Origin of the sequence: Halomonas caseinilytica, from assembly GCF_001662305.1 — a bacterium.
Lineage (GTDB): Bacteria > Pseudomonadota > Gammaproteobacteria > Pseudomonadales > Halomonadaceae > Halomonas > Halomonas caseinilytica.
In genome coordinates, this window is record NZ_BDEP01000016.1 from 1 (window position 1) to 57,049 (window position 57,049).

Genomic DNA, 57,049 nt, shown 5'->3' on the forward strand with positions numbered 1-57,049 from the left:
GTGTGGATGACGCTGACGCCTGCGCCCTGAAGGGGCTGTGTTCGGTGGCGCGGGGCTGGAGACAAGGCCCTGCCCATCGGGCCGATGGTGTGTGGTGCCTCAGTCTCCGGAGGCGATGGCTTTGCGTCTACACTGAGTCAGACAGGGAGAAAGATGTCCTGCTCCCGGAAGGAGCCTCACGGGCCGGCGACCCATCCGGCCACCGGCCGCTGTCCGACGGCTAAAGAGAGGGTTCCATTATGTCCCGCCAAGACTGGCGTCTCGAAGGAGACTGGCTCAAGAACTGCAATTGCGCCTTTGGCTGTCCCTGTGACTTCCAGGCGCCTCCCACCGAGGGGGAATGCCAGGGTTTCCTGGGCATGCGCATCACCTCCGGCCATTTCGGCGATACACGCCTCGACGGCCTGGGGTTCTTCGTGGTGGTGAAGTTCCCGGGGCCGCTGCATGAGGGTAACGGGGATGCTCAGGTGTTGATCGACGAACGCGCCAGCCCTAACCAGCTGGAGGCGCTGTCCGAGATTCTTTCCGGGGCGCATTCCGACGAAGGCACGCTCTTCCATATCTTCAGCCTGATCGTGGCTCGGCTGCACGATCCCGTCGTCGCGCCGATCGAGTTCGAATTCGACCTGGCCGGGCGCACGGCTCGCATCGAAATTCCCGGTGCGCTGAGTTCCCGGGTGGCGCCGATCCGCAATCCCGTGACCGATGAGCCTCATCGCATCCGGGTCGTGATGCCGGAAGGCTTCGAGCATCTCGAGGGTGAGGTGGCCTCGGCGGATATCGAGAGTACCGGTGAGCTGGCCTTCACGACCCAAGGGTCTCACAGCACCTTGGCTCATGTGATCCAGACGCCTCAGGGAGTCGTCGCCTAGAGGGTCGCGACATGGAAGCGAACCCGCTTGAGCGGCTGTTACGCCACGATCGGCGCTGGGTGCTCGGCGGTCTGTGCCTGGTCATCGTTCTGTGCTGGGCTTACTTGATCACCGAGGCTGCCCTGATGGCGCGTGGCGGGAGCCTGCTGATGCCCATGACGGGGGGTGCCTGGTCGCTCCTCGATGCGGGGCTGATGTTGTTGATGTGGGCCTTGATGATGGCGGCGATGATGCTGCCCAGTGCCGCCCCCATGCTTCTGCTGCATGCCACTATGACCCGGCGGCGTCGCGCCCGTGGAGAGGCTGCCGCGGCGACGGGCTTCTTCGCTGCCGGTTATCTGATCGTCTGGATGCTGTTCAGCCTGGCAGCGGTGCTGCTGCAGTACGGATTGCAGCGGGCGGCACTGCTGTCGCCGATGCTGGCGCTCACCAGCCAGGGCGTGGCGGGGCTGGTGCTGATCGGTGCCGGGCTCTACCAGTGGTCGCCGCTCAAGGAGGCTTGTCTGCGCCATTGCCGTTCACCGCTGGAGTTTGTGCTCACCCGGTGGCGCGAGGGCAGGCGGGGCGCCCTGCTGATGGGATGGCACCACGGCGCCTATTGTCTCGGCTGCTGCTGGGTGCTGATGCTGCTGCTGTTCGTCGGCGGCGTCATGAGCCTGCTCTGGATTGCCGGGCTGGCGCTCTGGGTGCTGGTCGAGAAGCTGGCGCCGGCCGGGCACTGGCTGGGACGACTCCTGGGCGGCGTGCTGGTGATCTGGGGCGGAGTGGTTCTATGGTCGGTCCTGACCTGAGGCGTTCCCCATGGATGGGGACTCATCCGCCCTGCTGGCGCGAGATCAGCGCCACGTGATCGAGGAACAGCCGGAACAGTTGCGACTGGCTGGAGACCTCGAGGCGCTGGTAGAGATGCTTGCGGTGGACCTTGACGGTGCCGTCGCTGATGCCCAGCTCGCGGGCCGCCGACTTGGTGGAGTGGCCGGCCAGCAGCAGGCGCACGATTTGCCGTTCGCGTGTCGTCAAGCTCTCCTGGCCGAAGCTGTCGAAGGCCTCTTCCACCGGTTCCCGTTCGTCGAGACACTGGTGGAAGCGGTGCTCCTGCCATTTCCAGTACTCGCCGAGCAGGACCTCCAGCACCGGCGCGATGTGCCGCAACGCCAGCAGGTCCCGGCGGGTGACCCGGGGAGCGTCTTCGCGAAACCCGAGCGACACCACCATGACCACGTCGGTATCGACCCTGGCGAACAGGCCGATCTCGTCGGTGAGTCCCAGGGTGCGGTAATAGTGATGATAGTAGTCGCTGCTCTCGAAGCGGTCCGGCGCCAGTTCGCGCAGGCGGTACGCGCCACTCTCCAGGCCGTCGTACACGGCCTTGAAGAAGGGATCCAGCAGGTAGGCCTGGCTCAGATAGCGTTCGATGCCCTGTTCGCGGCACGTCGGCGGGTAATTGTCGTGAATCAGTAGTGGCCGCCGTTGTCCCTTGTAGGTGTTGATCAGGATGGTGTCGAAACCGACCAGTTCGCGCAGTGTCTGTTCCAGCAGGCTCGGAAAGCCGCTGCCGGCGGCGGCCTGGAACAGGCGGGCCAGCTGACGGTGCCAGGTCAGGCTGGTGGCATTGGCGAGATGCTCGGTAGGGGTCACGAGAATAACCGTGCTGTTGGAGGACGAAACGCTCCCGGCAGCATATCACGGCGACGTTCGGTGAGCCGCCTTGCAATGCGGGGTGGCTAAGCGGCGCCCGGCACCGCATCATGATGGGGCCGAATGCGTAAAAGGGGAGGATCGACGACACCATGCTGGAGTTTCTGCAGGGAGCGGCCTATGGCCTGTTCCTCACTTGCCCGCCGTGGTGCCTGGTCGGCCTGGTGAAGCCCGAACTGGCATTGCCCGTCGAGCATCCGCAGCGCTGGCGTGTGCTGGTGCGCTACGGCGCCGTGCTGCCCTTCATCAGTCTGTTGATGTGGCTGACATCGCTATGGGGCGGCTTCGGTCCCAGCCTTTGGGGCTGGCTGGCGGGCCTGGTCGCCATTGCCGTCGAGCTGCCCCTGGAGCGCCGTTGGCGCCGCTGGCGCTCGCGTCGTCAGCAGCGACGGCACGAGGCAGCGTTGCGGCGCGAGCGTGCACGTTCCGAGGCCGGTGTCGTCGAGCTCGAGCCGTCTCGCCCGCCGCTTGGCGCCGACGAGATTGTTCGGGCCCTGTGTCGCGTCAAGGGCGAGCTGCTGGATGTCGATCGGTCCGAACTGGCGTCCCGAGTCGACCGCCTGCATGGCCGCTATCGGCACGTGAATGAAATACTGGAAGCGCGTTTCGAGCCTGGGGAGCTGGCCTTCGAGCGAGCGCGTTCGTTGATCGAGCAGGTCAGCCTGGGGGCGGTGGACGATTTCGACGCCATGGTCGATCGGGCGAAGGGGATTCGTGGCATGGATGTCGACTATGTACGCCGTCGACTCGCCAAGGATGCCACGCGCCTGTCCGCCGAAGAGACCGAGGCCCTGCGGCGGCGGCTGGCGCTGATCGAGGAGACCGAGATTGCCTTGCGCCGTCTCGCGGCTCGCAACGAGGCGGCCCTGACGGCGCTCGACGATGCCGCGGTGAGGCTGTCCCGGGTGGTCACGGGCCGGCCCAAGGCAGCGCTGGGCGCGGAGCGCGCTTGCGACGAACTGCGGCGTTTCATCGAAGGCGCCGAACGTTATGGGCAGACGCCGCGCTCGTCTGACTGAGCAAGGTGCCTGGCTGACAAGGGAGAAACGCCATGACTGACGCCTCCGCGGATAAACCGGGCAGCCGCCTGTCGCTGCCGCCGGTGGAGCGCATTGCCGAGGAGCTGGAACGGGACGGGGCGGACCATCGAGAGCCCCTGGATCCCGAGCTCGAGGCGACGGCCGAGGCCTTCGTCGAGGAGATCCTGGGGGACAACGCCGGTGCCGCCGCCGAGCAGCGCCGGGCGGTGGACGAAATGGGACTGGACCTTCAGCGTCAGGCCGCCCATCAGAGCGAGATGCTCAAGACGCCACTGCACCAGCTGGCCCGTGAAGGCGAGGATGGCGGGCCGGTGGCCAAGGCGCTGGGCGAGTTGCGAGGCCGAATGAACTCGCTGGACCCGCGTCACCATCGCCTGGAGCCGGGGCCGCTGGACCGGCTGCGCCGCTTCATCCCGGGCATGGGCACTCGCTTGCAACGTTATTTCCAGCGCTTCGAGACGGCCCAGCAAGCGCTCGATGCCATCATTGCCGACCTGGAAGGCGGTCGGGACCGGCTGGCGCGCGACAACATCACCCTGAATGACGACCAGCAGGCCCTGCGCGAGACGCTCGATCAACTGGAGCGCCAGGTCGCCCTGGGGCGGGCGATCGACTCACGCCTGGAAAGCGCCTTGCCGGAACTCGATGAGCAGCGGCGTGGTTTCGTCGAGGAAGAACTGCTGTTCCCCCTGCGTCAGCGAATCCTCGATCTCCAGCAGCAGCAGGCGGTCAGCCAGCAGGGCGTGCTGGCCCTCGAGGTGATCATCCGCAACAATCGCGAGTTGATGCGGGGCGTGGATCGGGCGATCAACGTCACCGTCTCGGCGCTCAGCGTGGCGGCGACGGTGGCCCTGGCGCTGGCCAATCAGCGGTTGGTGCTGGAACGCATCGAGTCGCTCAATGCCGCCACCTCCGAGACCATCGCCGGCACCGCCGAGGCCCTGAAGCGCCAGGGCGTGGACATCCAGACCCGGGCGTCTTCGGCGACGCTGGACATGCAGTCGCTGGAACGCGCCTTTGGCGATGTCATGGGCGCGATCGACGACCTGGCGCACTATCGCCGCGATGCCTTGCCCCAGCTGGCGTCGCAGATCGAGCGGCTGGAAGGTCTGGCCCAGCGGGGGCGTTCGGCAACCGAGCGTCTGGATCGGGGCGAGTCGGCCAGCGACGAGACGCGTTAGGCGTCTGGCTCACTTGAAGCGAGAACTCGCCTTTTTCCACGCGTCCCGCAAGTGTTCCCAGGCCTCGTCAGCCCCCAGGCGCATGTCATCCCAGGCTTCCTCGCTCGAGGCCTGAAGCTCGTCGAGCCGGCGACGTGCCTCGTCGCGGCGCGCCTTCAGGCGGTCGATGTCTTCCTGATGGCGCTCGCGGGTCTGCTCGCCGGCCTGGCGCGCCCGCGCGGCCAGCGCCTCGATCTCGGCATTCCATTCGGCGAGGCTGTCCTTGAGGCGCTCGATAAAGGCGTCACGTTGATTCATGGGGTCCTCCGTCGGGCGTTGACTTCTTCATCTTGACGATCCCGAAGGTCGCCATGAGTTCCCTGAGCATGGCACGTTGCGCGCCAGGCCTGCTATCTTGAGCCTTTCTCGACAGGGATGCCCTCATGAGCGTAACGACCGCCGATGCCGCTGCGAAGCCCTGGGCCTCGCGCAAGGAGATCCTCGGCTGGGCAATGTTCGATTTCGCCAACCAGGCCTATACCCTGCTGATCATCACGGTGGTGTTCGGCGAGCTGTTCACCACGGTGATCGTCGGGGATCGTGGCGATGACTATCGACTGGCCAACTTCCTGTGGAGCCTGGCGCTGGCGATCAGCTATCTGATGGTGGTGATCACCGGCCCGCTGTGTGGCGCCGTGATGGACTATCGGGCCGACAAGAAACGGTTTCTGTTCGCCAGCTATCTGGCCACCATCGGGGCCACCGCCATGCTCTACTTCGTGGCGCCCGGCTACGTGGTGCTGGGGCTGGTGCTGATCGTGGTGTCCAACTATGCCTATTCGATGGGCGAGTCCTTCATCGCCGCCTTCCTGCCCGACCTGGGGCCGCCGGAAGCACTGGGCCGCATCTCGGGCTTCGGCTGGGCGCTGGGCTATGTGGGCGGGCTCTTCGCCGCCGGCTTCACGCTGGTAGCGCTGGGCGAGGCCACCGCCGCTAACTTCGACCGGATACGCTGGGTAGGGCCCTTCGCCGCCGCCTTCTTCCTTTTCGCCGCCATTCCCACCTTCCTGTGGCTGCGCGAGCGCGGCACGCCGCAACCGCCGGGGCTGCCCTATCATCGGATCGCCTGGCAGCGGGTCTCCACGACCCTGCACGAGCTGCGGCGGTTTCGCGACCTGGGCTTGTTTCTGGTCTCTCTGCTGTTCTCCATGGCCGGTGTCTACATCATCATCGCCTTCGCCTTCATCTACGGGGCCCAGGTGATCGGCTGGGACGCCGCGATCCGCAATGTCATGTTCATCATCGTCCAGATCACCGCGGCCGCCGGTGCCCTGGGCTTCGGCGCCATCCAGGATCGCATCGGCACCCGGGTGACCTATCTGATCACCCTGGCACTATGGGTCGCGGCGATCCTGGCGATCTGGGCCACGCCCGAACTTACCGCCTGGCTCAACGCGCACCTCGGTCTCGGTTGGGAGGCACAGCACCTCTTTCTGGTGGTTGGCTGCCTGGCGGGCCTCAGCCTCGGCTCGAGCCAGTCTGCCAGCCGTGCCCTGGTAGGCCTGTTCTCGCCACGCCGCAAGGCCGCCGAGTTCTTCGGCTTCTGGGGGCTGGCCAACAAGCTGGCCGGCGTCGTCGGCATCATCGGCCTGGGCCTGCTGCAGTCGGTAGTCGGCCTGCAGGCCTCGATCCTGCTGTGCGCGGCGCTGTTCATCATCGCCATTGTGATCTGCCTGGGCGTGAGCCAGACGCGCGGCATGCAGGCCGCCAGAGACTGGGAAGCCCGTAATGGCGGGTAACCCCTTTATCGGGGGCGCTCGAGCGAGAAGCGGTCGGTGGTGCGGCTGTAGTCGGCACCGGCGAGGCGGCCGATGGGGCGCAGCGCCTCGATGTTCACGTGGTGGCCATCCCAGACGTCGGCGTCGGCATGCACCACCACGACCTCGGCCAGCACGAGATTGCCCGAGCGCGGGCGGTCGCCGAAGCGAATCACATCGCGTACTCGGCAGCCGAAGGCCAGCGGTGCTTCGCTGATGCGCGGAACCTGCAATCCCGGCATGGCGGTCTTGGTCAGGCCGGCATGCAGGAACTCGTCATCGCCGCGGGGCAGGCTGGCGCTGGTGGCATTGAGCGGCTCGGCCAGTGCTTCTCCGCCGATGTGCACCACACATTCCGCCACCTCGTCGAGATTGTGCAGGGTATCCTTGGCCGCGCCCTGGCCGTCCAGCAATGGCGAGAAGGCCAGCACGGGCGGGTCGACGCTGGCCACGTTGAAGAACGAGAAGGGGGCGAGGTTGGCGTTGCCGGCTGAGTCCAGGGTCGAGACCCAGGCGATGGGACGCGGCGCGATGGCGCCCGAGAACAATCGGTAGAGGAGGTCGGCGCCGAGTTCGCTGGCCTTCCGGGTAGCTGACATGTCGGTCTCCGCGGCGGTGGAAAGCCCTCATCCCAGCATGGGCCACGCCCCGGGTCCAGTGTCATAGTGGTGGGGGCGCTCATCGTGTCGGGGTGGCAAGGGCCGAGGAGGAATCGTGGGGAACGAGCGACGTGAGGTGAGGCGATTCGGTCTCGGCATGATGCTGTTGTTCTGGGCGCTGTTGCTGGGTCTCGGCACCTGGTGGCTGCAGGGCATGCTGGAGCGCCGTGAGAATCCGAATGCCCATCTGGTCAATGTCGAAGCCGGCGAAACGCTGACGCTCGAGCGCAACGCCTCGGGGCATTTCGTCGCCACCGGGCGCATCAATGGCGAGCCGGTGCCCTTCCTGCTGGATACCGGCGCCACCTTCGTGGCGGTGTCCGGCTCTCTGGCCGAGCGACTCGACCTGGAGCGTCAGGGCGAGGCCTGGTTCTCCACGGCCAATGGTCGGGCGCGAGGCCATCTGACCACTCTCGACACGGTCAGCCTGGGTGGCCTGACCGCGCAGGAGGTTCGCGGCTCCATCAGCAACGGATTGGCGGGCGACAGGGCCCTGCTGGGCATGAGCTACCTGGGGCGCTTCGATATTGCGATCAGCGGAGACCGACTGACCCTGCGGGTGCCGGCCGACGTCTCCTCGGAATAGAGCCGGTCGTGGTGAGCCTGTTATGCTGTACGTATGAACAGCATCTCCTCCACTGAACGCGTCTCGGCATCCCTCGATGACCCGCGCTACTACCTGAGCAACTTCCAGTTCGTGCTGGACTGGGTCGCCGCGCGGCACGATGACCTGCTGGACGACGCCGAGCGGGCCTTCCTCGCGACCTTTCCCCGGCTGCCGGTGGCGTCCCGAGCCTTGCTGGTGCGCATGGTGATGCGTCGCGGCGAGGTCTTTCGGCACTCGCGTCTTGAGTACGCCGAGATCGGTGCGCTGGAGCCGGCCCTGTCGCCGCTGCTGGAAGCTGGCTTCGTCGAGGACGATCCCGAGTGCGATGTCGGGGAACTATTTCGCCAGTTGCGACTGCCCGAACTGCGTCAGGCATTGGCCGGGGAGATCGCGGCTGCCGGGCTGTCGCGCTCGCAGGGGAAGGCGGTGTTGCGAGAGGCGCTGGAACCTCACCTGACCCGGTCGCGGCCGTTGACCGAGTGGTGGCCCGAGGCGCCGGATCGCCTGGTGCGTCTGGCGGTGATGCCGCTGTGCGACCGTCTGCGCCTGATGTTCTTCGGTAATATGCGCCAGGACTGGTCGGAATTCGTGCTGGCCGAGTTGGGCGTGCAGCGCTTCGAGACGGTGCCCTTCGATGCCGGCTCGCGGGCGTTCGGTTGCCGGGAGGAAGTCGATGATTACCTTGCCCTTCATCGGTTGCGCGAGCGCCTCGACGAGGGCGAGTGTCCGCTGGAGCTCGGGAAGCGTCTCGACGAGGCGCCGCCGCGCAACGCCTGGCTGGCGAGTCGGCGGGCGCGCTTGCTGGTGCGCCTGGGGCGGGAAGCCGAGCGCCGGGGAAATGTGGATGCGGCCCTGTCGTACTTTGAACGGGCTGGGGAGGGCGAGGGGCGCATTCGTCGGCTGCGCCTGCTGGAACGGCGTGGCGAGCACGCGCTTGCGCATGCCCTGCTCGAGCGGGCGGTTCCGGTCGGCGAGCACGAGGCCCAAGCCCTGTCGCGCCTTCGACCGAGGCTGTGTCGCCGGCTCGGGTTGACGCCGCCAGGCCGGAAGCCGGAAGTGCCCTCCGAACGCTTTGATCTGGCGTTGTCGCCCCACGCCAGCGGAGTGGAGCTGGCCGTGGCCGAGCATCTGGCCGGGCCCGAGGCGCCGGTCCATTTCGTGGAAAACGCCCTGATCTGCGGGTTGTTCGGCCTGCTGTGCTGGGACGCGATCTTCGCGCCATTGCCCGGCGCCTTCTTCCATCCCTTCCAGGTCGGGCCGGCAGACCTGGGGCGCGAGGACTTCGTGGCACGCCGCCGCGACCGGTTCGACGCCTGCCTGGCCGAGCTGGACGACGGGCGGTATCGCCGTAGCATCCTCGACCGCTGGCAGTCCAAGCACGGGCTGGCCGCGACCTTCGTCCATTGGGAGCGGCTATCGCGGCCGCTGGTCGAGCTCGCTCTGGCGCGCCTGCCGCCCACGCACCTGCGGGCCTGCTTCGAGCGGCTGCTGGCCGATCCCATGGCAAACCGTTCCGGGCTGCCCGACCTGATCCAGTTCCTGCCGGATGGCGAAGCGCCGGGCTATCGGTTGATCGAGGTCAAGGGGCTGGGGGATCGTCTGCAGGACAATCAACGCCGCTGGCTACGCTTCTTCCAGGCGGAGGACATGCCGGCGGCGGTGTGTCATGTAACGTGGCGGGAGGCGCCATGACGACGGGCGAGGGATATCGAGTGGCGGTGCGTGCGCTGTGCGAGTTCACCGCCCGTCAGGGCGATCTGGATCATCGGTTCACGCCCGCACCCAGCGCTCGCGAAGGCATCGAGGGGCATGCCCGGGTGGTCGCCCGCCGGGCGGCGGGCTATCGGGCCGAGGTGGCTGTCTCGGGACGCCTGGAGGGCTTGGTCGTCGCTGGGCGTGCCGACGGCTTCGACCCGCACCTTCGGCGAGTCGAGGAGATCAAGACCCACCGTGGTGATCTGGCCCGCATGGGGGACAATCAGCGCGCCCTGCATTGGGCGCAGGTCTCGGTCTATGGTGCCTTGTTGTGCGAGGCCGAGGGGCTGACACGGGTGACCCTGGCGCTGGTCTACCTGGATATTGTCACCGGCACTGAAACGGTGCTGACCCGAGACGCCGAGGCCGGCGAGCTTCTCGGCTTCCTGGCGGGATTGTGCCGGCGCTTCCGGGCGTGGGCGGAGCGCGAGGCGAAGCATCGCGCGCGGCGTGACACGGCACTCGCTGGTCTCGCCTTTCCCCACGACGACTTTCGGCCCGGGCAGCGCGGGCTCGCCGAGGATGTCTACCGGGCGGCGGCGAGCGGCCGTTGCCTGTTGGTCGAGGCGCCCACCGGTATCGGCAAGACCCTGGGCGCGCTGTACCCCACCCTGAAGGCCATGCCACGTCGCCACATCGACCGGCTGGCCTTTCTGACCATGAAGACACCGGGGCGGCGGCTGGCGCTGGATGCCCTGTCGTCGCTCGGTGCCGACACCAGGGATGAGACGCGCCTGCCACTGCGGGTTCTGGAACTGGTGGCCCGGGACAAGGCCTGCGAGTATCCGGACCGTGCCTGCCATGGCGAATCCTGTCCGCTGGCCCGCGGATTCTATGATCGACTGCCCGAGGCACGTCAGACCGCGGTCGAACGTGGCTGGCTGGACCGCGAGAGCCTGCGTGAGCTGGCGCTGGAGCACCAGGTCTGCCCCTACTATCTGGGCCAGGAACTGGCGCGCTGGTGCGATGTGCTGGTCGGCGACGTCAATCACTACTTCGATGACGGCGCCTTGCTGCATGGCCTCGCCCAGGCCGACGACTGGCGGCTGGCGCTGCTGGTGGACGAAGCTCACAACCTGGTGGAACGGGCAAGGGGCATGTACAGCGCAGGCCTGTCCCAGCAGCGGCTCAATCGGTTGCATCGCGAGGCGCCACCGGCGCTGAAGCGCCCGCTGGGGCGCTTGGTACGGCGCTGGCGAGAACTGCTGCGCGACATGCCGGAGACCGAATGGCAGGCCCTGGCCACGATGCCCGACGGCTGGCTCGGTGTCCTGCAGCGAACGGTTTCGGCGGTCGGCGACTATCTGGCCGAGCACCCCGAGGGAGGCGATCCGGCCCTGCGCGACTTTCTGTTCGAGGCATTGGCCTTCGCTCGACTGGCAGAGCGTTTCGGCGATCATTCCCTCTGCGAGCTCCGTCGGCGCGGTCGTGGCCAGGCAGAGCTCGGGATTCGCAACCTGGTGCCGGCGGATTTCCTGGCGCCGCGTTTCGCCTCGGCATACGCGACGATACTGTTCTCCGCGACGCTGAGTCCGCCCGAGTATCATTGCGACCTGCTGGGCTTGCCGGCCGACAGCGTGGTGCGTCGGGTTCCGTCTCCCTTCGATGCCGAACAGCTGGAAGTGCGTTGCCGCGCCGATATCTCGACTCGCCTCAAGGATCGTGAGGCATCCCTGGGGCCGATCGTCGAGGAGCTGGCGGCCCAGTACCGTCGATGGCCGGGACATTACCTGGCCTTCTTCAGCAGCTTTGCCTATCTCGAGTCGGCCCGGGCGCGGCTCGAAGCCGAGCACCCGAAGATACCGGTGAGAGCCCAGCGGCGTGGCATGAGCGAGCCGGAGCGCGAGGCCTTTCTGGCCGACTTCGCGCCCGGCGGCAGTGGCATTGCCTTCGCGGTGCTTGGCGGCGCCTTCGCCGAGGGTATCGACCTGCCGGGCGAACGCTTGGTGGGGGCTTTTGTCGTCACCCTGGGGCTACCGCCCCTGGACCCGATCAACGAAGCGCTCAAGCATCGGCTTCAGGCCCGCTTTGGACGCGGGGACGATTATGCCTATCGGGTGCCCGGGATGATCAAGGTCGTGCAGGCCGCCGGGCGGGTGATTCGCGGCCCCGGTGACCGGGGCGTGGTGGTGCTGATGGACGACCGCTTCGCGCGGCGGGAGAATCGGGCGCTGTTGCCGGATTGGTGGCAGGTCTAGCTGGTGGGCTACGACCTGCCAGCATACTGCTCGTCTTATATCCCTTACCTCTTACCCCTTCAATGATGCGTATCCGGTGTATTGGTGCTTGGCGCTGGCGCTTCGGTGACCACGTCTTCGTCGGCTTCGAACAATTCTTCCAGTTCCTTGGCGGCCTGCTGCGCGGTCTGGATCTGCTGAGCCTCGTCGCCGAAGGTTTCCAGTTGGCGCATCAGGGTGGTCGTGTCGTGGTGGCGGAAGGTGTCCACGGTGTGCTGTGCACGCTGGCGGTCGATACCGAGTGCGACCAGCACTTCCCGGGTCAACTCGAGGCTGGCCGGCAGCAGGTCGCGGACGATGTCCTGGACGCCTGCGCGCATCAGCAGTTGGGCGTGATGGCGATTGCGGGCGCGGGCGAACAGCCGCAGCTGCGGGAAGCGGCGCTGGACGCGCTGGACGATGCGCAGCGATGCCTCGACATCGGAGATGGCGATCACCAGAATGCGGGCCCGGTCGGCGCCGGCGGCTTCCAGCAGGTCGAGCCGAGAGGCGTCGCCGAAGTAGATCTCGTTGCCGTAGCGGCGCACGAAGGCAACGTGCTCGGCATTGATGTCGAGGATGGTGTAGGGAATGTTCAGCCCCTGCAGCGTGCGTCCGATGACCTGACCAAAGCGGCCGAACCCGGCGATGATGATCTGTGGCGAGGTATCGGCGGGGCGGTCGTATTCGCGCTTCGGCGCGGGTGGTGCGAAGCGTGGCCGCACCACTCGGACATGAAGCTGGAAGAGTATCGGCGTGGCGGCCATCGACAGCGAGACGACTAGGACCAGCAGCCCGACCAGGTCGGGAGCCAGCAGGGTCGCGGCACCGGCGGCGGTAAGCAGGACGAAGGCGAATTCGCCACCCTGGGAGAGCAGCACGCCGAGATTCAGGGCATCCCGCCAGTCGGTACCGTAGGCACGGGCGGTGATCACCACGCTCGTCCACTTGGCTGCCAGCAGCAGCGCTGTGAGGCCCAGCACCAGGCCGGGACGTTCGGTCAGCAGGCCGATCTGGGCGGTCATGCCGACGGCCATGAAGAACAGCCCTAGCAATAGGCCGCGGAACGGTTCGATATCGGCCTCGATGCTGTGCCGGTACTCCGAATCGGCCAGCAGCACACCGGCAATGAAGGCGCCGAGCGCCATGGACAGGCCGGCCAGTTCCATCGACAGGGCCGCGCCGATCACGACCAGCAGCGAGGTGCCGGCGAACACCTCTCGGCTGCGGGTGGCTGCGGCAAAGCGGAAAAGCGGCCGCAGCAGGTAGCGCCCTCCGACGATCAGGGCGATGAAGGCGCCAGCGCCGACCAGGGCGTCGCGCAGCATGTTGTCCCAGCCGACTGCCATGGCGGCACCGCCGGCCAGCAAGGGAATGGCGGCCAGCACCGGGATGGCGGCCATGTCCTGAAACAGCAGCAGGGCGAAGCCGAGACGCCCATGGCGTGTGGTCAGTTCTCCCTTCTCGCCGAGCAACTGGAGCACCAGGGGCGTGGAGCACAGCCCCAGGCTGAAGCCTGCCACCAGGGCGGCGATTGGCGACAGTCCCAGCATCAGGGCAAGACCGCCCAGCACCAGGCTGGTGATCAGCATCTGCAGGCCACCGAACCCGAATACCGGCTTGCGCATCAGCTTCAGGCGAGCCGGCTTGAGTTCCAGTCCGATGACAAACAGCAGGAAGACGATACCGACCTCGGAGAACTGCAGTACCGCCTCGGCATCGGGCACCAGGCCCAGCACCGAAGGGCCGATGACGACGCCGGCGATCAGATAGCCGAGGACCTCGCCGAGCCCGAGGCGCTTGACCATTGGCACGATCAACACGGCGGCGGCGAGGAAGATCAGGCAGTTGTAGAACAGGTCGATGGCCACGCGGTCACTCCGTTGATGGGCAAGCACTCAATGTCGGTCCCGGGGCTCGCCACGCTCGCACTTGCGACATGTCAGGGCGAGACCGAGCCGTGAGCGCCGTCCGTGTTCGGTCAGTACCCAGGGGCGTTCGGTCCAGGGTGGTTGATGCCGGACATGCTGGTCATGGCCGCAGGCGAGCTCGGCCACCCAATGGCCCTCCTCGTCGCGATGATAGCCGATGATCGCCTGTTGCATCCGGTGGCTCGTGAAGCATCAGGCCGCCGGAACGCCGGCACGGGGCAGTACCACGTCCCGGGTCAGGGGCGCCAGCGGCAATGTGGCGGCGTCGTCGGGCGAGACCCAGCGCAATTCGGCGATTTCCGCGGCAGCGCGGGGTGGGCCGTCCAGCTCGACACGAAACAGGTGGGCGCACAGCCAGTGGCCGGGCTCGTTGGCTGCCAGGGCGGTGAACTCGCCGAGTGGCTCGAGATGGCGCAGGCGGCACCCCAGTTCCTCGAACACTTCCCGCGACAAGGCATCGGCCGGCGACTCCTGTGGTTCGATCTTGCCTCCGGCTTGCATGAAGGCGGTGGTGTCACGCTTGCGGACCAGCAGCAGTCGCCCACTTTCATCCTCGATCAGGGCGGCGGCGATATGCAGGGTGGGCGCGGTGGCGGCTGACATGGCGAACTCCAGGGATGACGATCGCGCCATTCTATCATCGTCGATCGTCATGGCGGGCGTCGTAGAGGCTCAGGTGCGAGACGACGAGGTCTTCGATGGTGGCCAGGGTGTCGGTATCGAAGGTCTCGAGGGAAAGGCGCCGCAGCAAGGGCTCCCGGGCGATCAGAAAGAACACGATCTGGCCGACCAGGGTGTGGGTCTCGAGGGCGGTGACCGGGTCGTCGGCGGCGCGTCCGGTGAGGCGGGCGATCAGGTGGCTCAATGTCGCCTGGACCACGCCGAAGGCCTGGTTCTGCAGGATATCGAAGGCTTCGCTGGGATGCAGCTGTTCGCGCATCACCATCAACAGCCAGTGGCGGCATTCGGTGTCGGTGGCAAAGGTGCGCACCATGCGCCGCACGATGGCTTCGAGGGTCGCGCGGGCGGTCTCGCGGTCGTCGGGCACGGTGATTGGCTCGTGGATGTCCAGGCGTTCGCGCAGGGCACCGGCGATGTAGCGTGCCGCGGCAAGGTAGAGACCGTGCTTGTTGTCGAAGTAATAGGCGATGGAGCCGATATTGGCCTGCGCCTCGTCGGCCAGCATGCGGGTGGTGGTGACCTTGTAGCCGTGTTCGCCGAACAACCGGATGCCGGCCTGGATCAGGCGGTTGCGGGTCGAGTCTTCGGTGGGCATGGCTCAGGTGGCTCCGTTGCGTTCGGTCGTGTCGATGCCGAAGAAAAGGGTGTAGAGCACCGGCACGACGCCGAGGCTCATGATGGTACCGACCCCCAGTCCGAAGGCCATGGCGGCCGCCATGCCGTAGAACAGCGGGTCATGGCCGATGATCAACGGCAGAAAGCCCAGTACCGTGGTGATCGCCGACATCAGGATTGGCCTGAGTCGACGCGCCGAGGCGCGCACCACGGCATCGCGGGCAGAGGTCTCGGGAGCCAGGGTCCGGCGTTCGATGTCGATGCGGTCGATCAGCACGATGGCGTTGTTGATGATGATGCCGGCCAGACTGTAGAGGCCTAGCATCACCATGAAGCCGAAGTCGGCCCGGGTGGCCAGCAGTCCCAGTGCCACGCCGACGATCACCAGCGGAATGGTGGCGACGATCAACAGGGGGCGCTTGAAGGAGTTGAATTGGGCCACCAGCAGAATGAAGATCAGGCCGAGACACAATGGCAGGTTGGCTTGTAGCGCTGCCTGGCCTTCTGCCGATTCCTTGACCACACCATCGAACTCGATCCAGTGACCGGGTGGCAACTCATCCTCGAGCGCTCGCAGGGCCGGCTCGACCCGGGACACCATGTCCTCGGCGGTGAAGTGGCGGTTGCGCCCCTCGATGGTGATGGTGCGTACCAGGTTCTCGCGGTCGATCCGGTAATAGCCGTTGTCCAGGCGCACGTCGGCGATCTGGTTCAGGAGGACGCCCTCGCCGGCGGCTTCCACGGGATAGACCGTCAGAGATTCGAGGCGCTCGATGCTGGCGCGCTGCCGTTCGTCGTAGCGCATCATCACCGGGATGATGTCGTCGCCTTCGCGGTAGTGGCTGAGGTGGTAGCCGTCGATGGCGCCGCTCAGCGACTGGGCGACGTCCTCGGAGGTAATGCCGGCGTTGCGTGCCCGGGCCTGGTCGACGTCGATGGTCAGCGAGGGGATACGTGCTTCCCAACTCTGGCGAATGTCCAGGGCGCCCTCGACGCCGGCGAGGATGGATTCCACCCTCTTGGCCGCGCTGAACAGGGTCTCTCGGTCCGGTCCCTTGACCTGCACCTGCAGCAGGGAGCTGTCGGAGGGGCCGAGGAACATCCGGGTGACCTGGGGCGAGATGTCCGGGTAGTGAGTGGCCAGGTAGTGACGTGTGTCGTGGATCACATCATCGACACGGTCACGGTCGGCCACGTTGAGCACCATGAAGCCCTTGTTGGGCGCCGGGTCGATGGGCGTCAGCGAGAGAACGAAACGCGGGCCGCCGAAGCCCGAGTAGGCGGCGACGCTGGTGAGGTCGTCACGCAGCGAGGGGGCCTCGAGCAAGGCCTCGCTCAGCTCGCTGACGCGCCGGTCGGTAGCGTTGGCGGCGATGTCGGAGGGGAAGTCGATGGTCACCAGGACCTGGCTGCGGTCCGAGTCGGGAAAGAACTTCTGGGGCACCAGTTGCATCATCGCCACGCCGCCCACCATGGCAAGCCCCATGATGACCAGAAAGATCGCACGGTGATGCAGCACGCGCCGCAGCAGCCGGGCGTAGCGTTCCGACATCCAGCGGAACAATCGGTCGGAGAGGCTCGGGGCGGTGTCGTCGCGGGCGACGCTCGGCAGCTTGAGAAACCGGTGGCACAGGGCCGGGGTGACCGTCAGCGACAGGAACCAGGAGCTGAGCAGGGTGATGGCGATGACGATCGAGATCGAGCGGGTGTACTCGCCGGCAACATGCTCGGCGAGCATCAGCGGCAGGAAGACCAGGATGGTGGTCAGGGTCGAGGAAAATAACGGCATGGCCAGCTCGCCGCCGGTCTCGGACAGTGCCTGATCGCGGGTGGCTCCGGCCTCCAGGCGCGTCTTGAAGTCTTCGGCGATGACGATGGCATTGTCCACCAGCAGCCCCAGGGCGATCACCAGGGTGGCCAGGCTGGCACGCTGCAGGGTCATCTCGGTCAGGCCCATGATGGCCAGGGTGACCAGCATTACCGCGGGAATGATCGAGCCGACGATCAGGCCGGTGCGCAGGCCGAGAAACAGCACTACCACGGCGAGCACGATGACCAGTGTCTGCATGACACTGGACGTGACCCCGTAGACGGCGTTGGCGACCTGTTCGGGCTGGAAGGTCATGATGTCGAGGTCGTAGCCCGCCGGCAGCGTCTCGCGCAATTCGTCCAGACGTGCCTCGATGGAGTGGCCGTAGTCGAGCACGCTCTCGCCCTCGAGCATGGAGATCGCGAAGACGATGGCCGGCTTGCCGTTGAAGTAGGCGGTGCGGTTGGCGGGGTCCTCGTAGCCGCGCTGGATCTCGCCCAGGTCGCGCAGTCTCAGGGTGCCGCCCTCGGGTAGCTGGATCTCGGTGTTGCCCAGGGCGTCGAGGCTCTTGAATTCGCCGGTCACTTCCAGGGCCAGGCGTTGCTCGCCGCTGTCCAGCACGCCGCCGGGCGGGTAGATGTTGCGTCCCTGGATCTGGCTGGCCAGCTCGGAGGGCGACAGGTCGAGTTCGGCGAGGCGTGCCTCGGCGATGTCGATGAAGACACGCTGCTCCTGAACGCCGAGCAGTTCGACCTGCTTGGTGCCTTCGACACCGTACAGGGCGGCGCGGATGTGCTCGGCGATCTCCTGCTGATCGGCCTGGGGAAAGTCGTCGGCGGTCAGTGCCGCGGTGACGACCGCGACATCGCCGAAGTCATCGTTGATGACCGGGTCCTGGGTGCCCTCGGGCAGCTTCGGGGTTGCCGCTTCGACCTTCTTGCGCAACTCGTCCCAGATTTGCTCGAGATTGAAGTAACGGTCCTTGATTTCCACATGCAGGATCGAGCGGCCACGCATGGATGTCGAGCGGATGCGTTCCACCTCGCCGATGGCACGGATGCTCTCTTCCAGGGGTTTGCTGATGTTCTGCTCCACCTGTTCCGCCGGCAGGCCCGGATAGGCGGTGGTCACCAGCGCCTCGCGGATGGTGATCTCCGGGTCTTCCCGAGCAGGCATGGCGAAATAGCTGAAGATGCCGTAGAGCATGGCCACCACGGTGGCCAGGTAGAGAACGGGACGGCGTCGATGGGCGAGCTGGCTGAGGTTCATGGAGGCCCTGGTCATGGTCGCATCAGTTATAGCGTTCCGGACCCTGGCCAAGCAGGCTCACGGTCTGGCCCGGATCGACGAATTCGGTGCCCCTGGCGACGATCCGGTCGCCCGGGGCCAACTCGCCGCGCACCTTGGCGTGCCCCTCGCCGATGTCGACCACCGCCACCTCGACGCTTTCCAGGCGCTCGTCCTCGTCGATGCGCAGGACGTGAGTGCGTTGATCGTCGTCATAGACCAGGGCGGTAAGGGGAATGGGCAGAACGGAGGCGTCGCGAGCGGAACCGGCCAGCGATAGCTCGACCTCGGCGGTCATGCCGGCGTGTATCCCCTTGGGTGGCTCATCCAGGGCCAGGATGACGGGATAGTTGTTGGACGAGCGAGGCTGGGTGCCCAGCTGGGTGAGCGTGGCCGGGGCCGTGATGCCGCCCAGGGCGGGGAAGCTGACCTTGTGGTTGGAGCCGGTCGAGAGGGCATCGATGAGGGTCTCGGGCACACTGGTTTCCACCTCGAAGCCTTCTCGGTCGGAGATGACCTCGAGAATGGCCTGGTTAGCGGCGACCCGCTCCGATGGCTCGGCCTGGCGCGCGCTGACCGAGCCATCGAAGGGCGCGGTCAAGGTCGTCTGCGCGAGATCGCGCTCGGCAAGCTCCAGGGCGGCGACCGCCGAGGCGTGGCGTGATTCGGCGGTGTCCAGCCCCGCTCGGGCAGTATCAAGCTGTGTATCGCTGACGTAGCCCTTCTCGGCGAGGCTCGATTGGCGCTGGTAGTCCTGGCGCTTCTCGATCAAGGAGGCCTCGGCCTCGCGTGCCTCGGCGCGACGCTGCTGTGCCACTAGACGATAGCGCTCGTCATCGAGGGTCGCCAGGGGCTCGCCAGCATTGAAAGGGTCGCCCACGTCGACCGCGACACGCTCTAGCTTGCCGGCGATCTCGAAGCTCAAGGTAGTGTGTTCGGCGGCCTTGACCCGGCCCGAAAGGCGGCTGATGTCGGTGGCGTTGCCGGCCTGGACCACGTGACTGTCCACCACGGTCGGTATCTCGGTGGCGGATGAAGTGTCCGGTGAACAACCGGTCAGCAGCAAGGCGAGACCGGCGAGTCCGCACAGGAGCGTGGCAAGGGCCGACGGTCGATGCGTGGGGGGCATGGTAGCGATCCTCGAGAGTGAAACGGTCAAACGCCGTCAAGGCGGCCGACGTCTCGAGGTAGTGTATTAATCAAATGATTAAATCGCAAGAAACAAAAGACTGCGGAAGTCCCCGCCAGACTCCGGTCGTTATCTCGGGGCGTCGGTATGTCAGCTGTCTTCCAGCTTCCGGTAGTGCCCAGGCACCGTGACACGGTCGCCATTGGGGGTTTGGCGCACGTGCGTGGGGACGTAGACGCGCTTGATGACGCTCTTGCGCTCACTCATGAGAACCTCCTTGCTTGCCATCAACGCCATGCTTCGACCGTACATTAGCCATAAAAGCGGGTGAGAATCAATATTGTTCTGAAAAAATGGACGGTACGTTGCTCGAAAGGGCATGGCACTCGTTCATGGATTGTTGGTGATGTCTGGATGCTGCTGTCAGACAGCATGAATTATCTTGTCGGTGAGGCCTTCTAGACTCGTTACCGTCATTGTTCGGTATAGAAAGGAGGCTTCATGGTGGATCGTACGCTTGACGGCAAGGTGGTCCTGATCGCTGGCGGCGCCAAGAACCTGGGAGGCCTGCTGGCGCGGGATCTCGCGGAAAACGGGGCCGGTGCGGTGGCCATTCACTACAACAGCGATGGCACGCGCCAGGCCGCCGAGGAAACCCGGGAGGCGGTCCAGGCGCTGGGCGCCGACGCTGAGCTGTTCCAGGGCGATCTGACCCGCGCCGATAACGTCACTTCGCTCTTCGATGCGGTGTCCAGCCGGTTCGGCAAGGTGGATATTGCCATCAACACCGTGGGCATGGTTCTCAAGAAGCCGATGCTGGAGATCAGCGAATCCGAGTACGACGCCATGTTCGATATCAACGCGAAGAGTGCCTTCTTCTTTCTCAAGGAGGCCGGTCGCGTGCTCGAGGATCACGGCAAGATCGTGACGCTGGTGACCTCGCTGCTCGGCGCTTTCACGCCCTACTATTCCACCTATGCCGGTGGCAAGGCGCCGGTGGAGCATTTCACGCGCGCGGCGGCCCAGGAGTTCGGCGGGCGCGGCATCTCGGTGACGGCTGTCGGTCCGGGGCCCATGGATACGCCCTTCTTCTATGGCCAGGAGGGGGAGGATGCCGTGGCCTTCCACAAGAGTGCCGCTGCCCTGTCGGCGTTCAGCAAGACGGGGCTGACGGATATCGAGGATGTGGTGCCGTTGATCCGTCACCTGGTGACCGATGGCTGGTGGATGACCGGCCAGACCTTGCTGACCAACGGCGGCTATACCACCAAGTGAGTGGCAAGCGGCCGGGCCGGGAGGTCCGGCCGCGGTGTTTCTCTCTGCCCCTTCGGTACGTCTGACAGGATTCAACGACTAGGCTGGGAGAGGTGAGGTTGGCCTTCAGGGAGGACAGATGCGCACCTTGTTGATCCTGTTGATAGGCATCGTGGCCGTATGGCTGCTCGTCCGATACTGCCCGTCGGCACACCGGCGTCCAGCGGTGGTGGCGTTCGCGCTGGTCTGGCTGGTGGCCTGTGGCTGGAATCTCGCCATCGGCCTCTCTCATGGCTATGCACTCGGTGAGGAGCTGGCGATTCATGCCGTGCTGTTCGGCATTCCTGTCGGGCTGGCATGGTGGCGTCTCTGGCGTCGTGTGCCGCCCTCGGCTTGAGACGCCTCCTTGCCGACGTGTGTCATGGTCGTTTTCGCAACGAGCAGGAGTCCGCATGACATCGGAACGTCCCCATCCGCTGATGCGACCTCGTGACGGACACGAGGCCGCCGTCAGCTATGTCGAACTGTTGTTCGACCTGATCTACGTCTTTGCCATCATCCAGGTCTCGCACTTCCTGCTGGATAACCTGAGCCTGCTGGGCGCGGCCCAGGCGCTGTTGCTGTGGTTCGCGGTCTGGCTGGGCTGGCAGTACAGCGGCTGGATGACCAACTGGTTCGACCCGGACACCACGCCCATCCGGCTGGTGCTGTTCGTCACCATGGCCCTGGCCTTGATGATGGCGGCAGCGCTGCCGGAGGCGTTCAGTGAGCGGGGCCTGATATTCGCCGGTTGTTTTGCAGCGATGCAGGTGGGGCGGTCGCTGTTTATCCTGTGGAGCCTCAAGGGGCATGGCCTCGCGGACTTGACGGCGAACTATCAGCGTATCCTGGGCTGGGCATGCATCGGTGCCGTGTTCTGGCTGGCTGGCGGCCTGGCGGAGGGGACGACACGTCTCATCCTGTGGGCGCTGGCAGTGGCGTGCGAGTATGTCTCGCCCATGTTCGGCTTCCGCCTGCCGGGGCTCGGCCGGTCATACACGCGGCACTGGACCATCGAGGGCGGCCATCTGATCGAGCGTTGCGCGCTGTTCATGATCATCGCGCTGGGCGAGACGATCCTGATCACCGGCGCCACTCTGGCGGGGGCCGGCGACTGGCGCCTCGGCACCCTGCTGGCTTTCGGCGTGGCCTTCCTGGAAACCGTGGCCATGTGGTGGGTGTATTTCCGCATCGCCATTCGCGATGCCTCCCGGGTGATCACTGAATCCGACGATCCCGGCCGGATCGGTGCCTATTTCCACTATGTCCATGTCATCATTCTGGGCAGCGTGATTCTCTGCGCGGTTGGCAGCGAGCTGGTGATCGCCCATCCCGTCGGGCACCTGACGGCCACGGTGACGAGCGTGCTGCTGGCCGGCCCGATGGCGTTCCTGGCGGGCATGGCGATCTACAAGTTCGTCGTCTATGGACGGCCACCGTTGTCGCATCTGGTCGGGCTGGTGTTGATGCCCGCACTGCTGCTGCCCCTGACGGCATCCCACAGTGCGCTGCTGATGCAGGGGGGCAGCGCCATGCTGTTGTTGGGCGTGGGGTGCTGGGAAATGCTGTCGCGTCAGGGCGTGCTGCGGATCTGACCGCCATGGATAGAATCGATCAGTGGCAGGCCTTCATCAGGGTGGCAGAGATGGGCAGCTTCACTCGGGCCGCCGCGGCGCTGGCCTGGCCTCGGGCGACCGTGTCGCTTGCCGTGCGGCGTCTCGAGGAAACGCTCGGTGTGCGGCTGCTGCACCGCACGACGCGCAAGGTGCGGCTGACGCCGGACGGTGAACGTTTCCTGCAGCGAGCCAGGACCCTGGTGGCGGAAGCGGAAGAGCTCGAACGCTTGTTCCGGCTACCGAGCGAGGAAGTGTCGGGGAGGCTGGTCGTCGATGTGCCGAGCCGCGTGGCCAGGCGACTCGTCGCGCCGGCGCTGGGGCAGTTGCTGGAACGGTATCCGCGCTTGCAGGTGGTGCTGGGGGCCTCGGATCGCCATGTCGATCTGGTGGCCGAGGGGGTCGATTGTGTCGTGCGTTTCGGTCCTCTGCAGGACAGTGATCTGGTCGCGCGCCGGCTGGGTCGGGTCGCCCTGGTCAACTGCGCCAGTCCCGACTATCTGAGACGCCACGGCATGCCGCGCCAGGTCGACGACCTTGCCGCGGGGCATCTCATGGTGGGCTACGCCTCGCCGCATAGTGGGCGCGAGCAGGGCTTCGAGGTGGTCGAGCATGGACAGGTTCGGGATATCGAGCTGGCAAGTCGGGTCGTAGTCAACAACGCCGAGAACTACATCGCCTGCTGCCGAGCCGGGCTCGGTCTCATCCAGGTGCCGCGCTTCGATATCGATGACTTGCTGCAAAGCGGCGAGCTGGTCGAAGTGTTACCCCAGCACCGGGCCGATGGCATGGAGGTCTCGCTGCTGTATCCGCATCGTCGGCACCGCGCGGTGCGTGTCGATGTCTTCATGGACTGGTTCGCTGCCATGATGGCGCCGTATCTCGAGACCTCCCTGCCGCGCGGCTAGTTGGCCTCCCGTTCCAGTAGGGCTCGCTTGCGTTCGACGCCCCAGCGATAGCCGGAGAGCTCGCCGTCCTGGCGTACGATCCGATGGCAGGGAATCGCCACGGCCAAGGGGTTGGCCGCGCAGGCTCGAGCGACGGCTCGGGCGGCGGAGGGCGAGCCGATGCGCTCGGCAATCTCGGCGTAGCTTGCAGTGGTGCCGGCGGGAATCTCGCGCAGGGCCTGCCAGACGCGTTGCTGGAACGCCGTGCCGCGAATGTCCAGGGGCAGTTCGGTGCCCAGGGTGGGATCGTCGATCAGGCCGATCACCCGAGCAACCCAGTCCTCGAAGTCATCCGCGCCGGCACAGAGCTTGGCCTGTGGAAAGCGGTCCTGGAGGTCGCGGGCCAGGCTGTCGGGATCGTCGCCCAGCAGGATGGCGCAGATGCCGCGCGGGCTGCATGCCACCAGCACCGCCCCCAGCGAACATTCGCCGACGGCGAAGCGGATGACGGTGTCCGGGCCGCCGCGCTGGTAGGTCGTCGGCGTCATGCCGAGCATGGCATCGGCGTTTTCGTAGAAGCGGCCGCTGGAGCGGAATCCGGCGCCATGGATAGCCTGGGTGATGTCCATGCCCGGATCGCTCAACGCTTCGCGTACCCGGCGTGCCTGGTGCGCCCTGGCATAGGCTCGAGGCGTGAGGCCGGTGACGGCCTTGAAGCGATGGTGCAGGTAGGAAGGGCTCAAGCCGACCCGTTCCGCAAGCTCGAGCAGCCCGAGCGGCTCGTCGGCCTGCTCGATGATCCGGCAGACCCGCTCGACGAGTGCGGTGACCGGGGTGTTGGCCGAAGCGGCGTTCGGCGCACAACGCTTGCAGGGGCGATAGCCCGCCGCTTCGGCGTCTTGCGGGCTGTCGTGGAAGGAGACGTTTTCCGGTTTTGCCCGGCGCGATGGACAGGAGGGGCGGCAATAGACGCCGGTGGTCAGCACCGCGTAGACGAAGCGGCCGTCTGCCGAGGCGTCGCGTTGCACGACCGCCTGCCAGCGGCGGTCGCGTTCGGTGTCGATGGGACGCTGTGGTGCCATGATGAGATTCATCCCGGTGTCCTTTCATTGTGGGCCATGTGTCGAGTAAAGGACACCGGGAAGGGTGGCGCACTCCGCTGCTGGCTTTGCAATCTCACCCAGCGAAGCGTGCCGGGTCGTGCGGTCAGAAGGTCAGTTCCATCCCTGCGTAGACACTGCGGTCCGGCGCCGTGGAGAAGTAGCGCCCGCGCTGGTCGTTGATGACGATATTGTCGTAGTGTTCTCGGTCGAACAGGTTGCTGACGCCGACATAGGCCTTGAGCAGGGTATCGTTGCCGAGCCGCCAGCCGTCGCCGGCGCGCAGGTTGGCCAGCCAGTAATCGTCCACGTTCACGCTGTTGGCGTCGTCGGCGTACATGGAGCCGACGTAACGGGTCTCCAGGGTGGCGAAGCGCTCGCCGACGCCCTGCCAGGTCAACTGGTTGACCCAGGTGCGCTCGGGCAGGCCGGGAATGCGGTTGTTGGCGTGATCGTTGCCGTCGTCGTCCACGTAGTCCTGGAACTCGTAGCGCGCCAGGGTCAGGGCGCTGTCGAGCCGCCAGTCATCGGCGAACTGCCAGCCCAGGGCCAGTTCCAGGCCGTCCTGGCGGCTGCGTCCGGCATTGCGATAGAAGTCGCGACCGTCGCTGTTCTTGTAGGCGATCAGCGAGTCGCGCACCCGGGTCGAGAACAGCGCGACGTCGTAGTCCAGGCCGCTGTCGGTGAAGTGACCGCGCAGGCCGATCTCGCGATTCCAGGCCTTCTGCGGCTCGATGTCGGGGTTGAAGCCGCCGACGCCGGCCGGGTTGGCAAACTCGGTGAAGGTCGGCGTCTCGTAGGCGGTGCCTACCGAGAGGTAGGCCTGGTGGTTGGGCAGGTAGCGATAGTTCACCCCGGCGCTGCCACTCCACTGGTCGAAGGTGCGATCGCCGCTGTTGTCGCCGTCGCTTAAGTAGTCATCGTCGATATCGAAGTCGATGTGGTCGAAGCGGGTGCCCAGCGAGAGGGTCCAGCGGTCGGTCAGGTCGAGGTCGCCCTGGGCGAAGACACCCAGCGAGGAGGCCGTCTGGGTCTCGGCGGCGGCGCGGTTCTGATGGACGCCGTCGATGGTGACGTCGTCGCGGTAGCGATCGTCCTCCTGGCGGGCCACCTCGACCCCGGTGACATAGCTCAGCGGCAGTCCGCCGAGCGACAGCGACTGGCGATATTCGGCGTTGGCACCGTAGTAGTCGCGGTCATAGGCGACGAAGCTGTCGCCGGCATAGGCGAGCTGCTGCTCGAAATCGCGCTGCAGGTAGAAGCCGCGCAGGGTCAGCTCGCCGGGGCCGGCGGCGCGGTCCTCGTACTCGAGGCCGAGGACCTGCTGATCGACCGACTGGCCGGCGTCGATGCGGGTCGGCGAGTAGAAGTTGCTGTCGATCGTGCCTTCACGGTCCTTGGACACGGCCTCGGCGGTCAGGCCGCCGGGATCTTCCGAGCGCGGGTTGTCGAGCAGGTTGACGATGGCGGTGAGAGAGCGGTCGGCGTCGAGCTCGCGCTTCAGCTTGGCGTTGAGCAGATACTTCTCGACGCTGCTGTGGTCGCGATAGCCGTCCATGCCCAGCGCGGAGACGCTGACATGGTGCGACCAGGGGCCGTTGACGCCGCCGTGGCTGACGTTCAGCTTGCGATAGCCGTCGCTGCCGCCCTCGACGCGCAGGCTGGTGCCGGGGTCGCTCTCGCCGTCGGCCGTGGTGACGTCGATCACTCCGCCGGCGGCGTTGCCGTACTGTACCGCCGCCGGACCGCGCAGGACCTCGATGCGCTGGGCGCTGTCCAGGTCGATGGCGTCGAGCTGGGCCTGGCCGTCGGGCAGGGTGTAGGGAATGCCGTCGACCCGCACCCGGATGCCTCGCACGCCCCAGGGCGTGCGAGCGCCGAAGCCGCGGATCGATACCCGCTCGCCCTGGACGAAGTTGTGGCGATTCTGAAGGTAGAGGCCGGGCACGGTGGCCAGTGCTTCGTCGAGGCGCTCACGCTGCTGGCCCTGGGCGATCTTCTCGCGATCCACCACCGAGACGGCCGCCGGTGTGTCGTAGAGTTCTCGATCGAGACGCGGGGCAGTGACCTCGAGAGGGTCCAGCGTGGCCGGCTGGGCCAGGGCCATTCCTGACACGCTCAGGGTCCCGGCGACGAGAAGGGAGGACGCGGCGCGGTGGGGCATGAAGCAACCTCGGTAGTCGAAGAAGGATAGTGCGCGAATGATCTCACCGGAGCGCCTTGGCGACAAATCGGGATGAATCGATTCGGTCTCGCCGACGTAACGAACGAGGGACGCCACCGCCCCCTGGCATCGGGGGCGGTGGCGTGGTGACGGCAGGCTCAGTGGTAGCGCTGGGTCTCGGCCTCGAGGCGCGTGAAGCGCACCGGCGGGCTGTACTCTTCGCCTTCGGGGGCGCGTTCGGGCGCGGGACGGACGCGCCAGCCACGGTGGGTGGCCCACTCCTTGAGGCCTCGGTAGTCGAGCAAGGGGTATTCGCGGGTGTAGGGGTTCGGCGATGACGAGGGAAAGGCGTAGGCCACATGCGGGTAGAGGGCGAAGGCATCTTCGCCACCATGCGCGGCCAGGGCGCGATCCAGGGCCGACTGCCAGTCATGGGCGTCGCGTCGGGTGCCGTTAGCTTGGGATACATGCATCGGTTTGCCCTCCATTGATACACCTGTGCCAGGGCCTTGCCCGGGCGGCGAACGTGCCGGTGGTGCCGAAGCCGCCGGGAGCCATGAAAAACGCCCCACCCAGCGAGGCCGGGTGGGGCGTCATCATCGGAAAGGGGGCGGGCACTGAATGGCCCGTTCCCCATGCGACGGAGGCCGGTGGGTACGCACCGCAAGGTGCGGCCGCACGCTGAAGTTCGAGGTTGCCACCATGTTGCTACCTCCCGTCGCTCGTCGATCAGTCCCAGCTCAATGCGCCGCCGACCTGATATTCGGTGACGCGGGTTTCGAAGAAGTTCTTCTCCTTGCGCAGGTCGATGATCTCGCTCATCCAGGGGAAGGGATTCTGCGCGCCGGGGAATTGCTCCTTGAGGCCGATCTGGGCCAGACGACGGTTGCAGATGAAGTGCAGGTATTCCTCCATGATCGCCGCGTTCATGCCCAGCACGCCGCGCGGCATGGAGTCGCGCGCGTAGGCGATCTCGAGCTCGGTGCCCTCGAGGATCATCTGGGTGCATTCGTCCTGGAACTCCGGCGTCCACAGATGCGGGTTCTCGATCTTGATCTGGTTGATCATGTCGACGCCGAAGTTCAGGTGCATGGACTCGTCGCGCAGGATGTACTGGAACTGCTCGGCGACGCCGGTCATCTTGTTGCGCCGGCCCATGGAGAGGATCTGGCTGAAGCCGCAGTAGAAGAAGATACCCTCGGTCACGCAGTAGAAGGCGATCAGGTTGCGCAACAGTTCCTGGTCGGTCTCCGGGGTGCCGGTCTGGAAGTCCGGGCGTGCCAGCGACTGGGTATGCTTGAGGCTCCAGGCCGACTTGGCGGCCACCGAGGGGATCTCGCGGTACATGTTGAAGACTTCGCCTTCATCCATGGACAGCGACTCCACGCAGTACTGGTAGGCGTGGGTATGGATGGCCTCCTCGAAGGCCTGACGCAGCAGGTACTGGCGGCACTCGGGATTGGTGATCAGGCGGTAGAGTGCCAGCACCAGGTTGTTGGCCACCAGCGAATCGGCGGTGGAGAAGTAGCCCAGACTACGCTCGACGATGCGCCGTTCGTCCGCGGTGAGGCCGTCGGCACTCTTCCACAGCGCGATGTCGGCGTTCATGTTCACTTCCTGGGGCATCCAGTGGTTGGCGCTGCCATCCAGGTACTTCTGCCAGGCCCACTCGTACTTGAAGGGCACCAGCTGGTTGAGGTCGGCGCGGGCATTGATCATCTGCTTGTCGTCGACCTCGATGCGCGCCGCGCCCATCTCCAGCTCCTCCAGGCCGGCGGCCACGTCGAGCTCGTCGATGGACTGACGGGCGCGGGCCAGGCGATCCTGTTCGGCGACCCGGTAGGTGCCGGCGCTGTCGCGGACTTCCGCAGCGGGCGCTTCGGGGGCTGGCTGGGCCGTCGGCTGCGGGGCGGGAGCCGGCTGAGGCTGCTCGGCCACCGCGCTGTCGTCTTCGTGAAAATCGTCCCAATCGATCATGTGCTTTCTCGTTCCTCGGAAGTGAAGAGAGAAGAGGGAAGCGTCATCTTCCCTCTCGACTCCTGGATTATTGGCAGGCCTCGCAGCCCAGCTCGTCCATTTCGCCCGCCGAGGGCGCCCGGGAACCGCTGCCGCTCTTGCCCTGCAGGAAGTCGTCGACGCCGCGCGGTTCCTGTGCCTGAGGCGAGGATTCGGGACCCGGCGCCGGGGCAGCGGAGGGCGAGGCGTTGCTCACGGCGTTAAGGTTGCCGCGGTCGACCGTGGACTTCTCCACCGAGGTGGCGCCCAGGGCGCGCAGGTAGTAGGTGGTCTTGAGTCCACGGAACCAGGCCATGCGATAGGTCACGTCGAGCTTCTTGCCGGAAACGCCCTGGATGTAGAGATTCAGCGACTGCGCCTGGTCGATCCACTTCTGACGCCGCGCGGCGGCCTCCACCAGCCACTTGGGCTCCACCTCGAAGGCCGTGGCGTACTTGGCCTTGAGATCGTCGGGGACACGGTCGATGGCTTTCACCGAACCGTCGTAGTACTTGAGGTCGTTGATCATCACCTCGTCCCACAGGCCACGTTCCTTGAGGTCGTTGACCATGTAGGCATTGACCACGGTGAACTCGCCCGACAGGTTCGATTTGACGAACAGGTTCTGGTACGTCGGCTCGATGGACTGTGAAACGCCGCAGATGTTGGAGATGGTCGCGGTCGGGGCGATGGCCATGACGTTGGAGTTGCGCATGCCCTGAGCGGCGATCTTCTCGCGGATACGATCCCAGTCCTGGGTGGTGGAGGTATCGACCTCGATGTATTTCTCGCCGCGCTCGGTCTTGAGCTTTTCGATGGAGTCGATGGGCAGCACGCCCTGGCTCCACAGCGATCCCTCGTAGCTCTCGTAGCGGCCGCGCTCGGCGGCCAGGTCACTGGAGGCCTCGATGGCGTGGTAGCTGACCTGTTCCATGGAGCGATCGGCGAAGGTCACGGCCTCGTCGGAGGCATAGGCGATGTCCAGGGCATAGAGGGCGTCCTGGAAGCCCATGATGCCGAGTCCCACCGGGCGATGCTTGAAGTTGGAACGCTCTGCCTGGGGGACGGCGTAATAGTTGATGTCGATGACGTTATCGAGCATGCGCACGGCGGTGCGTACGGTCCTCTTCAGCTTGTCGCTGTCGAACTCGCCGTTCACCACATGCTGGGCCAGGTTGATGGAGCCCAGGTTGCACACCGCGACCTCGTCGACCGAGGTGTTCAGGGTGATCTCGGTGCACAGGTTGGAGCTGTGGACCACGCCGGCATGCTGCTGAGGGCTTCTCAGGTTGCACGGATCCTTGAAGGTGATCCAGGGGTGGCCGGTCTCGAACAGCATCGACAGCATCCGGCGCCACAGGTCCTTGGCGCGCACGCGCTTGAAGAGCTTGAGCTGCCCGGTGCGGGTCATTTCCTCGTACTCTTCGTAGCGCTTCTCGAAGGCCGCGCCGTAGAGATCGTGCAGGTCAGGGCAGGTGGCCGGCGAGAACAGTGTCCACTCGCCATCGTCGAACACACGCTTCATGAACAGGTCCGGCACCCAGTTGGCGGTGTTCATGTCGTGAGTCCGGCGGCGGTCGTCGCCGGTATTCTTGCGCAACTCGAGGAATTCCTCGATGTCGAGGTGCCAGGTCTCGAGGTAGGCACAGACCGCGCCCTTGCGCTTGCCGCCCTGGTTGACGGCCACGGCGGTATCGTTGACCACCTTGAGGAAGGGCACCACGCCCTGGGACTTGCCGTTGGTGCCCTTGATGTAGGAACCCAGGGCGCGCACCGGCGTCCAGTCGTTGCCGAGGCCGCCGGCCCACTTGGAGAGCAGGGCGTTGTCGCGGATGGCGCTGTAGATGCTGTCCAGGTCGTCCGGCACCGTGGTCAGGTAGCAGGAGGAGAGCTGGCTGCGCACGGTGCCCGCGTTGAACAGCGTCGGCGTGGAGGCCATGTAGTCGAAGCTGGAGAGCAGCTCGTAGAACTCGATGGCCCGCGCCTCGCGGTCGTCCTCGTTCAGCGCCAGGCCCATGGCGACCCGCATGAACATCACCTGGGGCAGCTCGTAGCGTACCTCGTCGCGGTGGATGAAGTAGCGGTCGTAGAGGGTCTGCAGACCCAGGTAGGTGAACTGGGCATCGCGGGTATGATCGAGGGCGTCGCCGAGGCGTTCGAGGTCGAATTCCGCCAGTCGCGGATCGAGCTGTTCGAATTCGATGCCGCGGGCGATGTAGGCCTGGAAGGCCGGCTTGTAGTAGTCGGCCATTTCCTGGTAGGTGGCCTCGTCGGCGATGCCGAGGAAGGAGAGCGCCTCGCGGCGTAGGTTGTCCTGCAGCAGTCGCGCGGTGACGTAGGTGTAGTTGGGGTCCTTCTCCACCAGGGTGCGGGCGGTCATCATCAGCGCCTGGGAGACGCCATCCACGGTTACGCCGTCGTAGAGGTTCTTCAGCGAATCCTCGACGATCTTGCCCGGCTCGACATGGGGCAGGTTCTCGCAGGCGTCGAACACCAGGGTCTCGACCCGGCCGAGGTCCAGCGGGCGGGTACTGCCATCGGGCGCGGTGACGTTCAGCGTGGGGTGAGGCTTGGTGATGTCGGCGCCGGATTCGGCTCGGGCCCGGGCATGCTCTTCGCGATAGAGCACATAGGCACGCGCCACTTTCTGCTCGCCGGCCCGCATCAGTGCCAGTTCGACCTGGTCCTGGATGTCCTCGATATGCAGGGTGCCGCCGTCGGGCATGCGGCGCTGGAAGGCTTGCTCGATGCTCTCCGAGGCGCGCTGGACGAAGTCGCGGACACGGGAGGACGTCGCGGCGTTGTCACCTTCCACGGCGATGAAGGCCTTGCTCAGGGCCACGGCGATCTTGCCGCCATCGAAGGGCACCACATCGCCGTTGCGCTTGATGACACGCAACGTCTGCGGGGCGGTAACGGAGACGGACGGATGGTCCGGAGTAGCGGTGGTATCCATGGCGCCGGGGTTCCCTACCTTAGGAGTTGAAAATGGGTGATGAAGACCGCCGTTGAGCGGTTGTTGACAGGATTTTTGAAAGTTGCTAAGGGCACACTATCTTGTGTTCCGGTTGAATTGGAACACAAGATAGTGTGCTTTTTTCGGCCCTTCAAGTGGATAAGCTGTGGAGGGGCTGTGAGCATTCAGGGGGTGATTTCGAGGGGCTCGACGAGCCCGCGTGGTTGAGCCGATCACGCGCTTTCGGGTCGTTTCCGGATAAAGCGAAAGAGGCCAATGTCGAGTATCCTTTCCACGGGACGGCCTTTTCCCGCCGGCGGACGCGACCGACCTGCACGTCATGCCGGGTTCTCGGGAGAAGGCATTTGTTCGGGGTGTCGTACCGACGACAACGCTCCGTTGACCGACCACTGCCTGTCGAGGTGACGACTGAGAATGGAAGCTAGTGTGAACTCCCCTGACATGGAACATGTGCTGATAATCGAAGACGATGAGCGGCTGGCCGAACTGACCCGAGACTATCTGGTCGCCAATGGCTTTCGCGTGACGCTGGAGGCCGACGGCAACCGAGGGGCACAATGCATCCTCGACCTGCAACCGGACCTGGTGATTCTGGATCTCATGCTGCCGGGCGAGGATGGGCTGACGATCTGCCGGCGTGTGCGGGACGACTACGCCGGCCCGATCCTGATGCTCACCGCCCGTACCGATGACATGGACCAGGTGCTGGGACTCGAGATGGGGGCGGATGACTATGTGGCCAAGCCGGTGCAGCCCCGTGTGTTGCTAGCGCGCATGCGTGCCCTGTTGCGCCGCAGTGAGCCATCGAATCTCGGGACTGCCGACGCTCGTCTGGTGTTCCGTGATCTCGAGATCGACAGTGGAACCCGCGAGGCCTGGCTGGGAGGCGCGCGTATCGACCTGACCAGCGCCGAATTCGACCTGCTCTGGCTGCTTGCCAGTCATGCCGGGCGCGTACTGACTCGGGAAGAGATCTTCGCGCAATTGCGCGGCATACGGTACGACGGGCAGGATCGCTCCATCGATGTCCGTGTATCGCGGATCCGGCCGAAGATCGGCGACGATCCGCATCATCCGCATCGCATCAAGACGGTGCGCAGCAAGGGCTATCTGTTCGTTCGGGATGCTTAATGACATTGGCTCGCCTGCTGCCACGTACCCTGGTCGACAGTACCTTCCTGCGCGTCTATGCGTTGCTGGCCCTCGCCTTGGTGCTGGCCTTCGGGCTTTCCCTGTCGGCCATCGCTCTGGTCGACCAGGTGCGTCGCGAGCAGTATCAGGAACGGCTGGCCGAGGTGCCGATGACGCTGTTCGCGCAGCGTTTGGGAACGATGGCGCGGGCGCAGCGAGCTGCCTGGCTGGCCCGTCTCGGTGAACGGCTCGGCATCGATCTGTCCCTGCATGCGAGCGACAATTACCCGCTGGGCTATTTCGAACGCTTGCGCCTGTCTCAGGGACACACCCTGGTAAGTCGCACCTCGAGCGGGAACTGGGAGCTGCATCATCGGTTACCCGGCGAGTCCCGGTTGTTGCGGGCCGAACTGGGCGACGTGAGCGAAGCCCAACTGCTGGCGCTGGCGCGCGTACTGGGAGCCTGGCTGGGCAAGATGGATCCGCAAGCCCGGCAAGAGCGGCTCTCGGACCTGAGCAATCCAGCGGTGCCCTTGACGCTAGGCGGCGTGCCGCCAGACGTCGCGGAACGGTTCGAGCAGGTTCCCGAACTCGATGTCGTGGCGCGCTCGCATCCCGCGGATGGCGCGCTATCGCTGTATCTGAGAGGGCCGGGGGAGGTGCGCGAAACCGGTGGCCTGGCCGTCGGGCCCCTGCGAGCCTATCGGCCGCCATCGGTTCAGGTGTTGTCGCTCGTGGTGGTGATGGTGCTCGGCGTTCTGGCGGTGGTCATCTATCTGATCGTGCGAGGCGTGGAATCGCGTGTGACGCGTCTCGAGCAGGCGGCCACGCGGATCGCCGGCGGGCATCTGGATACCCGCGTCAAGGTGCACAGCGGTGACTTTCTCGGGCGCCTGGGGATGGCCTTCAACGGCATGGCGGAGCAGGTTCAGTCGTTGCTGAGGGCCCAGCAGGACATGACCCGTGCGGTCTCTCACGAGTTGCGCACGCCGGTGGCACGGATACGCTTTGCGGTGCAGATGGTCGAGGACATGACCGACGACCCGGCGGTGCGACGCCAGTTGCGCGGTGCGGATAGCGATATCGCCGAACTCGACGCCCTGGTCGATGAGATCCTCACCTATGCGCGGCTCGACAGTCATGCGGTCAATGGCGCGGGCTTCCAGTTCGAGCCAGTAGCGGCGCGCGCCTTGGCCGAGCGGGTCATCGCGTCCCTGGATGGTCTGCACGCCCATCTTACCATCGAGCTGGTCGACGGTCCTGAGGTCGAAGCCACCGCCGAGCCTCGATATCTGCAGCGTGCCTTGCAGAACCTGGTCTCCAACGCCTGTCGCCATGCGGTATCGCGGGTTCGCGTGAGCGTGGAGGGCGAGCCTGGTCTGGTGCGTTTCGATGTCGAGGACGATGGCCCGGGAGTGCCGGAACGTGCGCGCCACGAGATATTCAAGCCGTTCGCCCGCCTCGACGACAGCCGCGACCGACGGTCGGGCGGCTATGGCCTGGGACTGTCCATCGTGCAGAGGGTCATGGCCTGGCACGGCGGCAGCGTGGTGGTGGATACCAGCGCGGTGCTGGGCGGGGCGCGCTTCACGCTGTTGATTCCCTGGCAGGAAACATCCCATGGATGAAACGCATGAACATCGCCGGGCCTAGGACGGATCTCAGGCCGGCTTGATGCCTTCCAGTACCGCGAAGGAGGTTTCCCGGGCGGTACGCAGAAAATCCTCCATCCAGGGCGCTTCTCGGGCGTCCTCGCGGATCGCCGCGAACAAGGTGCTCCATACGCCACGTTCGCCTAGTCGCACGGCCTTGACGTAGTCGCGTTCCAGGTACTCGGTCAAGGCCCAATTGGGTAGCGCGCATACGCCTCGGCCACTGGCCACCAGCTGCATCATCATGATGGTCAACTCGGCGGTGCGGATTTCCTTGGGCTGTACACCGGCAGGGTCCAGGAACTGGGTGAAGACATCCAGGCGTGCATGCTCCACGGGATAGGTGATGAGGGTCTCGCAGGCGAGCGCCTCGGGCGTGACATGCGGCTTGCCGGCCAGGGAGTGCTGGCGGGAGACTGCCAGGAGCCCTTCGTAGCGGAACAGCGGCTCGTAATGGACACCGGGCAGTGGCTGGGGATCGGCGGTGATCACCAGGTCGAGCTGTTCCCGGGCCAGGGCCGGGAGTGGCTCGAAATGATGGCCGCCGGGGATGTCGACCTCCACTTCGGGCCAGTGGTCACGGAAATGGTCCACGGTTGGCATCAGCCATTGAAAGCAGCTATGGCACTCGATAGCCATGTGAAGCCGGCCCTGTTCGTTGCCGGCCAGGCGTGCCAGGTCGCGCTCGGCCATGCGGACCTGGGGCAGCACCTGCTCGGCGAGGGCCAGCAGGCGCAAGCCGGCTCGCGTGAAGGTCACCGGCCGGGTCTTGCGGAGGAAGAGCGGGCTGCCCAGCCGCTCCTCCAGATCCTTGATCTGATGGGAAAGGGCGGACTGGGTCAGGTGCACGCGTTCGGCGGCTTCCACCAGGGAGCCGGCGTCACGCAGGGCAACGAGGGTGCGAAGGTGGCGCAGTTCGAGCATTATCCTGAGCTTTATTCATGTTGAAGATTAATAAGTTTAGTTTGATTCAGTCGTGGTGGCTAGCGAGACTGGGCGGCATCGATCAAACCGCTCGGGATTCACCATGACGCTGACACACGTACTCGGTTATCCGCGCATCGGCGCGGACCGCGAATTGAAGAAAGCCACCGAAGCCTACTGGAAGGGTGAGCTCGATCGCCAGGCCCTCGAGGCCGAAGGGCGCGAGCTGCGCAGGCGCCACTGGGCGGCGCAGCGAGAAGCCGGCCTCGATCTGGTGACCGTGGGTGACTTCGCCTTCTACGACCAGGTGCTCAATGTTTCGGTGCTGCTGGGGGCGGTGCCGGCGCGATTCGGCGCCGAAGACGAACTGGCCCGGGGCGAGGTGGACCTGGACACGACCTTTCGCATGGCCCGGGGCCGAGCACCCAGCGGAGAGCCTGCCGCCGCCTGCGAGATGACCAAGTATTTCGATACCAACTATCACTACCTGGTTCCCGAGCTGCATGCCGGACAACGCTTCCGGCTGGCCAGTTCGCGACTGTTCGACGAGGTCGAGGAAGCGAAAGCCGAGGGCCATGCGGTCAAGGTGGCGCTGACCGGTCCGCTGACCTGGCTGTGGCTGGGCAAGGCGCGTGGCGACAATGCCGAGGACGTCGATCGCCTCGCGTTGCTCGATGAGGTGCTGGCGGTCTATGGCCAGGTACTCACACGGCTCGCCGAGCAGGGCGTCGAATGGGTGCAACTCGACGAACCTGCCCTGGTGCAGGATCTGCCTGCGGATTGGCGGCAGGCCTTCGAGCGTGCCTATCATTACCTGCAGTCGGCGCCGGTCAAGCTGCTGCTGGCAACCTACTTCGGCGGGCTCGGGGACAATCTGTCGCTGGCCGTCGGCCTGCCGGTGGATGGCCTGCACCTCGATGCGGTCAGGGCGCCGGAGCAGGTCGACACGGTGGTGGATAGACTGCTGCCCCACAAGGTGCTGTCGCTGGGCGTCATCGATGGTCGCAACATCTGGCGGGCCGATCTGGTGGCGCTGCGCGAGCGCTTGGCGTCGGTCAAGGCGCGTCTGGGGGAGCGTCTCTGGGTGGCGCCGAGCTGCTCGTTGCTGCATGTGCCGGTGGATCTGGCCGCCGAGACCGAGCTCGATGCCGAGCTCAAGAGTTGGCTGGCCTTCGCCCGGCAGAAGCTCGACGAAACGGTGGTGCTGGGTCGCGCCCTGAGCGGTCGCCTCACGGCCAGCGACGAGGCCTTGCTCGCCGATGCCGCCGCGGCGCTGGCTGCACGCCGCGAGTCGCCGCGCATCCATCGTCCGGCCGTGGCTCAGCGTCTGTCGGCGGTGAGCCGCACCGACAGCGAGCGGGCGCATCCTTATATCGAGCGGGCACGAGCCCAGCGTCGGCACCTGGCGTTGCCGCTGTTTCCGACCACCACCATCGGCTCCTTCCCGCAAACCACCGAGATTCGCCAGACGCGTCGCGCCTACAAGCAGGGCGAGCTGTCCGCCGCCGACTATGAAGCGCGCATGCAGGCCGAGATCGCCGAGGCGGTGTCCCGCCAGCAAGCCCTGGGCCTCGATATGCTGGTCCATGGCGAGGCCGAGCGTAACGACATGGTCGAGTACTTCGGCGAGCAGCTCGAGGGATTTGCCTTCACTCGCTTCGGCTGGGTGCAGAGCTATGGTTCTCGTTGCGTCAAGCCGCCGGTGCTGTTCGGCGATGTGGCGCGTCCCGAGCCGATGACCGTGCGCTGGAGCCGTTATGCCCAGTCGCTAACCGACAAGCCGATGAAGGGCATGCTCACGGGCCCGGTGACCATCCTGCAGTGGTCCTTCGTGCGCGATGACCAGCCCCGCGAGACCACCTGCCGGCAGATTGCCCTGGCCCTGCGTGACGAAGTGGCCGACCTGGAAGCGTCGGGCATTCGCGCCATCCAGATCGACGAGCCGGCGCTGCGCGAGGGACTGCCGTTGCGTCAGGCCGAGTGGCAGGGCTATCTCGACTGGGCGGTGGACTGCTTCCGGTTGAGCGCCGCCGTGGCCGATGATGCCACCCAGATCCACACTCACATGTGCTATTCGGAGTTCAATGACATCATCGCTTCCATCGCCGCACTGGATGCCGATGTCATCACCATCGAGACTTCGCGGTCCGACATGGAGCTACTCGATGCCTTCCGCGATTTCGACTATCCCAACGAGATCGGGCCGGGCGTCTACGATATCCATTCGCCGAACATTCCCGAGGTCGATTGGATGGTGCAACTGATGGAGAAAGCGGCCGAACGGATTCCCGTCGAGCGCCTCTGGGTCAATCCCGACTGTGGCCTCAAGACTCGTGGCTGGGCCGAGGTCGAGCCGGCCCTGGCCAACATGGTCGAGGCCGCACGGCAGCTGAGGCAGCGTCACGCCTGAGCGGCAGGGAAATGCATGACAACGCGCCGCCGGACGAGGGCAAGTCCTCCGGCGGCTGTTATCCTGTAGATTCGATGGACTTCAACTCTACAAGGATATTTGCCATGCCTCGCCTTCCCGCCGTTGCCTTGCGACATCTCGGTGCTTCTCTGCTGGTTCTTGGCCTGGCCGGCTGTGCCACGTCCGCTCACGAGTCTGGCGTCGCGCCGCCGGATTTCGGAGGCTCCGACGATACGGCCAAGGCACCCCTGTTGCCTTCGGCGCTGTTTCCCGGTGATGCCGAGCATTTCGTCGGCTGGCGCTGCATGCCGGACCAGGAACTGGTGACCGCCCATGACGAGAAGACGCTTCGCCTGTGGTCGGCACATGGCGCCTATCGTCTGAGTCCGGCCGTGGTGGCCAGCGGTGCCCGTTACGAGCAGGGGGATTTGAGCTTCTGGTCAAAGGGTGAGGGGGCCGTGGTCGAGAACGACCGAGGTCGCCTGGAATGCCAGCAGGACACCCGACACCGCGTCCTGACCCGGGCGTCGCACCCCGGCGTGATGTTCCGGGCCAGTGGCAACGAGCCGGGATGGCACATCGAGCTGGCCAATGACACGCCACGGATTGCCATGACGCTGGACTATGGCGATCGCGAAGTCACCTTGCCGTATCGCGTGACCTCGCTCGACAACGAGACGGGGAGTGTGACACTGGCCAGCGGTCAGGCGGCGCGGCCTTTCGAACTGCGCATCGAGGCGCGAGCCTGTTTCGACGACATGAGCGGGCAGCCCTGGCCGGCCCGGGTGACTCTGACGTTGAATGATCGGGTGTATCGGGGGTGTGGGCAAGGCATCGCCCCTTAAGATGTGGGGAAAGTGTCTGCGCTCGGTTATACGGCGTTAAACATCAGCTCAGAGTGCTCATTTACGTCTTGCAACTCCGCCTCTTCGCTGATTTTTGCCTTGTCTAGCCTTCGCTCGCCGGCTTTTCGACATTCCGCATGAGATACCTTGTTCGAATGTTTCGAAAGTTAGGTGCGGTTTTTCCCGCTTATCATCGACAAAAACGAACATATACTGGTGATCATTCTTCCATGCCTGCTGTATGAAGGAGATCACCATGACCACTCGCGTTCTCGTTCTGACGTCTTCCATCCTCGATGGCAATTCCCTGGCACTGGCCGAGCATTTCAAGGCTCAGCTTGCCGGGCGGGATGACGTTGCCATCACCACCCGCGACCTGATCGCCGATGAGCTGCCGCACCTGGGGCTGCCGGAGCTTTCCAGCTGGCAGGTGCCGGCGGACGAGCGCACGCCCGAGCAGCGTGAACTGGCGGCGCGTTCCGATGCCTTGATCGATGAGCTCCAGGCGCATGATGTCCTGGTGCTGGCGGTGCCACTCTACAACCTGGGCATTCCGTCACAGATGAAGGCCTGGTTCGATCGCATCCTGCGCGCTGGCGTCACTTTCCGCTATACCGAAGCGGGACCTCAGGGGCTGATCGAGGGCAAGCGAGCGGCAATCCTCGCGGCTCGTGGCGGCCAGTACGCCGGTACTGAGCTCGACAGTCAGACGCCGCATCTCAAGCACATGCTCGGACTGATCGGCATCACCGAGGTCGATACCGTATTCGCCGAGGGACTGGCCATGGGCGAGGCGCAGCGCGACGCTGCCATGGGTGAGGCACGTCAGGCGATCGACGGGCTGGTGGCACGCCTCTGAGGCGTCTATCCCGGTTCGGAGGAGTCGGCGGGCGGTCTTTCGGCCGCCCGCCTTTCGTCATGTGGTGGTCGGCGGCACGGAGCCGGCACCTCGACGATCCATTCTCGGGGTACGAAATGACTGGTGCATAGCATGGGGTCCGGTGCCAGGATACGCCCGACGAGACGGCCCATGGCGGCGCGGTCGTTGCCACGCGCTTCGGTCAGTTGGCGGGTCGTCGGCAAGACACGCCACGCGGAAGCCTGGCGGTCGGCAAGCGCGTAGCGAAACGGATGAAAGCCCGGGAAGCCGAGCCTGAGATCGGTGGCCACCAGGCGTTCCCGGTCGCCTCGGGCGACGATGTCGTAGCGGAGGAACGGGCCGGCGAACCAGTCCAGGCGTTGCCCGGCCTGGCTGGTCAGGGCCGACGATTCCAGCGCGGCCCCGCGCGAGAAGGTTTCCAGCACCGGTGGATGATCGCCATCGAAGACGCCGATCAGTGCTTCATGATAATTGCCACCCTCGATGAGGGTGGCGCGCCACAGCAGAATGTTGAAAGGTGTCGGTTGCACCAGGCGCGGGGCGTCGGTGAGGCCGCGTTTGGCCAGAACCGGCGCCAGGCGATGCTCTACCAGCGTCTTGGCGCCCAGCGAGGCAACCAGGTAGGCACAGGACAAGGCCAGCCCCCAGGCTGGGGCGCGATATCCATTGCCGGTGACCAGCGCCACGATGATGCCAGCCAGCAACGGCAGGCTGTAGAAGGGATCGATGATGAACACCAGAGGCCACGCCGTGGGACGGATATCCAGGGGCCACCAGATCTGGGTTCCGTAGGTGGTCAGGGCATCGAGCAATGGATGGGTCATCAGGCAGAGGCCGAAGAACAGCAGCCAACGACCGAGGCCGATCTCGAGCCGTGGTGCCAATCGTCGGGCGAGCAGGGCCAGGGCCGTTGCCAGGCCGGCGAGCACGAACAGCGAGTGGCTGAACCCCCGATGACGCGTGACATTGGCCACCGCATCGCCGTAATCGATGACCACATCCAGATCCGGCAGGGTTCCCAACACGGCACCGAACAGCACGGCCCGGCGTCCCAGGCGTCGGCCCAGCATGACGCCGCCGATGGCCGCCCCGAGGGCGGCTTGGGTCACCGAATCCATGACGCGCTCATGCCTCGCGACTCCAGGGCGGTGCGGCGGCGAGGATACGACGCTGTATCGGGCAATCGTCGCGATGGGCGCCGGGCAGATATCCCGTGCTCATCAGGAACTCGCCGACGATCTCGGGACCGGTGAAGCGGAAGGTTCGCTTGAACAGCTTTATCCAGTCGGCGTGGGGGAGCGGGTGGTGCCTGTCCAGCCAGGCACGGAAACTGCCATGTTCCTCGCGCAATGTCTGGATCACGCCGGCATTGTGGATCACGGCATCGACCTTCAGGCGGTTGCGGATGATGCCGGCGTCGCTCAGCAGGCGGGCCCGCTCCGCGTCACCGTAGGCAGCCACCCGGTCGATGGCGAAGCCCTCGAAAGCCGAGCGGAAAGCATCGCGCTTCTTCAGGATGGTGAGCCACGATAGTCCGGCCTGGTTGATTTCCAGGACCAGACGCTCGAAGAGGGTGTCGTCGTCTTCCACCGGGAAGCCATATTCGTGATCATGGTAGGGGCCATGAAACGGGTGGGCCGGTGCCAGGTCACAATAGTCGCTCATGGGGCATCGATCTCGTCGCGGTGATGGCGGATCGGTGACAGAATGCCCCCATTCGCTCCCACTGTGAACAAGGAGATTCTCATGCAATACCTGCATACCATGGTTCGGGTCGCCGATCTCGACGCCTCCCTGCATTTCTATTGCGACCTGCTGGGGCTCAAGGAGGTGCGTCGCAAGGAGAGTGAAAAGGGACGCTTCACCCTGGTATTTCTCGCCGCTCCCGCTGACGAGTCGCGTTCGACGGAGCTGCAGGCCCCGGAGCTCGAGTTGACCTATAACTGGGACCCGGAAACCTATACCGGCGGACGCAACTTTGGCCACCTAGCCTATCGTGTCGATGATATCTATGCGCTGTGCCAGCACCTGCAGGACAACGGCGTGACCATCAACCGGCCGCCTCGCGATGGCCACATGGCCTTCGTGCGCAGCCCTGATGGCATCTCCGTCGAGCTGTTGCAGGCCGGTGAACCCCAGGAGCCGCGGGAACCCTGGGCGTCCATGGAGAATACCGGCACCTGGTGAGGTGTCGCCTTCGGGCCGCCTTGCCACGCATGTGGCATCGGCCCGCTGGCGTTGCCTGTCGAGCGGTGTCAGTCGGGACGGACGGCCATGCGTCCGCTGCCGAGGAAGACCAGGGCCAGGGCACTGAACAGGAACATGCCTTGCAGCTCCAGCGCCCAGCCGCCGCTGTCCCCGAGCTGGAAGAGTTCGCCCATGTGCACCAGGACGATGGCGACCAGCATGTTGCCGGCCATCAGTAGTCCCGCCAGCCGAGTCTGCCAGCCGAGGATGGCCATCGCCGGGGCCAGCACCTCGCCGAGCAGCACGCCATACGCCAGCCATGACGGGAGTCCTTGATTGGCCAACAGGTTCTCGATCCACCCCAGGGTGCCGGGATCGAGCAGCTTGGCGATGCCATGGAGCAGAATCAGTCCGCCCACGGCGAGACGCAGGATCAGTTTGCCGAGGGCGTCGTTGCGCAGCGCGTCGAGCATGAGGCCTTCCTCTCATCGAATTGGGTAGTACCAGCATTGTCCCGATTACCGTGCTGGGGCAAGCTGATGCGTCCATGCGGGATCTCCCTGACCCGCATTCTCCAGCCGCAAGGAAGATAGCACGATGACCATGACGTTACGCCGTATCCTGATGATGACCGCCATCGCCGCGGGGCTCGCCGGTTGTGCCAGCGGGCCGGACCCCGACGTCTCGCCGGACGGTGAGGTCTCGGGGGCAGTGGTGGGGCCGCGCTGGAATCTGTTGCTGGTAGGCACCAGCGAGCGGCTCGACCTGTCGCCCACACCGCATTTCCGGATCACGCCCGATGGTCGGGTCAGCGGCCATGACGGCTGCAATCAGTTTGGTGGCAGCGTCGAGCTGGGCGACAAGAATCGCATCGAGTTCGGCGAGCTCCGATCCACCATGATGGCGTGTCCGAACATGCAGGACGCCAAGCGTGTCACGGACATGCTCGATGAGGCTTACCGTTATCTGATCGACCACGACAGGCTGGTGTTCTTCGGTCCCGATCAGCGCGTGCTGGGAGGTTTTCAGCGCGCCGATTGACCGGTAACCGGCTGGCAGGAGTACCTCGGCCGCCCTGGGGGCGGCCGAGTGTGAGAGCCCGAAGCTCAGTAGAGCAGAGCGAACAGCTTGCGCCGATAGGCAACGGTCAGAGGATGGTCGGCGCCCAGGGCATCGAAGACGCGCAGAAGCGTCTTGCGGGCGGCATCGTCACCGTAGGCGCGATCCGAGCGCATCACTGCCAGCAGACCTTCGAGGCCGGCTTCGTACTGGCCATCGGCGACCTGGCGCAGGGCGCGCTGATAGCGGGCGTCACTATCGTCACGATCACCCAGGGCGGCAATCTCCTCGGCGGAAAGCGCCTGTTCACCAAATTCGATGCTGGCACGAACGCCTCGCGCCGGTGCGGCATCGCGTTCTTCCGGCGGCAGGGCCTCGAGCAGCTGCCGGGCTTGTTGTGGCTCGCCGTCGGCCACCAGAGCGCGGGCCAGTTCCACCTGATAGGCGGTATGGTCGGGCCATTGCTGTACCAACTCTTCATAGATGCGACGGGCTGTGGCGCTGTCCCCTGCCTCAAGGGCAGCGGCGGCCTGCTCTTCGGGCGTTTGCTGTGCACCCTCGGGCGCCTGGAAATACTTGCCGAGCCACTCGCGGACTTGCTGTTCCGGTTGCGCGCCCTGGAGCTGATCCACCAGGCCACCCTGGCTGACGAGCTTGACGTCCGGTACTGACTGGACGCCCAGTTGGCCCGCGATATCCGGGCTGTCGTCGATGTTGAGCTTGCCGAGGATGAAGGCGCCGCCGTGCTCCCGGGTGAGCTTCTCCAGCACGGGGACCTGCTGCTTGCTGGGCTCCGACGAGGGCGCCCAGCAGCACAGCAGCACGGGAACCTGCATGGAGGCCTCGAGCAACTGCTGGATATTGCCGCGGTCGACATCGATGATGATATCGGCGTCGGATGGCTGGCCCTGGGATGGGGCGGTGTTCTGTTCCGCGTCGCCGCTGGGAGTGAGCGGCTCGCCGGTGCGTGGGTCGACGATCGGCATGATATTCAGGCCTTGAATGCGAGTGAGTTTGCCATGGAAGATGCGGGTGAAGCGGGTTGGATTCAAGGGGCGGAACGATACGACCTTGCTGGCCCTTGTCATCGAGGGGCCGATGTTGCTTCCTGGATGTTGGTTCGTTCTTTTTACTAATGGTGAGGCCGGAGTGTCCGTTCCCCTCATGACTCGCCTATGAGCTGGCCCAGCTCAGGGCATCTGCCTCAGATGAGATCGCTGGGCCCATGGATGACGCTGGCGAGCACCTGAGCGGCGGCACCTCGGGCGGCAACGAATGTGGAGTCCTCGATCACGCGTAGGGGAGTCTGCTGCGTGGTGCCCAGAAGACGGTTCTGGTGAGCCGCGAAATACGACAGGGCCGGGTCAAGGAGCGGAGCGCCCAACTGGACCAGCGATCCCCCCAGGACGAGCTCGGAAGGATTCTGGGTGTGGTGAAGATTGAGCAACAGGATCCCCAGAGCCTCGCCCGCGCGCCGCAGGGTGAGCTGGACGCTCTCTTCGTGCATCCGGGGTTGCAGGGCTTCGATGAGCCCCTCTTCCTCGGAGATGCCCAGGGCCGCCCGGATCGACCAGCCGCTGACCAGTGTCTCCGCGCAGCCGCGATTGCCACAGTGGCAGTAGAGGCCGCCCGGTTGCAGAACGGTATGGCCGATTTCGCCAGCCAGCCCCTGGAAGCCCCGGGAAAGAAGGGGTTGATTGCCCTCGATCATACCGCTGCCAATGCCGGTACCGGCACTGACGTAGACCAGCGAGTCGGGCACTTGGCCAGTGCGGAAGTAGAACTCTCCGAAGGCGGCCGACTTGGCCTCATTGTCCATCAGCCAGGCGCCGTCCTGCTGCGGCAGGTGGTGGCGGAGTAGATCGAGGAAGCGCACGTCCTTCCATCCCAGGTTGGGCGCCATGCGCAGGACGGCGTCCTTGGGGGCGACAGGACCGGGTAGGGCGACGCCGATGCCGAGAAGACAATAGCCTTCGAGTGCCGGGGATTGCGTCAGCGTTTGCAACAGGTTGGCGAGCAACTCGGCCGTCATTTCAGGCGAAGAGGGAGAAAGTCGCTCGTGGTGAGAGGCCAGTACTTGCCCCGAGAGCGTGCAGGCCACCAAGCGCAGGCCATGAACACCGACTTCGGCGCCGAGAATCGCAAAGTGTTGCTCATCGAGATGCAGGGCGCGGCCAGGACGTCCTCCACTGCTTTTCTGCAGCTCCCCCTCGCGTAACCACCCCTGCTTGAGCAATGACTGCACCCCCGTTCCCACTGTTGCCTTTGTCAATTGGGCGTGGGTGGCAATATCGGCGCGCGTCAGACCTGGAGAGCGGCGAATGAGCTCCAGAATGGCACTGCGATTGAGCCGTTTGAGGAAATGGAGATCGCCTGACCGGTGAGGCCGAAAGCTGGTGGACATCGGGTATCCCTATTGTTTGCCGGTGTTGTTCGGGTCATTTCGGCTCGCCGGGTTGGATGTTTTGTGGCCGAGCTCGACGGCATGGCCTGGGCAGGACGAGGGACGCCTTGAGCCGATGCAACAACGCCGTTACCGAATGATATGCCGACTATCGATGATACCGGGTTTCGCCGGGCGTTGCTGTACGTATACCAAAGTCTCATTGAGTCAGGGGGTGCGGATGATCATTCTGCCACTTAGTAAATAGATAAAACTAAGAGGTGAAGATGAGTGAGGATGCGGGGCATTACCCCAGCCTGGAGCAGCGGGTGGTCTTCATTACCGGTGGCGGTAGTGGCATCGGTGCGGGGTTGACTCGTGCCTTTCACCGACAGGGCGCCCTGGTTGTCTTTGTCGATATCGATGATGCCGCCAGCCAGGCGCTGGTCGAGGAGTTGAAGAGGGAAACCGGCAGGACGCCGCAATATCACCATTGCGACATTCGAGATGTGGCGGCCCTGCAGGCGGTCATCGATGACGTGGGGCGGACACTGGGGCCGATTCAGGTCTTGGTCAACAATGCGGCCAACGATGATCGGTATTCCTGGAAAGACATCGATGTCGAGTACTGGGACGAGCGCATGTCGCTCAATCTGCGACCGATGTTTTTCGCGGCACAGGCGGTGGCGCATCAGATGATGGAGGCCGACGGGGGCTCGATCATCAACTTTGGCTCAATCAGCGTAAGGATGGCTCTTGGAGATCTGACCTCCTACATGACAGCGAAAGCAGCGGTACATGGCTTGACCCGAAGCCTGGCGCGTGACCTGGGGGTACACAATATCCGCGTCAACACCTTGGTGCCCGGCTCGATAATCACCGAACGGCAGCTTGAGAAGTGGATTGGCCCCGAAGAAGAGGCGTCGATCCAGGCTCGCCAATGCTTGAAATTCCGACTGGAAGCTCCTCATGTGGCGCCGGCCGTGCTGTTCCTGGCCAGTACCGCTAGCCAAGCGATTACTGGTCAGGAACTGGCCGTCGATGGTGGGTGGGGGTGATCGCTTTCAGCGGCCTAGAACTCATCCGACAAGCACAATCAAGGAGAACAACATGATCACATTCAACAAGCGGGACGGGGCGCGGTTACGTCGAAGTTATCTGATGGCAGCGATGGCTGCTGCATCGTCACTGACTTCCGGTGTGGCCGTGGCAGATACCACTGTGAATGTGTTGCGGGTCGAAGTGAGCGACGCCGAAAAGCAGTATTACAACGAGGTCGTCGCGGAATACGAAGCCCGTCATCCGGATGTCAACGTCGAGTTCGACTACATCGCCAATGAGGCCTACAAGACGCGTTTGCCAACGCTACTACAGTCCGACCAACGTCCCGATATCTTCTACAGCTGGGGGGGCGAGGGCTTGCGTGACAAGGTGAACGCCGGCTTCGTGCGTGATCTGACCGAGCCTATGCAGGAGGGTTGGCAAGTGTTGTACCCCGACTCAGCGGTGAGTCCTTTCACTCTGGATGGTCGGATTTATGGCGCGCCTCTATATGCCACTGTGGTGGGCTTCTGGGCCAACACGGCCCTGACCGAACAGGCGGGGATCGACGTTGAAGCGATCGAGACGTGGGAGCAACTCGAAAACGCGGTGGTGACGCTGCGAGAGGCGGGCATCACGCCGGTGGTCGTCGGCGCCAAGGACGGCTGGCCCATGCACTTCTACTGGGGATATCTGGCCACACGCCTGGCCGGCGGTAATGGAATCGAAGCCGCCAAGGCAGGTGAAGAGGGCGGCTTCACCAATGAGGATTTCGTTCGTGCCGGCGAAATGCTTCAGGAGTTCGCCGAACTGGACCCCTTTCAATCGGGATTCATGACGACGACCTACGAGCGTGCCAGCGGCATGTTCGGTGATGGCGAGGCGGCGCTGCATCTGATGGGAGATTGGGATTACCTGCCTTCCAAGGAGCGCTCGGTCAGCGGTGAAGGAGTGCCGGACGAGGACCTGGCGTTCATTCGCTTTCCCGAGATACCGGGAGGCGCGGGGAATGCGCATAGTTTCGGCGGCATGAACGGTTTTGCAGTCACCCAGGGCGCTCCCGACGAGGCCATCGATTTCCTGCGCTTTCTGCTCAATGAGGACAACCAGCGTGAGGCCGCGCGGCGGGGAATCTTCGTGCCGGTAGCCAAGGGGTCTGAAGAAGCGCTCATGACACCCTATGCACGCAAGGTGGCCGATATCCTCGCTGACTCAAGCTTCCACCAGGTGTTTCTCGATCAGGCGCTGGGCACCTCGGTCGGTGCGACGGTCAACAATATCAGTACTGACCTTGCTCAGGGGGTGATCACGCCGGAAGAAGCGGTCGAGCGGATCGCTGAGGCCTGGCAGTTCCGGTAAGCGTCGCTCATGCGCGTGCCGGTGACAGAACTGCCGGCACGCAACACGCCCGCCTTGGGATGGAAGTCCACCATGTCAACATTGAATACCCCTACTATATACAAGCGAAATACAGCGGATCGCATCAAGAAGAATGTGGTGAGCGGTAAACTATCTGCTGTTCTTATCCTGCTGCCACCGGCGTTGATTCTTTTTTCATTGTTCGTCATCTTGCCGCTGGTTGATGCCGCTTACTACAGCGGATTTTCATGGAATGGCTATGGGGCGCCTTCCGACTTCGTCGGCGGGCAGAACTACCAGCGGTTGCTCGATCACTCGGTCTTCCATACAGCGCTGTGGAATACCGCGAAGTTGATGCTTGTCTCTCTGATCATACAGATGCCGCTGGCACTGGGACTGGCATTGCTGGTGTATCGCAAGACACCGACCAACACCCTGTTTCGGCTGGTGTTCTTTCTCCCTTACATCCTGGCTGAGGTAGCTGCCGGCCTGATCTGGAGCTTCGTTTTCGACGGCGACTACGGTATTACGGCCTCAATACTTCAGTCGATGGGACAGGAATCCGTTTATGTGCTGGCCGATCGTCAGTGGGCCTTCCCGGCGATCATGACAGTCATCGTGTGGAAGTATTTCGGCTTTCACATGATGATCTATATCGCGGCATTGCAGAGTGTGCCCAAGGACCTGATCGAAGCGGCCAAGCTGGAGGGTGCCAAGCCACGCCAGGTTGCCTGGTTCGTGCAGATCCCGATGATCAAGCACGCTCTGGTGGTGAGCGGGTTTTTCGCCATCATCGGCTCTCTGCAGATCTTCGATATCATCATCCCGATGACCAACGGTGGGCCGTCCAACACAACCCACACCATCGTGACCTATCTCTACACCTTCGGGCTTTCGCGACTGAACATCGGTTTCGGTAGTGCCGCGGCCGTCGTGCTCTTCGTGCTGGCCATCGGAATTGCCTTCTTCTACAAGCGCAGTACCGGCAAGGAGGACCAGGCATGAATGGGACTACCCGCAATACACTGCGTGTGATACTGCTGATTCTGGTCGCCAGCCTGGTCATCGGTCCACTGCTGGCCGCCGTTTTCGGTGGATTCAAGACCAATCCCGAGTTGCGCACGAATCCACTGTGGTTGCCGGAGAGCTGGAACCCGGAAAACTATATTGCCATCTTGCTCGATGGGAATTTCTGGCGCTATCTGGGCAACTCTTTTTTCATCTCCTCGATGACAGTGTTGCTGACCCTTGTGGTAGGAGCGGCAGCGGCCTATGTGTTCGCCCAGATTCGCTTTCTGGGTTCTAAGATGATCCTCTCCTATCTGTTGCTGGGACTGATGTTCCCCTTTGCAGCCGCCATTCTGCCTCTATTCATCAAGGTGAGGGATCTGGGGCTACTGGACACTTATTGGGGCGTCATTCTTCCCCAGACGGCTTTCGGATTGTCGTTGTCGATCCTGTTGTTCAAGGCATTTTTCGACCAGCTTCCCCGGGAACTTTTCGAGGCAGCCTACGTTGACGGTTGTAGCTACCTGCGATTCTTCTGGTCATTCACTCTGCCGCTGTCGACGCCCATTCTGGCGACTGTTGGTGTGTTCGTCTTCGTTCAAAGCTGGAATAACTTCCTGTTGCCATTGGTGGTGCTCAATGATCGTGCCCTTTATACCTGGTCACTCGGCATGATGCAGTTTCAAGGCGAGTATCTGACGCAATGGAACATGATTCTGGCTTTCGTGAGCTTGACGATCATGCCGGCGGTGATCTTTTTTCTCGCTGCCCAGAAATACATCGTGGCGGGTCTCACTGGTGGCTCCGTCAAGGGTTAAGGGAGAACAAAGATGGACAACGTGATTCACAATCCTATTTTGCGGGGCTTCAATCCTGACCCCTCCATTTGCCGGGTTGGCAAGGATTATTATATCGCCACCTCTACCTTCGAGTGGTACCCGGGGGTACAGATCCATCACTCTCGCGATCTGGTCAACTGGCAGCTGGTCTCACGCCCGCTGGCTCGGGAGACGCAGCTCGACATGCGAGGCAATCCCGATTCCTGTGGTATCTGGGCACCTTGCCTGAGCCATGCCGATGGCTTTTTCTGGCTGATATACACTGACATGAAGCGTTACGAAGGCAACTTCAAGGATGGCCACAATTATCTGGTCACGGCGCCTTCGATCGAAGGCCCTTGGAGCGATCCTGTCTACTTGAATTCCAGTGGTTTCGACCCTTCTCTGTTCCATGATGAGGATGGTCGGAAGTGGTTGCTCAACTTGCAGTGGGATTACCGGCAGCGTGAGGGCGGTGACCGTTTCGGCGGCATCCTGCTTCAGGAATATGATGTCGAGCGGCAACGCCTGATGGGACCGATTCACAACATCTTCGCCGGGACCGAGCTGAAGCTCACCGAAGGCCCGCATCTCTATCGGCGGGATGGTTGGTATCACCTGCTGGTGGCCGAAGGCGGTACCGGCTATGACCATGCCGTGACCATGGCACGTTCGCGAAAGATTACGGGGCCTTATCAAGTGCATCCCGACAATCCTGTGCTGACGTCTCGTCAGGATTCGGGCAATCCACTTCAACGTGCCGGCCATGCGGACCTGGTCGAAACAGCGAGCGGCGAAACCTGGATGGTGCACTTGTGTGGACGGCCTCTGCCTGGTACGCGACGCTCGCCACTGGGACGCGAAACGGCGATCCAGAAGGTCGAGTGGGGGGAGGATGGCTGGCTGCGCCTGGCTCATGGCGGCAATGCGCCGGCCATTGAGGTTCCGATGGCTGGAGTCGAGCAGCGATCACCGGCTGTCGAGGAGGTCCATGACTTTGCTTCCGATGCTTTGCCTGCGGTCTTTCAGTGGTTGCGCTCGCCCCGGACCGAGCGGCTCTTTTCGTTGAGCGCGCGTCCTGGCTATCTGCGCTTGTTCGGTCGCGAGTCGGTGGGCTCCTGGTTCGAGCAGGCGCTCGTGGCGCGTCGCCAGGACAGTCTCCACTGCAGTGCCGAGACCACGCTGGAGTTCGAGCCGGAGGATTTGCAACAGTTCGCTGGCCTGATCGCCTACTACAACCGTTTCAAGTTCCATTACCTGGCGGTAACCCGTGGGGATGAGGGCGACAAGGTGCTCAGCGTGATGAGCTGCCACGATGCCTGGCCGAGCGGCAATCTGGAAATTGCCGATACCGGCGGGGTGGTGCTCGATCCCGAGCAGCCAGTACGCCTTGGTCTCGACATTCGAAAGGGCGAACTGCAATTCCGATACGCCCAGGACAATGCTCCCTGGCAGCCGGTCGGCCCGGTGCTTGATGCCAGTCTGCTTTCCGATGAGGGAAGCGGTCGCGCCCATGGCTATTTCACCGGCAACTTCCTGGGCATGGCGGCCCATGATATCAGCGGTCGCGGGATACCGGCGGATTTCGCCGACTTCCGCTATCGCCGTGAAGACGGCTGAGCGGCTCCTGCGCACCCGACAACCACAAATATACGCAATGACGAGATGATCTCATGGCTGAAGTATCGCTGGTCGAAATCGAAAAGACCTTCCGTGGCAAGACCACGGTCATTCCCAACCTCAACCTGCAGATTGAGGATGGCTCCTTTACGGTGTTGGTAGGCCCATCCGGCTGCGGCAAGTCGACCTTGTTGCGCATGATTGCCGGGCTGGAGACGGTGACGCGTGGTGCGATCCGTATCGACGGCCATGACGTGACGACTGCGGAACCCAGCGATCGTGACATCGCCATGGTCTTTCAGTCCTATGCGCTCTATCCGCATATGACCGTGGCACGCAACATCGATTTTGGCATGCGCTTGGCCAAGATACCCGCACAAGAGCGACAGGCGAAGGTCGACGAAGCGGCCAAGCTGCTCAACCTGGAAGACCTGTTGCAGCGCAAGCCGTCCGAACTTTCCGGCGGTCAGCGTCAGCGCGTGGCCATCGGTCGCGCCATCGTGCGTAATCCTGGAGTGTTCCTGTTCGATGAGCCGCTCTCCAATCTGGATGCAGCTCTGCGCAACCGCATGCGTGTCGAGCTCGCCGAATTACACCAGCGACTCAAGGCCACCATGGTGTATGTCACTCATGATCAGATCGAAGCCATGACCCTGGCTGATCGTATCGTGGTCATCAATGCCGGCAAGATCGAGCAGGTGGGACCGCCCATGGAGCTCTACCAACGTCCCGAGACATTGTTCGTGGCCGGTTTCATCGGCTCGCCGAAGATGAACCTGATCACGGGGGCCGTTGCTGAAGCCTATGGGGCCACGACGCTGGGCGTTCGTCCTGAGCACATGGAGGTCGATCGCGATAGCGGAGAGTGGCATGGGCGCATTCGGGTGGTCGAGAAGTTGGGGTCCGATGCCTTCGCTTATGTGGATAGCGAGCAGGTGGGTGCCTTGACGGTTCGCCTGCCTGGCGATGTCGACGTGAAAAGTGGTGACACCCTTTATTTGACGCCTCACCACGAACGACTCCATCCCTTCGATCGGGAGGGAATGCGCTTACCGGATACGGTCCTGGCGAATGCCAGGGCCATTGCCTGATTCCCCCCGAGAACTGTGTCGGGGGCGGGGTGAGGGTGGGTACTTCTCTGCCACCCTGGCCTTCGTTTCTCCACACGAAAACAACGAAGGAGTCATGCTTCTATGAAAAAGCGACGACGCGGTGCCTGCCTTGGCCTGGCGATTCTCCTGGCCATGTTGATGACATCTCAGGCATGGGCCGAAGATGGCTATGATCTATGGCTGCGTTATCAACCCATCACTGATACCGAGGCGCTCGAGACTTATCGTGACGCCATCTCCGGTGTCTTGATCGAGTCTGATTCACCGACCCTCGACATTGCCCGCGAGGAAATCTCGAGAGGCTTGAATGGGCTCCTCGGTAGTAACGTTCCCATGTTATCCGGAGCGCCGGAGGATGGAGCCCTGATCATCGGCACCCCGCAGGGGTCCGAGATGATCGCCGAGCTCGACCTGGAGGGCTTCGATCAGATCAACGACGACGGCTTCGTTATCCACTCCACGTCAGTGCGAGGTGAGCCCGCCACAGTGATCGCTGCCAATACGGATCAAGGGGTGCTCTATGGCGTCTATCACTTTCTGAGGTTGATCCAGACCCAGCAGCCGATCGACGACCTGGCGCTCGTGCAGTCTCCACGGATCGAGCGTCGAGTACTCAACCACTGGGACAATCTCGATCGTACGGTGGAGCGGGGCTATGCTGGCTTCTCGTTATGGGAATGGCACAAACTGCCGGACTACCTGAATCCGCGCTATATCGACTATGCGCGTGCCAACGCTTCGCTGGGTATCAATGGCACGGTGCTGACCAATGTCAATGCCGATGCCACCGTCCTCATGCCTCGCTACCTGGACAAGGTGAAAGCTCTTGCCGATCTTTTCCGTCCCTATGGGATTCGCGTCTACCTGACTGCCCGCTTCAGCGCGCCAATGGAGATTGGTGGCCTGGAAACGGCCGACCCGCTGGATCCTGACGTCCGGGCCTGGTGGCAGTCCAAGGTCGACGAGATCTATGAACGCATCCCTGATTTCGGAGGCTTTCTGGTGAAGGCGAACTCCGAAGGGCAGCCCGGACCAGGCGACTATGATCGTTCGCATGCCGAGGGAGCCAACATGCTGGCCGATGCGGTGGCTCCCCATGACGGCATCATCATGTGGCGAGCGTTCGTGTATTCTCCTGTGGCTGATGACCGGCACAAGCAAGCGTACGACGAGTTCGTGCCACTCGACGGCGACTTCCGCGACAATGTGCTGGTGCAGGTCAAGAATGGCCCCATCGACTTCCAGCCTCGTGAGCCCTTCAATCCGCTCTTCGGTGCCATGCCGAGTACATCTCTGATGATGGAGTTCCAGATCACCAAGGAATATCTGGGACAAGGCACGCATCTGGCTTATCTGGCGCCACTGTTCAAGGAGGCATTGGACGCCGATACCTATGCTCAGGGCGAAGGGTCCACGGTTGCCAAAGTGATCGACGGAAGCCTGAGTGGTGATACGCTGACCGCCATTGCGGGAGTGGCCAACACGGGGACAGACCGCAACTGGACCGGCTCTCATTTCAACCAGGCGAATTGGTACGCTTATGGTCGCCTCGCCTGGAATCATGATTTGAGTGCTGAAGCCATCGCCGATGAATGGGTGCGCATGACGTATACCAATGATCCCGACTTCGTTGAACCGGTCAAGGCAATGATGATGGGGTCGCGTGAAGCCGTCGTCGATTACATGACCCCTCTCGGGTTGCATCATCTAATGGGGGAGAGTCATCACTATGGTCCTGCCCCTTGGATCGCTGACCGGGAGCGCGAGGATTGGACTAATGTGTACTACCATCGCGCCACGCGTGATGGAGTCGGGTTCGATCGTACCTCAGAGGGGACCAATGCCGTTGGGCAGTATGCTCCTCCAGTTCAGGAAATGTTCGAGGATGTCGACCGGACACCGGAAAAGTATTTGCTCTGGTTTCATCATGTCCCCTGGGATCATGAAGTGTCTTCTGGCCGTACCCTCTGGGACGAACTGGTGTACCGCTATAACCGAGGGGTCGAGTATGTTCGTGACATGCGGGATACGTGGGCTTCTCTCGAGGGCATGATCGACGAGCAGCGTTATCGTGACACCGAAGCTTACCTGGAGATTCAGGAGAAAGAAGCAATATGGTGGCGTGATGCCAGCCTGAGCTATTTCCAGACGTTCTTTGGCCAAGAAATCCCCGAAGAATATGAGTTACCCGCCCATACGCTGGAATATTATCAGAGCCTGAAGTTTCCTTTTGCCCCGGGTATCTGATTGAAGCCTCTCTTTCGGGTCACTCGAAGCGAGTGACCCGAAATGGTCGGTTCAGCCCAGCCAATCCATCTAGTGAGACAGTCACCGTCCTTCAGCGAGGCTGTATGGAAGCTTCGTGGGCGGGGCGGTAGCGCCTTATCATTACTGTTAGTAAATTAAAAATACTAACTCTAAGCACGCTACCGAGGTGGTGAGTATATTGGTGTCGTCTGCGAACCATGAATCGAAAGAAAGAGGCTTTATTTTCTACTAAGGTCGTGTTGCTGAATGTGTTCTTGGGGTCGACTATGCCTATATAGTTTGATCATTTTACTAAGTGTCAAGCTATCCTCGGAAGATGTCGTGATGGATGAGGGTTAGCCTTCCGAGAAAGGGTCCGATCGGCTTCGCCGATAGAGAAATGAATGGGCCGCCAAAACGACGTTATCACCATCGAACACAACAAGATGAATGGATGAGTTGGCATGCAATTAGCTCGATACAAGAAGCTCTCTCTCGCAGTGATGCTTTCCATGGGAAGTGGTGCGCCGGCTATGGCGGATGTGACCTATGAAGGAGAAGCCGGAACGCTGAGCGTTGGTGGCGACGTGGAGCTGAATATTAATGCCTATAACGAACACGAAGGGGGAAGCTCCCTTTTCCGGACCCAGTCAGGAGAGCGACTGGGAAGGGATGACCGCTTCAACCAGGATGGCCGAATCCTGATAGACATCAATGGTGATCGGCAGACATCCCGACACTATGCGCGTTTCAAGCTTCAACCGCTATGGAATACCAGTGGCGATACAGGGGTTGACGATGCCTGGTTTGCGGTCGGCTCCCACGCCGGTAGCGAGCTGAAGGTAGGACGGTTCGAGGCGTTTGACCTGTTTCCACTGGGGCAGGATGTTTTCGTCCAGTATAGCGGAAGTACCTCGAACAGCCTCTATAGCGATGGGCAAAGCTATGTCTATCAGGCGAGAGAAGGACGGGGGCGAGGCGATTCAGGGCAAATTGCCTTGAGCCATCGGTTCGGTGACACGATGTACACCGAAGTTGCCACCCTGTTCGGGGATCGGTCCGATCTGTTCGATGGCGATACATACCACGGCTATGATATCGAAGATGACTCCAAGAGTGCCGCCATTGTACGTCCAGTGATTGCCTGGACGCCAGAATCTTGGACCTTTGCAGTGGGGATGGAAGCTAACTTGGTAAATGATTCCGTCATTGATGAGAGAGGAGAGGATATCGGCGATAGAACAGGGTATGGTGCGAGGGTTTCCTATGGGCATGAAGGTCTCGATTTCAACTTAAATTTTGCCCATATGGAGGCTCATGAGGAAAGTAACTCCACTGTGGGTGTCAATACAGTATGGAATAATGTTGGAGTAGGGTATATCTATGCTGAGAACGATATCGATGATGTCAAGCCCGGCGCGAGCATGAAAGATATAACCCCGGCTGGGGTCAATAAGTCGAGCACATTATATTCGTCTTACCGGTTTGCAAATGTCCTGGGAATTAATCAGTTCGATACCTATGTAGGTGCATACTACAGCGAGGTGGATCACGACAATGGCGCTACGGAAACAGACCGATATGGTGCCAGGGTGAGGTTAAAGTATCTTTTCTGAAGCCAGTCCTTTCTATGACTATCTTGTTCGTTCCTGGCGTCCATAACTGGACGCCCTTTTTCAAGGAGATTGGAGATGGAGGGTCGAAAGCCTCTGAGTCGTTCCGCCTATATACTCATCATATGCTGTATTGCTGCCATTGGTGGCTTTCTCTTCGGCTTCGATAGTGGCGTGATCAACGGCACGGTCGAAGGTCTTCAGACCTCTTTCGATTCCGACAGCGTAGGCACCGGGTTCAACGTAGCCTCCATGTTGCTGGGCTGTGCCGTTGGTGCCTTCTTCGCGGGCCGCCTGGCGGACCGTTTCGGACGCCGTACCTTGCTGATTGTATCGGCGATATTCTTCCTGGTCAGTGCCTGGGGGTCCGGTATTGCCGATGCGTCCGTGGAATTCGTGATCTATCGCATTCTTGGTGGCATGGCAGTAGGGGCTGCCAGTGTGATGACGCCAGCCTATATCAGTGAAGTGGCACCCTCGCGCTATCGTGGTCGGCTGGCGACCATCCAGCAGGTGGCCATCATTGGTGGGTTGTTCATGGCATTTCTGAGCAACTACGTGCTGGCCTATATCTCGAGTTCGGCGGTCGCCGAGCTGTGGTTTGGGTTCGCTACCTGGCGTTGGATGTTCTGGATGGAACTGTTGCCGGCGGCGGTGTTCCTTGTGGCGTTGTTGTTCATTCCTGAGAGCCCGCGATATCTGATCAGTAGTGGGCGACAGTCGGAGGCTCGCCACGTGCTGGGCCTGGTGATGTCTGAGCACGAGGTCGGTGACAAGCTCGATGAGATTCATGCCACCCTGGTGCAGGACCACACGCCACGCCTGAGTGATGTGGTCAACCGCGTGGCCGGCAAGGTGCATGGCATCGTCTGGGTCGGGATCGGCCTGGCGGTGTTCCAGCAACTGGTGGGCATCAACGTGGTGTTCTACTACGGCGCAGTGCTATGGCAGTCGGTCGGGTTCTCCGAGGGGGATGCCCTGTTGATCAACGTGATTTCCGGTGCCGTGAGCATCGGGGCCTGCCTGTTGGCCATTGCCCTGATCGACAAGATCGGGCGCAAGCCGCTGCTGTGGGCCGGTTCGGTGGGCATGGCGGTGACGCTGTCCTGCCTGGTGTTCGCCTTCTCTACGGCGACCATGGTCGACGGTAGCCTGGACCTCAGTGATGACATGGGGGTGCTGGCCCTGCTGGCCGCCAATGTTTACGTGTTCTGCTTCAATCTCTCCTGGGGGCCGGTGATGTGGGTGATGCTGGGAGAGATGTTTCCCAATCAGATGCGTGGTTCGGGGCTTGCCATCGCCGGGTTGTGTCAGTGGCTGGCCAACTTTGCCATCACCATGTCCTTTCCCGTCATGTTGGCCTCCATTGGGCTGGCGGGTGCCTATGGCTTCTATGCATTGTGTGCCGTGCTGTCGGCCTTTTTTGTACTGCGTTATGTCCGGGAAACCCGTGG

At 63.6% G+C, this 57,049-nt stretch carries 48 protein-coding genes (1 of these 48 cut by a window edge); 28 read left to right on the top strand and 20 right to left on the bottom strand.

The genetic code is table 11. From position 1 onward, the window contains the following. Positions 1–239: 239 nt before the first annotated feature. Both A9O65_RS10060 and A9O65_RS10065 read left to right on the top strand, forming a co-directional pair. A complete protein-coding gene (locus tag A9O65_RS10060) occupies positions 240–872 on the top strand; it encodes a DUF1326 domain-containing protein (protein ID WP_064699762.1) in 633 nt (210 codons plus the stop codon). Positions 873–883: 11 nt separating this feature from the next. After that, complete coding sequence (locus A9O65_RS10065) at positions 884–1,663, top strand: DUF2182 domain-containing protein (protein ID WP_064702062.1); 780 nt, start codon at positions 884–886, stop codon at positions 1,661–1,663. A gap of 22 nt (positions 1,664–1,685) precedes the next feature. Here A9O65_RS10065 and A9O65_RS10070 read toward each other — a convergent pair whose 3' ends face one another. Next, positions 1,686–2,510 (bottom strand): helix-turn-helix domain-containing protein, encoded by an 825-nt coding sequence (locus A9O65_RS10070; protein ID WP_064702063.1) that lies wholly within the window; start codon positions 2,508–2,510, stop codon positions 1,686–1,688. A gap of 152 nt (positions 2,511–2,662) precedes the next feature. Here A9O65_RS10070 and A9O65_RS10075 point away from each other — a divergent pair, with 152 nt between their 5' ends. Together A9O65_RS10075 and A9O65_RS10080 are read left to right on the top strand one after the other, a co-directional pair. After that, positions 2,663–3,589 carry a hypothetical protein gene (locus tag A9O65_RS10075; protein ID WP_064699759.1) on the top strand — a complete coding sequence of 309 codons (927 nt, stop codon included), beginning with the start codon at positions 2,663–2,665 and terminating at the stop codon, positions 3,587–3,589. A gap of 32 nt (positions 3,590–3,621) precedes the next feature. After that, the gene (locus A9O65_RS10080) at positions 3,622–4,791 is read left to right on the top strand and encodes a toxic anion resistance protein (protein WP_064699758.1); all 1,170 of its coding nucleotides are present in this window, start codon (positions 3,622–3,624) and stop codon (positions 4,789–4,791) included. Between the two features lie 9 nt (positions 4,792–4,800). Here A9O65_RS10080 and A9O65_RS10085 read toward each other — a convergent pair whose 3' ends face one another. After that, the gene (locus A9O65_RS10085; RefSeq protein ID WP_064702064.1) at positions 4,801–5,088 is read right to left on the bottom strand and encodes a sll1863 family stress response protein; all 288 of its coding nucleotides are present in this window, start codon (positions 5,086–5,088) and stop codon (positions 4,801–4,803) included. A gap of 125 nt (positions 5,089–5,213) precedes the next feature. Here A9O65_RS10085 and A9O65_RS10090 point away from each other — a divergent pair, with 125 nt between their 5' ends. Next, positions 5,214–6,569: an MFS transporter gene (locus A9O65_RS10090; protein WP_064702065.1), complete on the top strand. Its 1,356-nt coding sequence runs from the start codon at positions 5,214–5,216 to the stop codon at positions 6,567–6,569. A gap of 5 nt (positions 6,570–6,574) precedes the next feature. Here A9O65_RS10090 and A9O65_RS10095 read toward each other — a convergent pair whose 3' ends face one another. Next, positions 6,575–7,186 (bottom strand): flavin reductase family protein, encoded by a 612-nt coding sequence (locus tag A9O65_RS10095; RefSeq protein WP_064702066.1) that lies wholly within the window; start codon positions 7,184–7,186, stop codon positions 6,575–6,577. A 115-nt stretch (positions 7,187–7,301) separates the two neighbouring features. Here A9O65_RS10095 and A9O65_RS10100 point away from each other — a divergent pair, with 115 nt between their 5' ends. Genes A9O65_RS10100 through A9O65_RS10110 form a run of 3 tightly spaced genes read left to right on the top strand, consistent with a single transcriptional unit; the run spans position 7,302 to position 11,806 of the window. Further along, complete coding sequence (locus A9O65_RS10100) at positions 7,302–7,832, top strand: retropepsin-like aspartic protease family protein (RefSeq protein ID WP_082920162.1); 531 nt, start codon at positions 7,302–7,304, stop codon at positions 7,830–7,832. 33 nt (positions 7,833–7,865) lie between these two features. Beyond that, positions 7,866–9,545: a VRR-NUC domain-containing protein gene (locus tag A9O65_RS10105; RefSeq protein ID WP_064702068.1), complete on the top strand. Its 1,680-nt coding sequence runs from the start codon at positions 7,866–7,868 to the stop codon at positions 9,543–9,545. Further along, positions 9,542–11,806 carry an ATP-dependent DNA helicase gene (locus A9O65_RS10110; protein ID WP_064702069.1) on the top strand — a complete coding sequence of 755 codons (2,265 nt, stop codon included), beginning with the start codon at positions 9,542–9,544 and terminating at the stop codon, positions 11,804–11,806. Before A9O65_RS10105 ends, A9O65_RS10110 begins: the two co-directional genes overlap by 4 nt. A 59-nt stretch (positions 11,807–11,865) precedes the next feature. Here the strand turns inward: A9O65_RS10110 and A9O65_RS10115 are convergent, their stop codons facing one another. From A9O65_RS10115 to A9O65_RS10140, 6 genes are read right to left on the bottom strand one after another with little or no spacing between them, the layout of a single operon-like run. Then, positions 11,866–13,695: a monovalent cation:proton antiporter-2 (CPA2) family protein gene (locus tag A9O65_RS10115; RefSeq protein ID WP_064702070.1), complete on the bottom strand. Its 1,830-nt coding sequence runs from the start codon at positions 13,693–13,695 to the stop codon at positions 11,866–11,868. Positions 13,696–13,722: 27 nt separating this feature from the next. Continuing rightward, positions 13,723–13,929 carry a DUF3565 domain-containing protein gene (locus A9O65_RS10120; protein ID WP_064699751.1) on the bottom strand — a complete coding sequence of 69 codons (207 nt, stop codon included), beginning with the start codon at positions 13,927–13,929 and terminating at the stop codon, positions 13,723–13,725. A gap of 18 nt (positions 13,930–13,947) precedes the next feature. After that, positions 13,948–14,358, bottom strand: coding sequence for an NUDIX hydrolase (locus A9O65_RS10125; RefSeq protein ID WP_064702071.1), 411 nt, complete (start codon positions 14,356–14,358; stop codon positions 13,948–13,950). 34 nt (positions 14,359–14,392) lie between these two features. Further along, a complete protein-coding gene (locus tag A9O65_RS10130; RefSeq protein ID WP_064702072.1) occupies positions 14,393–15,031 on the bottom strand; it encodes a CerR family C-terminal domain-containing protein in 639 nt (212 codons plus the stop codon). A gap of 3 nt (positions 15,032–15,034) precedes the next feature. Then, entirely contained in the window at positions 15,035–18,145 is a 3,111-nt protein-coding gene (locus A9O65_RS10135) for an efflux RND transporter permease subunit (RefSeq protein WP_254783070.1), read from the bottom strand. Positions 18,146–18,152: 7 nt separating this feature from the next. Further along, the gene (locus tag A9O65_RS10140) at positions 18,153–19,277 is read right to left on the bottom strand and encodes an efflux RND transporter periplasmic adaptor subunit (RefSeq protein ID WP_064702073.1); all 1,125 of its coding nucleotides are present in this window, start codon (positions 19,275–19,277) and stop codon (positions 18,153–18,155) included. A gap of 501 nt (positions 19,278–19,778) precedes the next feature. Between A9O65_RS10140 and A9O65_RS10145 the strand changes: the two genes are divergently transcribed. The 4 genes from A9O65_RS10145 (at position 19,779) to A9O65_RS10160 (ending at position 23,091) form a co-directional block, all read left to right on the top strand. Continuing rightward, positions 19,779–20,552: an SDR family oxidoreductase gene (locus tag A9O65_RS10145; RefSeq protein ID WP_064699747.1), complete on the top strand. Its 774-nt coding sequence runs from the start codon at positions 19,779–19,781 to the stop codon at positions 20,550–20,552. 118 nt (positions 20,553–20,670) lie between these two features. After that, positions 20,671–20,928: a hypothetical protein gene (locus A9O65_RS10150; RefSeq protein ID WP_064699746.1), complete on the top strand. Its 258-nt coding sequence runs from the start codon at positions 20,671–20,673 to the stop codon at positions 20,926–20,928. Between the two features lie 55 nt (positions 20,929–20,983). After that, complete coding sequence (locus A9O65_RS10155; RefSeq protein WP_064699745.1) at positions 20,984–22,165, top strand: low temperature requirement protein A; 1,182 nt, start codon at positions 20,984–20,986, stop codon at positions 22,163–22,165. Positions 22,166–22,170: 5 nt separating this feature from the next. Next, positions 22,171–23,091, top strand: a complete 921-nt coding sequence (locus A9O65_RS10160; protein WP_064699744.1) for a LysR family transcriptional regulator — start codon at positions 22,171–22,173, stop codon at positions 23,089–23,091. Here A9O65_RS10160 and ada read toward each other — a convergent pair. From ada to A9O65_RS10185, 5 genes are all read right to left on the bottom strand, one after another. Continuing rightward, a complete protein-coding gene (gene ada / locus A9O65_RS10165) occupies positions 23,088–24,164 on the bottom strand; it encodes a bifunctional DNA-binding transcriptional regulator/O6-methylguanine-DNA methyltransferase Ada (protein ID WP_244534425.1) in 1,077 nt (358 codons plus the stop codon). The two genes, A9O65_RS10160 and ada, sit on opposite strands and share 4 nt — an antisense overlap. Positions 24,165–24,276: 112 nt before the next feature. Beyond that, a complete protein-coding gene (locus tag A9O65_RS10170; protein ID WP_064702074.1) occupies positions 24,277–26,334 on the bottom strand; it encodes a TonB-dependent receptor family protein in 2,058 nt (685 codons plus the stop codon). A 158-nt stretch (positions 26,335–26,492) separates the two neighbouring features. Then, on the bottom strand, positions 26,493–26,807 hold the full coding sequence (locus tag A9O65_RS10175; RefSeq protein WP_254783071.1) for a hypothetical protein: 315 nt from the start codon (positions 26,805–26,807) through the stop codon (positions 26,493–26,495). Positions 26,808–27,063: 256 nt separating this feature from the next. Next, complete coding sequence (locus A9O65_RS10180; RefSeq protein WP_064699742.1) at positions 27,064–28,311, bottom strand: ribonucleotide-diphosphate reductase subunit beta; 1,248 nt, start codon at positions 28,309–28,311, stop codon at positions 27,064–27,066. Between the two features lie 67 nt (positions 28,312–28,378). Continuing rightward, positions 28,379–31,285, bottom strand: coding sequence for a ribonucleoside-diphosphate reductase subunit alpha (locus tag A9O65_RS10185; RefSeq protein ID WP_064699741.1), 2,907 nt, complete (start codon positions 31,283–31,285; stop codon positions 28,379–28,381). 435 nt (positions 31,286–31,720) lie between these two features. On the opposite strand from A9O65_RS10185, the gene A9O65_RS10190 reads away from it, so the two are divergent. Both A9O65_RS10190 and A9O65_RS10195 read left to right on the top strand, forming a co-directional pair. Beyond that, positions 31,721–32,437: a winged helix-turn-helix domain-containing protein gene (locus tag A9O65_RS10190; protein WP_064699740.1), complete on the top strand. Its 717-nt coding sequence runs from the start codon at positions 31,721–31,723 to the stop codon at positions 32,435–32,437. Further along, positions 32,437–34,065 carry an ATP-binding protein gene (locus tag A9O65_RS10195; protein ID WP_064699739.1) on the top strand — a complete coding sequence of 543 codons (1,629 nt, stop codon included), beginning with the start codon at positions 32,437–32,439 and terminating at the stop codon, positions 34,063–34,065. Before A9O65_RS10190 ends, A9O65_RS10195 begins: the two co-directional genes overlap by 1 nt. A 33-nt stretch (positions 34,066–34,098) precedes the next feature. Here the strand turns inward: A9O65_RS10195 and A9O65_RS10200 are convergent, their stop codons facing one another. Further along, positions 34,099–35,013 carry a LysR family transcriptional regulator gene (locus A9O65_RS10200; RefSeq protein ID WP_064699738.1) on the bottom strand — a complete coding sequence of 305 codons (915 nt, stop codon included), beginning with the start codon at positions 35,011–35,013 and terminating at the stop codon, positions 34,099–34,101. Between the two features lie 103 nt (positions 35,014–35,116). Between A9O65_RS10200 and metE the strand changes: the two genes are divergently transcribed. The 3 genes from metE (at position 35,117) to A9O65_RS10215 (ending at position 39,127) form a co-directional block, all read left to right on the top strand. Next, positions 35,117–37,423, top strand: coding sequence for a 5-methyltetrahydropteroyltriglutamate--homocysteine S-methyltransferase (gene metE, locus A9O65_RS10205; RefSeq protein ID WP_064702076.1), 2,307 nt, complete (start codon positions 35,117–35,119; stop codon positions 37,421–37,423). Positions 37,424–37,527: 104 nt separating this feature from the next. Then, a complete protein-coding gene (locus A9O65_RS10210) occupies positions 37,528–38,268 on the top strand; it encodes an MliC family protein (RefSeq protein WP_064699736.1) in 741 nt (246 codons plus the stop codon). Between the two features lie 256 nt (positions 38,269–38,524). Then, positions 38,525–39,127, top strand: a complete 603-nt coding sequence (locus tag A9O65_RS10215) for an FMN-dependent NADH-azoreductase (RefSeq protein WP_064699735.1) — start codon at positions 38,525–38,527, stop codon at positions 39,125–39,127. Between the two features lie 5 nt (positions 39,128–39,132). Here A9O65_RS10215 and A9O65_RS10220 read toward each other — a convergent pair whose 3' ends face one another. Beyond that, a complete protein-coding gene (locus A9O65_RS10220; protein ID WP_064702077.1) occupies positions 39,133–40,266 on the bottom strand; it encodes a metal-dependent hydrolase in 1,134 nt (377 codons plus the stop codon). A gap of 7 nt (positions 40,267–40,273) precedes the next feature. Beyond that, positions 40,274–40,813, bottom strand: coding sequence for a DNA-3-methyladenine glycosylase I (locus A9O65_RS10225; RefSeq protein ID WP_064699733.1), 540 nt, complete (start codon positions 40,811–40,813; stop codon positions 40,274–40,276). Between the two features lie 81 nt (positions 40,814–40,894). Here A9O65_RS10225 and A9O65_RS10230 point away from each other — a divergent pair, with 81 nt between their 5' ends. Then, entirely contained in the window at positions 40,895–41,335 is a 441-nt protein-coding gene (locus tag A9O65_RS10230; protein ID WP_064699732.1) for a VOC family protein, read from the top strand. Positions 41,336–41,403: 68 nt separating this feature from the next. On the opposite strand, the gene A9O65_RS10235 is transcribed toward A9O65_RS10230, so the two are convergent. Beyond that, positions 41,404–41,808, bottom strand: coding sequence for a DoxX family protein (locus A9O65_RS10235; protein ID WP_064702078.1), 405 nt, complete (start codon positions 41,806–41,808; stop codon positions 41,404–41,406). A gap of 124 nt (positions 41,809–41,932) precedes the next feature. On the opposite strand from A9O65_RS10235, the gene A9O65_RS10240 reads away from it, so the two are divergent. Beyond that, positions 41,933–42,376 (top strand): META domain-containing protein, encoded by a 444-nt coding sequence (locus A9O65_RS10240; protein WP_064699730.1) that lies wholly within the window; start codon positions 41,933–41,935, stop codon positions 42,374–42,376. A 65-nt stretch (positions 42,377–42,441) separates the two neighbouring features. Here the strand turns inward: A9O65_RS10240 and A9O65_RS10245 are convergent, their stop codons facing one another. Together A9O65_RS10245 and A9O65_RS10250 are read right to left on the bottom strand one after the other, a co-directional pair. Beyond that, positions 42,442–43,380, bottom strand: coding sequence for a tetratricopeptide repeat protein (locus A9O65_RS10245; RefSeq protein WP_064699797.1), 939 nt, complete (start codon positions 43,378–43,380; stop codon positions 42,442–42,444). Between the two features lie 218 nt (positions 43,381–43,598). Next, positions 43,599–44,798 carry an ROK family transcriptional regulator gene (locus A9O65_RS10250; protein ID WP_064702079.1) on the bottom strand — a complete coding sequence of 400 codons (1,200 nt, stop codon included), beginning with the start codon at positions 44,796–44,798 and terminating at the stop codon, positions 43,599–43,601. 266 nt (positions 44,799–45,064) lie between these two features. On the opposite strand from A9O65_RS10250, the gene A9O65_RS10255 reads away from it, so the two are divergent. The 9 genes from A9O65_RS10255 to A9O65_RS10295 all read left to right on the top strand — a co-directional run. Next, a complete protein-coding gene (locus A9O65_RS10255) occupies positions 45,065–45,835 on the top strand; it encodes an SDR family NAD(P)-dependent oxidoreductase (RefSeq protein WP_064702080.1) in 771 nt (256 codons plus the stop codon). A gap of 52 nt (positions 45,836–45,887) precedes the next feature. Continuing rightward, complete coding sequence (locus A9O65_RS10260; RefSeq protein ID WP_064702081.1) at positions 45,888–47,177, top strand: ABC transporter substrate-binding protein; 1,290 nt, start codon at positions 45,888–45,890, stop codon at positions 47,175–47,177. A gap of 72 nt (positions 47,178–47,249) precedes the next feature. Further along, positions 47,250–48,182, top strand: coding sequence for an ABC transporter permease subunit (locus A9O65_RS10265; RefSeq protein WP_064699726.1), 933 nt, complete (start codon positions 47,250–47,252; stop codon positions 48,180–48,182). Beyond that, positions 48,179–49,003 (top strand): carbohydrate ABC transporter permease, encoded by an 825-nt coding sequence (locus A9O65_RS10270; protein ID WP_064702082.1) that lies wholly within the window; start codon positions 48,179–48,181, stop codon positions 49,001–49,003. Before A9O65_RS10265 ends, A9O65_RS10270 begins: the two co-directional genes overlap by 4 nt. A gap of 12 nt (positions 49,004–49,015) precedes the next feature. Next, positions 49,016–50,623 (top strand): glycoside hydrolase family 43 protein, encoded by a 1,608-nt coding sequence (locus A9O65_RS10275; RefSeq protein ID WP_064702083.1) that lies wholly within the window; start codon positions 49,016–49,018, stop codon positions 50,621–50,623. A 53-nt stretch (positions 50,624–50,676) separates the two neighbouring features. Next, positions 50,677–51,714 (top strand): ABC transporter ATP-binding protein, encoded by a 1,038-nt coding sequence (locus A9O65_RS10280; RefSeq protein ID WP_064702084.1) that lies wholly within the window; start codon positions 50,677–50,679, stop codon positions 51,712–51,714. A 153-nt stretch (positions 51,715–51,867) separates the two neighbouring features. Next, a complete protein-coding gene (locus A9O65_RS10285) occupies positions 51,868–53,982 on the top strand; it encodes an alpha-glucuronidase family glycosyl hydrolase (RefSeq protein WP_219810462.1) in 2,115 nt (704 codons plus the stop codon). Positions 53,983–54,446: 464 nt separating this feature from the next. Beyond that, the gene (locus A9O65_RS10290) at positions 54,447–55,598 is read left to right on the top strand and encodes a carbohydrate porin (RefSeq protein ID WP_064702086.1); all 1,152 of its coding nucleotides are present in this window, start codon (positions 54,447–54,449) and stop codon (positions 55,596–55,598) included. Between the two features lie 75 nt (positions 55,599–55,673). Then, on the top strand, positions 55,674–57,049 hold the 5' portion of the coding sequence (locus A9O65_RS10295; RefSeq protein ID WP_064699720.1) for a sugar porter family MFS transporter. The gene runs 31 nt beyond the window's last position; the window shows 1,376 of its 1,407 coding nt (coding positions 1–1,376); its start codon is at positions 55,674–55,676; the stop codon falls past the right edge of the window.

Excerpts from the sequence above, each read along its gene's own strand:
- A9O65_RS10060 (WP_064699762.1), top strand. The coding sequence starts at position 240 with ATGTCCCGCCAAGACTGGCGTCTCGAAGGAGACTGGCTCAAGAACTGC.
- A9O65_RS10065 (WP_064702062.1), top strand. The coding sequence starts at position 884 with ATGGAAGCGAACCCGCTTGAGCGGCTGTTACGCCACGATCGGCGCTGG.
- A9O65_RS10075 (WP_064699759.1), top strand. The coding sequence starts at position 2,663 with ATGCTGGAGTTTCTGCAGGGAGCGGCCTATGGCCTGTTCCTCACTTGC.
- A9O65_RS10080 (WP_064699758.1), top strand. The coding sequence starts at position 3,622 with ATGACTGACGCCTCCGCGGATAAACCGGGCAGCCGCCTGTCGCTGCCG.
- A9O65_RS10085 (WP_064702064.1), bottom strand. The coding sequence starts at position 5,088 with ATGAATCAACGTGACGCCTTTATCGAGCGCCTCAAGGACAGCCTCGCC.
- A9O65_RS10090 (WP_064702065.1), top strand. The coding sequence starts at position 5,214 with ATGAGCGTAACGACCGCCGATGCCGCTGCGAAGCCCTGGGCCTCGCGC.
- A9O65_RS10095 (WP_064702066.1), bottom strand. The coding sequence starts at position 7,186 with ATGTCAGCTACCCGGAAGGCCAGCGAACTCGGCGCCGACCTCCTCTAC.
- A9O65_RS10105 (WP_064702068.1), top strand. The coding sequence starts at position 7,866 with ATGAACAGCATCTCCTCCACTGAACGCGTCTCGGCATCCCTCGATGAC.
- A9O65_RS10110 (WP_064702069.1), top strand. The coding sequence starts at position 9,542 with ATGACGACGGGCGAGGGATATCGAGTGGCGGTGCGTGCGCTGTGCGAG.
- A9O65_RS10120 (WP_064699751.1), bottom strand. The coding sequence starts at position 13,929 with ATGCAACAGGCGATCATCGGCTATCATCGCGACGAGGAGGGCCATTGG.
- A9O65_RS10125 (WP_064702071.1), bottom strand. The coding sequence starts at position 14,358 with ATGTCAGCCGCCACCGCGCCCACCCTGCATATCGCCGCCGCCCTGATC.
- A9O65_RS10130 (WP_064702072.1), bottom strand. The coding sequence starts at position 15,031 with ATGCCCACCGAAGACTCGACCCGCAACCGCCTGATCCAGGCCGGCATC.
- A9O65_RS10135 (WP_254783070.1), bottom strand. The coding sequence starts at position 18,145 with ATGACCAGGGCCTCCATGAACCTCAGCCAGCTCGCCCATCGACGCCGT.
- A9O65_RS10140 (WP_064702073.1), bottom strand. The coding sequence starts at position 19,277 with ATGCCCCCCACGCATCGACCGTCGGCCCTTGCCACGCTCCTGTGCGGA.
- A9O65_RS10145 (WP_064699747.1), top strand. The coding sequence starts at position 19,779 with ATGGTGGATCGTACGCTTGACGGCAAGGTGGTCCTGATCGCTGGCGGC.
- A9O65_RS10150 (WP_064699746.1), top strand. The coding sequence starts at position 20,671 with ATGCGCACCTTGTTGATCCTGTTGATAGGCATCGTGGCCGTATGGCTG.
- A9O65_RS10155 (WP_064699745.1), top strand. The coding sequence starts at position 20,984 with ATGACATCGGAACGTCCCCATCCGCTGATGCGACCTCGTGACGGACAC.
- A9O65_RS10160 (WP_064699744.1), top strand. The coding sequence starts at position 22,171 with ATGGATAGAATCGATCAGTGGCAGGCCTTCATCAGGGTGGCAGAGATG.
- ada (WP_244534425.1), bottom strand. The coding sequence starts at position 24,164 with ATGAATCTCATCATGGCACCACAGCGTCCCATCGACACCGAACGCGAC.
- A9O65_RS10170 (WP_064702074.1), bottom strand. The coding sequence starts at position 26,334 with ATGCCCCACCGCGCCGCGTCCTCCCTTCTCGTCGCCGGGACCCTGAGC.
- A9O65_RS10175 (WP_254783071.1), bottom strand. The coding sequence starts at position 26,807 with ATGCATGTATCCCAAGCTAACGGCACCCGACGCGACGCCCATGACTGG.
- A9O65_RS10180 (WP_064699742.1), bottom strand. The coding sequence starts at position 28,311 with ATGATCGATTGGGACGATTTTCACGAAGACGACAGCGCGGTGGCCGAG.
- A9O65_RS10185 (WP_064699741.1), bottom strand. The coding sequence starts at position 31,285 with ATGGATACCACCGCTACTCCGGACCATCCGTCCGTCTCCGTTACCGCC.
- A9O65_RS10190 (WP_064699740.1), top strand. The coding sequence starts at position 31,721 with ATGGAAGCTAGTGTGAACTCCCCTGACATGGAACATGTGCTGATAATC.
- A9O65_RS10195 (WP_064699739.1), top strand. The coding sequence starts at position 32,437 with ATGACATTGGCTCGCCTGCTGCCACGTACCCTGGTCGACAGTACCTTC.
- A9O65_RS10200 (WP_064699738.1), bottom strand. The coding sequence starts at position 35,013 with ATGCTCGAACTGCGCCACCTTCGCACCCTCGTTGCCCTGCGTGACGCC.
- metE (WP_064702076.1), top strand. The coding sequence starts at position 35,117 with ATGACGCTGACACACGTACTCGGTTATCCGCGCATCGGCGCGGACCGC.
- A9O65_RS10210 (WP_064699736.1), top strand. The coding sequence starts at position 37,528 with ATGCCTCGCCTTCCCGCCGTTGCCTTGCGACATCTCGGTGCTTCTCTG.
- A9O65_RS10215 (WP_064699735.1), top strand. The coding sequence starts at position 38,525 with ATGACCACTCGCGTTCTCGTTCTGACGTCTTCCATCCTCGATGGCAAT.
- A9O65_RS10220 (WP_064702077.1), bottom strand. The coding sequence starts at position 40,266 with ATGGATTCGGTGACCCAAGCCGCCCTCGGGGCGGCCATCGGCGGCGTC.
- A9O65_RS10225 (WP_064699733.1), bottom strand. The coding sequence starts at position 40,813 with ATGAGCGACTATTGTGACCTGGCACCGGCCCACCCGTTTCATGGCCCC.
- A9O65_RS10230 (WP_064699732.1), top strand. The coding sequence starts at position 40,895 with ATGCAATACCTGCATACCATGGTTCGGGTCGCCGATCTCGACGCCTCC.
- A9O65_RS10235 (WP_064702078.1), bottom strand. The coding sequence starts at position 41,808 with ATGCTCGACGCGCTGCGCAACGACGCCCTCGGCAAACTGATCCTGCGT.
- A9O65_RS10240 (WP_064699730.1), top strand. The coding sequence starts at position 41,933 with ATGACCATGACGTTACGCCGTATCCTGATGATGACCGCCATCGCCGCG.
- A9O65_RS10245 (WP_064699797.1), bottom strand. The coding sequence starts at position 43,380 with ATGCCGATCGTCGACCCACGCACCGGCGAGCCGCTCACTCCCAGCGGC.
- A9O65_RS10250 (WP_064702079.1), bottom strand. The coding sequence starts at position 44,798 with ATGTCCACCAGCTTTCGGCCTCACCGGTCAGGCGATCTCCATTTCCTC.
- A9O65_RS10255 (WP_064702080.1), top strand. The coding sequence starts at position 45,065 with ATGAGTGAGGATGCGGGGCATTACCCCAGCCTGGAGCAGCGGGTGGTC.
- A9O65_RS10260 (WP_064702081.1), top strand. The coding sequence starts at position 45,888 with ATGATCACATTCAACAAGCGGGACGGGGCGCGGTTACGTCGAAGTTAT.
- A9O65_RS10265 (WP_064699726.1), top strand. The coding sequence starts at position 47,250 with ATGTCAACATTGAATACCCCTACTATATACAAGCGAAATACAGCGGAT.
- A9O65_RS10270 (WP_064702082.1), top strand. The coding sequence starts at position 48,179 with ATGAATGGGACTACCCGCAATACACTGCGTGTGATACTGCTGATTCTG.
- A9O65_RS10275 (WP_064702083.1), top strand. The coding sequence starts at position 49,016 with ATGGACAACGTGATTCACAATCCTATTTTGCGGGGCTTCAATCCTGAC.
- A9O65_RS10280 (WP_064702084.1), top strand. The coding sequence starts at position 50,677 with ATGGCTGAAGTATCGCTGGTCGAAATCGAAAAGACCTTCCGTGGCAAG.
- A9O65_RS10285 (WP_219810462.1), top strand. The coding sequence starts at position 51,868 with ATGTTGATGACATCTCAGGCATGGGCCGAAGATGGCTATGATCTATGG.
- A9O65_RS10290 (WP_064702086.1), top strand. The coding sequence starts at position 54,447 with ATGCAATTAGCTCGATACAAGAAGCTCTCTCTCGCAGTGATGCTTTCC.